The sequence below is a fragment of the Halobaculum saliterrae genome (assembly GCF_009831625.1).
In the GTDB taxonomy this organism is placed as follows: Archaea; Halobacteriota; Halobacteria; order Halobacteriales; family Haloferacaceae; genus Halobaculum; species Halobaculum saliterrae.
Genome location: NZ_WUUS01000013.1, coordinates 1 through 57094, shown reverse-complemented (window position 1 = coordinate 57094; position 57094 = coordinate 1). Strand labels below are relative to the sequence as shown.

Sequence of the window (57094 nt, the reverse complement as noted above, 5' to 3'; positions counted from 1 at the left end):
CAGCGTACCGTCGCGAGCGCGCCGGTCGATGTCGTTGCGGCTTGGAGTGTTGCCATGGGTTGTTCTCGGGAGCGGTCTCGCGCCCCCGCACCCCTTCAGGGGGCGAACAACCGCTCACGCTGTGACGGCCACAGGACGCTTCGCTGCCGACGCGTCGAGCTGTCAGGATTCTCCGTGGACGTCACCGTCCCTCATCGTATTCGGTTGGGTGAGAACATCCACCTGCTCGAGGAGCGTCGTCGCGGTACTAATTCGCTCTCGATCAGCGGGCTCCAATTGGTCGATATCGATACTGGTGAGGCTGCTGAGCGCGCGGTGGAGTCGATAGCCGGGGGTGTCTCGTGGGTCCATGTGTGCGCCTCCGCCAATTTCCGGCGCGAAAAACACCGGCGAGCTGTCAGCGGGGCAGTCTGGGAGTGATCACGAACTGACCTCTAGTTAACCAACAGAACGAGTCGATATCAGGGTTCGTTGGTTAAACTGACTCCGTCTCTATTGATCGGCTTCTGGTTCGGGTCCATAGCGAGGTGTCCCGCACCGCTGACACTCCCACATGGGCTGCCCGGTCCAATCGTCATCGGGGACAGCCTTGAGTTCGCGGAATCGATGCTTAGTCTCCCGATCACATTCCCGACACTCGAGGTGAGTCCTGTTTGGGCGCTCGCGTCGTGGCTGTTCGGTATCGGTCTTGTCAACGGATTCCTGGAGCGCAATCGCTGGCACCAGCCAGAGGTCGTTGTCTGCGTCCTCACGAAGGTTTGCAAGACCCTCTTCGGTGCGAACCGCGCTCCCGGTTTCGTCGTAGAGAAACGTCGCGTGTTCGCCGTCATGACACGACGTCGTCGTCTCTGTCGGCGGTGTCTTATTGCGAGCGGACGCGAGCAGCTGAGTACCACATTCAGACGTGACCCGTGTCGCCGAGGGGAGCGAGGGCCACTGATCGACAAGCTGTGGGGCCGGTTCCTCGTCGAGATCATAGATTAGCTTGCAGTCATCGACGACTGGGTCATCATCTGCCTTCGCGAGGAGGGTCGCCGCAGCAGATCCCTTCCCGACGGCGCCGTAGAACGTCGACGCCTCAACGATTATGTGGATGACGTGGAGGAGAGTCGTTTCGGCAGTCGATGTGTCCTGATCGTCGGCTCCTTCGAGATGGTTCGTGAGACAGAACCGGCACTTCGACTGGCCAGCGGGGATTGACGCTCCACAGGAAGCGCACTCGGTCTCATCTGCTGTCGGGCCGTCTGGATAGTCCGTGTCGACGCCACCAGAGCGTTGCCGCCGGGGCTCGCCACTACTACTGGCGAGTTGGTCGTCGGGAACGTGGGTCGCTTCGCCAAGCGGTCGGAGGGCTTCGTAGTCGGCGTACTGGTCGGTCATAGAGCGATCTGGCCGTATCATGCTTCGTCTTCGGATTTAAACAATGGCTCTCACGCCAATTAGACTACAGATATACAACCGAAAATCAGCAGTGTGGGCGTTAGACAGCTAAGTCGTCCAGTGTGTCGCGGTGGGTCCGCACGGTGACCACCGAGACGTTCGCTACTTCAGCGATGTCCGACTGGGTGAGCCACCGCCCGTCTTCGCGTCCGGCTTTGTACAGACAGGCTGCGGCGAACCCGGATGGTCGAACCCCCGTGGTTGCTCCGGTCGATTCGGATGCTTCCGCCAGCTGCCGAGCCCGCTGCCGGATCTGATCTGAGACGTCGAGCTCCGAGGCCAACCGCGGAACGAACGCACTCGGCGTCACGGGCTGGGCTGGCAGGCCAAGTTCCGTATTCAGCGTCGTGTATGCGTTCGTCACCCGCGATTGCTCGACGCGCGCCGACTCGGTGATGTCGTCGAGCGTTCGCGGCCGCCCGTTACACCGACACGTCCCGTAGACACTCGCGGCGGCCATCGCCTCGATCGACCGGCCCTGCAGGAGGTCCTCGTTCTGAGCGCTGCGGAAGAGCTGGCAGGCCTGGTCACGGGTCGTCTCGGATAGTTCGAGCGCACTACTGATCCGGCGGGTTTCACTAAGCCCGTGTGCGAGGTTGCGTTCAGCTTTCGACTGAAATCGCCCGCGGGTCTGTTCACGCCGCATCCGAGCGAGCCGCCGTCGCTTCTGTCCTGAGAGTTCGTTCCCGTTCGCATCGGTCCCGCGGCCGATCTCCGTCGACAACCCTCGATCGTGCCGTGCCGCGGTCAACGGAGCGCCCGTACGCTCCCGTTCGTCTTCGTCGAACCCTCGCCACTCAGGCCCGTGGTCGATCCGCTGCTCGTCGATGACGAGCCCACACTCCTCGCAGACGGTTTCAATCGCATTGGTGGTGACCCGGCCGTCGCACTCGGGACACTGGTTCGCACTCGATTCCGTCTGGACGTCTTCGTCGAACGCCGTCTCGTAGACGTCTCTGGTTGCCATGAATACACACGAGGGGATACACGCAAATCGCGCCTCTCGGAATTCCCCTCACCCATTAGGGGGCAAATACACACCACGGAGGACGGCGCTGATACCGATGACTGCAGTGGCGAAAGCCCGGCCGCGCAACGGCGCTGTGCGCCGTGAGCAGCCCGGACCGTGGAGGTGGTGGGAGGTGGCGGTGACCGCGTACACACCAGCAAAAAAGGGCGCGTCGCCTCGGCTATTCCCACCAGCGGCCGCGATCTGGGAATTCGATCCTCGACCAGCCCGTGATCGCGAGACTGCACCGGCCCTGGTACCAGTTCTTCTTGACCGCTCTGAATCTGACCGTCTGCCCCTCTCGAACCACCGTTTTCCCGCTCTTCTCCCAAACCGTGAATTTCGTTCGCCCGCTCTCGTCTTCGATGAGCCCGACTTGTTGAATCGAGTTGTCACTTGGAGTCCAGAGTTCGGTAATTTCACCCTGGACCGTCACTTCCCCGACGGGCACGTCCGGCACATCCGCGATGGGCACGATTGCACCTGGCACCGCCTTCAGTTCCTCCAACGTCTCCAGCACCGCCTTGGTCACGTCCTCTCCGCGCTGCACCTTCTCGGCCAACTGCTTCGCGACGACCGCTCTCGACCAGCCGCCCTGAACCTCGTCGCTGATCCGCATCGCCTGCTTGTTCACCGCCGCGAGTTCTTCCTGCGTCAGCTTCTCTCGGGGATCCGTGCGCTCCACCGGTTCGGGCTCGTCTCGGCCACACTGCTCGACGACGACCTCTCGCGTCCGCTTCGCGCGTCCCTCCTGCTGACTGAGTTCCGCCTGGGCACTGATGTGCTCCAGCTCGGCTTCCCGGGCCTCGATGCGCTCTTCCTGTTCGAGGGTCTTCCCGAACAGATGATCCGGGCCTTCCTCGACCCGCGCGTCTGGATGGTTGGAATCGACTTTCGCCTGCACTTCCATGTCGACCGTCGCCCGGAACTCCGGGGTCTCGTCGACGACCTCGAATCCGTCCTCGTCGACCTCGACGTCATCGTGTTTCTCGAAAGCCTGTTCATCGACCGAAACTACTTCACTGGAGACGTTCTTACTTGACATTGGAACTCACCGGTTCCTGAAGGCGCTCACGCGCCCGACACCGCGATGCTACAACATCGCGGATTTCCTCGACGACAACAACCGACAGACTCGTCTGCGCGCTCTCGCTCGCGCCTTCGCGAGCGCCCTATGGGCGCGAGCGAGAGCGCGCCTGAGGCGGACGACCATCCAGCACCGCGCGCCGACCCGCCCGGAGCGAGCGGCCAGCGGGATATGCCCGCTCGTGTCCGGCCCGATGTGCGGGTCCGTGTCCAGGGCGACTGTCGCCGAGAACGCGCGCCGCGGTGTGGCGCGCGACAGCGCAGGCGGCACAAAGCGCTGGAACGCGAAAGCCCGCAAGGGGCGCAACCGACGGGGATACCCGCTGGCGCCGAGGGCACATGCATTTTAGCCCGGAACGGGCGCGGGCGGTGCGGAGAGCGCCCGCACGCCCGGAATGGTCGGTCGCGAGCGACGCGGAGGGCGGAACGCGGCGCGCGGGGCGGGCCGTAGAGAACCACTGGTCAACCGAGCCCGACGCTCAATGACACAGCCGATATCCTGGCGGACTTAGAAAGGGCGAGGCCGTCTCGGCCGTCCCCCGACCCCGCTAGCACCACAGGAACGAGGAGCGCAGCGTGGGGCGCGGGATGCCGAGCGGCCGAGGGCTTTCGGAATGATGGCCACCACTCGACCTAGATCAGCCGCATCGAGTCGCCGGGATCGTCGCCGATGATGTCCGCCAATCCGTAGACCGTGATCGCATCCGTGTACCCCTGCGCTCGAACGGCGTTCTCGATTCCCTTCCTGGCCGGCTGATCGTCTGTGAGTACAACAACACCCGTTGTCGAGCGGTCTCTGACGTACTGGATGGCTAGCCCTGCAAGAATTGCGTCCGTCTTCTCGACTTCGTGTTCGGCTTGGTCGGTTTCGTTCGCGATGGTTCGTCTGGCGATATCGCTTGCTGCGACAGCGTCCCCATCAGTCGGTGAGGGTGTGTCGATGATTTCAGCCCAGCCCTCGTCGAGTGCCGTCCGGACACGGTCCGTCTCTGGGCCACCGAGTTCACCGATCACACGTCTTGGGAGTTTGCAGACGACGCCGGCGTGTTGGACTGCGGTTCGGAATCGTTGGTACTGTGGATTCGAGGGCTGGCCGATCGCGTAGAAGATATTCGCATCGACCAGGACATCTTGGTCACCCGATAATGGCGTGTCTCGACCCATCCGACGGACTCACCTATCGGGGTCCGACGAGTCCGGCGGGGCGTCAGCCATCTCGTCGAGATCGGGGAGGTCCATCTCGTCATGCACATCCGGGAACAGGTACTCGAAGAATGGATCGTGCTCCCGGCCGACGGCCAGCGCGGGTTTGAGCGCGTAGATGATCATCATCGCTTCCGTCTCGCGAACGTCGATGTCGCTGGCGACCATCCGCTGGGTGGTCGTCCCCGCGAAGTGGAGCCCGGCGCCGCGCAACGCGGCGATGAGCTTCCCGAGGCCGTACCGGTCCACGAAGTACTCGACATCCTCGTCGACCTCTTGGAGCGCGAGGGCGTGGAGGACGGTTGGCGTGATGACGATCGGGACGTACTGCTCGACGATGATGATCGGGTCGGCGGTCAGCTGCTGGGGACGCGTCGAATCGTCGCGGTCGACGAGGCCGAGGTCGACCAGCCGATCGACGTACTCGTAAGTAGTCGATTTCGAGAGATCGAGCGCCTCCATGATTTCGGGAGGAGCGACCGGGCCCCAGTAGCAGATGTAGACGTAAACGCGAGCGAGTGCTGGGCGGTTGAGCAGTTCCACGACTGTTTCGAGTCGGGGCGCGTTCTCGGCCAGCGTCTCCGGTTCGAGCGTTTCTTCGTTTAGTACGTCGATTGGTGGCGGGTTCAGCGTGCCGATTCCACCATCCGGACGAATGTGATCGCGATCAGGAGTCATAGCAATTAGTTCGAAGTCCGTGTACTTCACACTACCGGTGTGGCGAGTGATACACTACTGGCCTTATGTGAATGGACGCCGAGAGACGCTCCACCGAATTGAACGGCTACTCGACAACGTGTGAGTCGAGATCTCGCGTCCAGTATGTCGCGGGCCCGTCAGGACTACATCGCGCACACAGCTGGAGTGTCCCCTCGAGATGGCCGAGTTCGACGCGAAAGCGAGTGAGTGCCGCGAGGGCGTCGACGACGAGGCCACACCCCTCACAGGCGTGGTGATCGCGCTTCTTGGGATCAGCCCGCTCCTGGAGCGTACAGTCGACACAGATGGGGTGTGTCACCCGTTCGTCTTTTCCCCAGGTATGCGCCTCGCCCATCTCTGCACCGGGCGGTGAATCGCAGAAGGCACACCCAGCGAGCGTCTGTTGCATCAGTCGTCCTCCGCGTTGGCGTCGCGGCCGGCCGTCCAGCCGCGATGGAAGACGGCGAGCTGGATGATTGAGTCGAAGCCCTCACCACTGGGATCGTGAACGAGGACTCGCTGGTCTGGGACCGGTGTCACCACATCGTCCTCGATGAGTTCATCAACGAGATGACGGGCACTCCGCTCGTTGATGTCCGATGTCGAGACCCGGGCCGCATCCCGGTCTTGGGCAACGAGTTCGGTTTCGAGCCGTTCGTAGTCGTCTGTCGTGTCGTCGAGGATATCAGATCCAGTCATGGACGCTCACGCTCTGGACGCGCTTCGAGCGCGCCTCGCTCCTTTGCGGGCGCGAACGACGATCACGGGCAGTCAGCTCGCCCGGTCGTTTGCGCCCTGCTCTTCTTGGGCACGTACGCCGAACCGTACCTCTCCTGCTGCTGATGGGCTAACTCTCCACCGTCGATAACCCCCTGCGTATTCCGGTGGATTGCAAGAGTCGATAGCGAGGAAGCTCTCTTCCTTCGGGCTGTTAGAGTGCGATCACGAGCCCGGTCACGAGTGTAACGAGTACGAGTGCCAGCCACGTCGTTCGCGCTGCGAGACGCCGCCAGCACCGCTGCCCCAGTTGGCGGAGTTGATCACGGAGGGCTGCCCGCCGTTCCGTTTCGAGGACCGCGACTTCGTCGTAGTAGTCGCGGCGATCTGCGGGAAGCGTCCGGAGTATCGACTGGCACTCGCTGCAGGTGTATTCGAACTCTGCCCGGACGTGCTGGCGGCGGAACTCTTGCTCGCCGCCCTCATCGTAGCCGGTGACCTCGTACACGAGAAGTTTTGAGACGAAGCGACGGGCTCCGCACTCCGGACATTGGTTCATTCGGAGCGTTGGCGTTCCATCCTCGCTGCTTGCATCGTCTGACCACGATGGCTGCGAATCTGTATCCTCCGTATCTCTCGATGGACTCGTGTGGTTTTCTGACGGCGATGCACTGGCTGCCTCTGAGTTACTGAACGTAGACATGGACTCACCTGTGACTGCACTCAGCTGACACCAGACTGGACACCACGACGGCTCTCGTGGTGGTGCCCATCGCGCTGAGCGCCGTCACCCTTGGTCGGCGCGATAAACGCTACTGCGGAGGAATTGTCTACTCGTACATAGTTCTGCGATCTACTCTTCGGCCTCGTCGAGACCGAGTCGCAGGGCATCACGATGGTCAACCGACAGGAGTCATCGTCACCGGGCGCCGGGGGCGGTGGGTGGGGGATGGAGCACGATATAACGAGCGCGTTGGGTAATCCGCCTCCGTTCCCGGAACCAGGGCTCTGGAAGTAGTTTCCTCAGACAGGGATGATTGTCCTGACGTTTCAGTCCCCGCTGCTACTCAGACCGACCACCGAAGAATCGACGCAACATAGAGGCTGGCTCTGGGTCATCACCGGTCTCGCTCGCAGTACCGGAGTCTTCCTCTTGGGACTGCTCAGTTTCCCCGTCACGGGCTGCGAGTTCGTCGGTGAGGCGTTCGATCTCTGCTTCGAGGGTCTCGATCCGCTCAGTCTTCTGTTCGAGTGTTGCCTCGAGTTCGTCGACGCGCTCGCTCAACAAGCGGTTTTTCTCCGCCAGGTACGTACGACTCCTGTCTGCCTCGTCAGGCGTACTACCAGCAGTGACCCTGTCAGGTGGGCCGTGAGGATCTGCGGTATCGTCGCCGGCGTCCGGGTCGTAGAATTCCGACGTGGTCGCAATCGCTCGCTCGATGGTCTTCTCGCCGTACGTCGACCCGTCAGCGTAGTGAACCTCGTCCCACTTCTCTCGTATCAATCCCGACTGGCGGAACAGCTGCTCCATCTGCGTCTGGTCGCCACCGGTCCAGAACGCCAGCAAACAGCACAGCGCCATGTCGGCCTCGGACTGACTGTCGTAGCCGACCGTATTCCCGTTCCAGAGCCGCTCGAACTTCTCGCTGTTGGATGCGTTTCGCGCTTTCTCGAGGAGGTCCTCGTCTTCGAGGTCGACGTCAACGTCAGCTGCATCGGTCGTCGGTGACCGGGGGTCAGCGCCACCACGCTGTTCGGACTCGGATGCTGTGTCACGCTCGGTGTCCTGGACGTATTCGCGGTGAATCGCTGTGACCGCGTCCTGTCGGCGTGCAACGCGAGTGGGTGTCCGCTCGACGTGATCGCCAGTGACGGTAAAAAAGCGTGCCGTGTCGTACAGTTCGACGCTCCCGCGACGGTTCCGCCCGTCGGGGAGTTCGCCGGTGATCAGGACATGATAGCCAGTACCGGACGGTGACACCTCCGTATAGGAGTCGAGTCGCCTGATGATGTCCAACGCCGCGTCGTCGACATCGTCTGTCTCGGGATCGCGGCAGTCGTCTAGATCGACGCCGACGATGGGATCGTCGTCAGTAAACACGAACCCGACGCCGTCGGCATACTCCGTCTCGGTGTAGTCGAGTGCCGCCCCGAAACTCGCCCAGGTCTCTGACTCGGTTGCTGATGCGAACCCCCCAGCCCCTGGCGTCACCGGAATCTTTGTCGGTTTGCCGTCTCGCTCCTCTTCTCGCCAGCACACCCACTGGTCGCGTTCGCGTAACGTCTCCGGAATCGCCTCCGGCTCGCCGATCATAGGCTCACTCATCCTCACGTAGCACCTCGTATGGCTCTCACTGGCTCTGAGCCAGCACAGAACTCACGCTGCTGTTGGTCGCGATCCAATCCCTTGGTCCCAACGGGGACCCCCCGTTCTATCCTAGTTGGTTGTTGGGTGGAACACTCACTATGGCTGGTTGCAAACCGCTGGACGTGAGCGTGTTCCACCCATTCCGCCAAGCTCGTTAGTGTTCCACCCATTGAGGATTTGGGTGGAACATGCCGCCATCGGGTGATTTCCGACCTTCGAGTTTGATTGGATGAGGTCATGATTCAGCTTGGGTGGAACAGGTCTCAAGAAGTCCCGATGATATCGGGAATTGGACCGTGTACGTCCATTTCATGGCTGAAAGTCCTCTTCAGACCGGATGCGGACACCAGTGTAATGCGGGACGGGTTCCTCGTCGATTCGCTTCTTCGTGGAGTCTACCTCGATATGGGTGTTGAGCTTCCGTGTGAACCAGCTCTTATTCAGCGGATCGTCGATGCCGTGTGCCTCTGCCCAGTCGTTGTAGAGGCCGAATACGTCATCTTTCGGCACGGCTTCATCCGCATCTTCGACAAGATATTCGTCGACGAACGATTCGAACGACGGTGGCGATTGGTCTTCCTCGACTGTCTCATCTGCCTGGTCTGTCTGACTAAGTGGCTCGTCAGCGGCCGCTGATTCGGGCGATGCGGGACGGAGTGTTCCGTTAGTGATTGTCGAGAGTGGCCGCTTCTCACCGTCTTCATACACGACCAATTCCGCCTCATCGTGGAGGATCACGATGCCGTACGTCGAACGTGTGTAGTCTGGTACGGGGAGTTCGGCTTCGGGGACGAATGGCTTCTTGACACGCACCCAGTCGTCCTCGAACGTCGATTTCGTCTCGTAGATGTGTTGCTCACCGTGCTCGTATACGACGTACTCGTCGGCAGCGTGGTCGTAGCTGTAGATGGCTGGAACACGATCTTTCGAGAGTTTTCCAAGCGACGGGAGGCGGATATGTTCCGTCTCGTTGGCATCACAAAGGACGATTTCGTCGCCATCACGCTGCCAGATGTTCTGGGCCCCGTTCTCGTCGTCGGTCGCCGGGCGGACGGCCGTCACTCCACCTTCTTCGGTTGCCCCGCCGTTGAACGTGAGATTCGAGTCAGTGGTGTAGAACCGCGTCTCACCATTCTGGAGGGTACGGACGGGTGGTGTGAGAATACCGTCGACACGCTTGGCCCACTCAGTTCCGTCGTTTCCTGGTCGAACGACAAACAGCGGGATATCCCCTGCCTCTTGGGCTTTCCGGAGGTTCGTGAGCACCTTTGCGGGATTCTCAGGTGTCGTCGTTTCGACTTCGATGGCGAATCGGTCGGCAACGTCGGGGTGGCTCGCCTTCGCGTCAGGTTTCTCGCTGCCATCCTGTGCGAGGATCGAGACGGTGAAACCGAGTGCAGTGAGTTCTTCTTCGATCTGGAGGAGTGCTGCGTCGTGGACACTCCCACCAGCGGCCTGCACGCTACCAGTATCGGGTGTCGCGACCTCTTCTCCGGCGTCAGTGAGCCGGATGCGGAGCTCGTCGGCGTCGACATCGACGGTCGTATCGAGGTATCGTGATCGTTCTCGGATGTCCGCGAGTGCATCATACGACGGCGGCTCGGCGTCGACGTCGTCGAAGTGCCGTCTGAGTTCGTCGTCAACTGCTTCAACGGCCACCCAGCCGTTCTCCTCGCGGCACCCCTCTTGGAGCTGAAGACTCCGAACCACCTTCGCAATCGCAACGTCCAGGTCGTCGCTCCCGATATCGAGCACCTCGTGTCCGTCGGTCGGTGTTCTCGTTGTTGAGGCGTCTGTTGCGGCCGGCACGCCGTGTTCGTCACTGATGTGCTCGTGCATCGAGGAGAGGGTCTCAGTGAACTGCGCCTCTTCACGCTCAGTGAGCGGGGATTCGCTCTCGGGGTGGCCCGGTGGAATCGGGAGTGGTTCGAGACTGAACGGATACGGCCCCGTTTCACCGAACGTCGGGCTTGGTAAGCTGGCGATCCACTCTCCGCGCGGCAACGAACGGATCCGATTGGCGAAATCTGCGGGGTCCATCTCTTCGTGGGCCATCGCTCGCGCCAGTTCCCGGTCGACGTTGATTTTCCCGATGAGTGAACTGCCGATGTTGTTCAGAGCATTCAGGTAGATCTTCCGCCCACCTTCAGCCTCCATCTGTTCGGGGAACTGCATCGACAGGCCAACAGAGAGCCGGAATCCCCGGCCTTTCTCGAGGAGATCATTCATGATGTCGGAGACCACGACCGACGCTGCCTCGTCGACGAGCAAGTTCACGACGTAGTCGTCCGAGCGCTGGGAGAGGGCCTGTTTGCGGTCCTTGAGAGCTGCATCGAGATTGGTCAGGATCACACCGGTCATGATCCGGGCGGCGTCGTCGCGGAGGTCGCCGAGGTCGAAGAGGATGACCGTATCCTCGTCGAGGACATCCCGAAAGTCGAACTGGTTCTCGGTATTGTTGAAGATCTGCCGCAGGTGCGTATCCTGTGAAATGTACGCAAGGCGGTTTCCGACACCACCCATCACGTTCGCGAAGGTGTTTGGATCTAACTGGAGCTGCCGTCGAATCGTCCGCGTGACTTCCTCGTCGCTCGACCGTGGGGCGTCGCCGATGTTCTCGTTCGGTGGCCCGGCCTCCCAGAGCTGGTCGACGACGTGTTCGAGCTGTCGGTGGGCGAAGTAGTCCGTCGACGCTCGGTACAGCCCGTTTTCACGCCCGTATTCCTCGTCGAATAGTGCCTTGATGAGCGTCTTGATGAGAGTCGGGGCCACAGTCGCCCGCTCGTAGCGGTCGGTTCCCATCACGAGCTTCAAAATCTCTTCGTAGTGGTCGGCCTTCCGTTGGACGGCGTCTTCGCGGCGCCGTCCGCTCTCCATCGACGGTTCGAGATCGAAAAACGAGAACCCGGGGAGCACGTCCGGGATTGTGAAGTGGACGACGTTCTCTTCGAGGTCGGTCATTCCGAACTGACGCGCGTGAGCCCGCATATAATTCTGGGCCATATCGTCGTTCTTCGGGATGATGAGGATCGTCGGACCCTCGGTGTTGTCGTACAGCGACAGCATATCGTTGATGAGGGCTTTCGATTTCCCAGAGCCGGTTGTTCCGAACCGGCCGTAATGAGTGGGCAACAGTCCGGGTGGAATGTGTGTCGGCACGTCTTCGGCCTCGCCGGTGTCGTCGAGGGCATACCCGATTGCCATCCCGTCTCGGAACTCACCCATAAGGTCCTGGTGCGGACGGGGCAACGGATTCCGACTCTGCTGTTCCGCACGCGTCCCACGTGCCCCCTCGACAGTAAGCTGCTCCGAGGAGGGGACGAGTACGAAGTGCGCGAGTTCTCGACCACTCAGGACGAACTCCGGTCGGGTCGTCCCACGACCGGTCGTGATCTCACGATCCAAGAGCCGCTGCAGCGCCGCTCGTGCGTTCCGTTCTTTTGTGGCTGCCCGCAAGCCGCTGTCACGTATTCGTTCGGCTGCAACCTGGTAGTACGGCCCGTCAAGCGGGTCGAATACCGGGACCAGTGATTGCATTCGCTCACCGAGATCATCGCGACCGTCACTATCAGATGGAATCCCGATTGCTCGGATGTTCGCGGTGAACGAGCGCTTCGGATTTTTCGCCTCGATTGCTGCGACACGTTTTGCAACCGCGTCGCTCAGCTGGTTTCTATCCCGACTCTCCGACCGATCGTCGAGTTCGAAAAGGGAGCCAATAATCTCCTGGGCGAGTGTGTCCCGTCCGTCGATGACATCTTCTTTGCGAAGGTCGGCATCGGACTGCCAGCTCTCGCGTCGTTGGAAGACGACTTGGAACGCTACTGGTGCTGTCGCCTCCATCAGGTGGTCGACGAGCGACGCGAGCGCACCCCCTGGCTGATCGACCGCGGGGAGTTCTGCTTCGTCGTCGGCAGTAAATGGCGAGAGTGAGGTCATCCAGTCCTGCTTCCGAGTCGCCGACCCCTGCCACCGCACGCCGAGTGGGGAGACAGATTCGGTCGCTGGCCGGGCGAGTATCCTCCCCTCCGATGTTACCGTTGGTTTGGCAAGCGTCGTGAGTGGCTCATCCTCGGGAATCGCATCTGGTGGGGCGAGTTCGAGGGCAGTATCGCCAATCTCAATGAAGTGGTCGGGAAACTGGTCGCCGACCGTTCCTCCATCCGCGACTGATTCGGCATCCCCTGGCCCCGCTTGATTGTTGTCGTCAGTGCCACTCTCGTATTGCTCGTCAGGGCCGAATTCGTACGTGAGCTCGCCTGACTCATAGTGCTCAACGAATGTCTCGCGGTCGAATTCGACAGGCTGTACGAGTCGGGATGCGATGTCGACCTCGGTGCGCTCGATATCGAATGTCTCGGGATAGATCGACCGGAGCCGTTTCTCAAGGGTATCCAAGTGGTCGTCTGCACCGTAGTAGAATTCGACGGGGTCATCTTTCCCCTCACTGAGCGCGAGGAATTCGAAGCGTAGCGGTGTGTCGCTATGTAGCGGGTTGAGTTTGTCAGCTAGCCCTGCCGAGTCCGTTGAGGTCAGTTTGTGGAGGCTCTCCAGTGCCTGCGGCAGACGCTCCGGAGTGAGCCGTTCGGAGGTTGGCGTCACGCGAAGGTACTCACGCATCCTCGTCACCTCCCGCTGCGCCACCATCAGTCTCTGCTGGCGTCTGCTCTGGTGGGCGTTGTCCGTTGTCGGTCGCTCGGCTTTCAATATCGTCTTGGAACGCCTGCACGTCCGCGTCTACAGCATCCTCGCCAGTACCAGGGAGCGAGGATCGCCGTTGCTCGGTTGGCTCGAAGTCGATGACTTGCTTCTCTTTGGGCATCGCTTTGACCTGGATGCCGCGCCACTCGCCGTCGACGCCCACGAGGGCCTCGGAGAAGCCGGCGTCCTCGTTGCCGGGCACGGCGTCCTGGACGAACCGCATCTGCGCGTAGTTCAGCCCGAACTCGTCGGCCCACTCATCATCCATCCCGTCGAGGCGGTGGAACTGCTTGACCGCACACTGGTCGAGAATGGCCTCACTCTCGGCGTGCTCGAAGAACTCGTCGACGGTCTGGGTGACCAGCCGGATCGAGAGGTCGTGGTGGCGGTGGTGCCGGAACACTGTTTCGAGGAACGCCAGACTCGCGGCGTCCTGCATGATGTAGCGCGCCTCGTCGATGTAGAACACGACCTCCTTCTCCGAGACTTTCGCGCGCTCGTACACCAGCGAGATGAGCAGTTGCATGGTCAGCGCCGTACTGCTGTCGACGCTCCCCTCCTGCTGGGCGAGGTCGAGGTAGATGACCTTCTCGTCCCGAATGTCGAAGTCGGACTCCTGGCCGAGGTTGGCGTGGCGACCGTCGTCCTCGAAGGGGCGGAGCTGATCGAGCAGCCACGTCGCGTCCTCTTTGATCTTCCCTGCCTCTTCGTCGGATCGAACGACGAACTCCTCAGGGTCGTCAACCATGTCCTCGAAGACGTCCATCATCTCGCGGATGGTCGGACTCGGATTGTCGTGCGTCGAGATGTCGTCGGTGATGCCCTGACGCTTGTAGGCCCGCTTGAGCCCGAGTTCGAGCGTCGTCCGGCGGTCGCCCAACGAGATGCCGCGGAGCGCGAAGAAGTTCGTGAGGAAGCTCATGGCGTCGTCGAGCTTCTCGTTGAATGGGCTTGCGTCCTCGCCCATCGCCCGCTGGACGTGTTCGGGCGTCTCGCGGATCTCCAAGGGGTTCAGCCCGAGCGTCCCGCCGACGGTGATTCGCTTGGCGTCGAGCGCCTCTGAGACCCCCGCCCAGTTGTTCAACGGCTCGAGGATGATGCCGATACGGTCCTTGCTCTGCTCGATGGAGCGGATGAAGTTCTGTTTTGAACTGAACGATTTCCCCGAGCCGGTGTCGCCCACGGTGAACATCGCGTACCCGTTGTCCCGGGCGAACGGGTCGATGACCACGGGGCTCTGGTTGTCCTTGTGAATCCCGAACTCCACTCCGCCCTCCTCGAGGATCGTCGCGTTGTGCGGCGAGGACAGCAGTGCGCCGACGGCCCCGCCGAGTGCGATTGATGTCCGCCCGAATTCGTTGTCGCCGATGGGCGCGGCGGACTGGAGGGCGAGGTCCTGCCGACAAATTGCGGTCTTCGGCGTGAGGTTCGCCGGGTCGTCGCGGAGCGCACTCTTGACGGTCTGGACGGCGTCTCTGAGCTCGTCCTTCTCGTCGGCCCGGACCGTGATGAACATCCCCTGGTCGAAGACGTTCGCACCGTTCTCGACGGCCTTGTACGTCGCTGCGGCCTCGTTGGCGCGCTCTTGGAGATACGCGCTCCGGATACTCTGTTCGAGGTCAGCATCGACCTGGAGGTCGTCCGCGATGTCTTGCAGTTCGTTCCGGGCCCGCTCTTGATTTTTCGGCGTGATGTGGGCCGTCAGATCGAACTGGACGTCGGTCATCTCGAAGAGGTCGCTCAGATATCCGTCGTTGGGATAGTCGGCATAGTTAGCGATGTACAGTGTCGTTGTCCACTGCTCGCCGACCCGTGCGGCTCGCGTTTCCCACTCGACAGCTCCGGGCGCGGTGACGGTCTTGTGCGACTCGGAGATGTCGTCGAGGAGCTTGCGTTCGGCCTCGCCTTCTTTGAGTGTCTCCTCGTCGAGGACATCGGTGAAGTCCACGTCTGGTTCATCGTCCGCAGTGAAGCAGTCCCAGAGGTGCTTGCTACCGACGCCAAGGCCGAGACCCACTGCAAGGGCAAGTACTGCACTCTCTGCTGGCGTCAGATTCTGGAGCCACCCGGCGACGGAGCCAAGCGCACCACCACCGGTCTGGAGAATAACATTACGCATCGTGTGGGTCCTCCCGGCGCGAGTGGCCGATGATCGATTGGTCGCGAACGACACGTTCCGCCTCGTCGTAGTCATGTTCGCGGCCGTTCCAGAAGTCCATATTCAGAACGAACAGCTCGACCGTGCTGAGCCGGCGTGCGGACCACCCCGACGCCTGCTGGATGAACTCGGAGCGAACGTCGTTGACGCGACTGTCGAGTTTCTCGAACATCTGGGCACGGCGCTCGACGTCGGTGAGGTCCTCGCGGCGGGTCACGAACGGGTTGAACAGGAACCCGATGACGGGGAACTGCGTCAGCTTCTCTGCGGGGGTGCCCTCGTCGCGGAAGCGGTCGTAGACCTCTATCGGACTGACTTCAACGCCGATGTAGTACCGGACCTGCTGAATACCCCGGTCACGCATCTCCTTCGGCCGTGCTTCCCGATATTCTTCGAGGAGTTCCCGGAAGATCGGGTTCTCTGTGACGTCTTCGTTAGTGAGTCGATCTTCGATGGTCTCGGTGATCTGCTCGACGGGGAAGGAACGGGTTGTGGCGTGGAGTTTGAGCTTCGAGTCCAGCTCTTTGTTGGCGAACTCTTCGCCAGCGTCCTGGAGCTGCGCCCAGTCGTCGGACATCGCGAAGTCCATGTTGGCCGGATCGATCTCGATGAACGCCTCCATCGCGCCGTCTTCACGCTGGATGGCACCAGCGCCCGGCCACGCCCGCTTGATGTTGGTGAGATCCTGCGTTCGCTCGTCCGGCTTGAACGGCGTGTAGTTCGCGAGTCCGCCCTCGTTGCGCTCTGATTCGTTGGTACTCGTGTCGGCGTCGGCGGGCGCACTGAACGTGACCTGCGGCCGTTTGAGGTACCGATAGACGTCTTTGGTCCACGTCCAGGCGTTCAGGTGGGTTGGTGAGACGTAGATGACGGCGACGCCAAAGCCAAGCCCGCCAGCGACGAACGGGAGGGCAAGCGACTCAATCCCGGTGAGGCCCGCGATAAACAGCCCAATAATGGGGAAGGCGATGAGCATGCCGACGTCTCCTTCCTCGATATTGAGATATGGGATGCGACTCTCCTCGCCGAACTGATCCATGATGCGCCGTGCGGCCGCGTCTTGATCTGCTGACATTGTTAGTGGATTCCTCGATCAAACTCCATCCCACGGTCGTCACTCGCCGATTCCGCTGTCGCTCCACCAGGGTCATTCTCTGTTCGACGGTACGACGGCGTTCCGCCATCGTTTCCTCCATGCCCACCGCGAGCAGCTGCTTTTTGCGCGACGGCGTGGCCAGCGGCGGCTTTCGGCCCCCACCGAGCGGCGGTCGTCGCGACGCCGGCGCCACCGACGTAGGCTCCAGCGGCGACACCGCCAACGAGTGCTGCGCCTTTCGTCGCACCACCGACGACTTTGGCCGTCAACGGCGTCGCGTATTTGAACGTCTTCCACGTGATATAGAGGGCGACCAGTGGGAGCGACGCAGCCACGAGGTACTTGAGGAACGCAGTTCCTGGCGTCAGTGTCCTACCGCTGTAGATTAGATCATAGCCCTTGAGAACCATCGCTGCGGGGAGCGGGAGGACAGCCAACGGGACAAACCGTTTGCAAAATCCCATCGCGATATCGGATACGACCGGAATATTTCCGTAGGCCAGTGCAAATGCAATCGGCATTCCGTACAGGTAGACATAGAGCAGAATCATCCGGATGTAGAACAGCGCCTCCAGCGCCCACATCGAGAACCCACCAATCACGGCGAACAATAGTCCCAGCCCTGGGTTTGTGATGGCTGCACCCAAGAATTGAAGCATTGCCGAGGCTACGGAGGAAAGCTCCGGCATCAGTGCAATGGTGAATCCGTCGACGAGGTAGAGCGCGAGAGTCCCAACCCAGTACCATGTGATAATCAGAAAGGCTCCAACCCAGGCCGTCTTCTTCGTTTTTCGGGCTTCGTAGGTACTTCCAATATTGAAGATCCGAACCGTGTGACGCCCCTGGACGCTCATCACGAGAAGCAAAAGGGCGACCAGCATGATTTCGCCGCCGATGAGGGCATCGTGGATCGCTGGCCAGGGTGCATTGGTCGGCTCACCGAAGACAAATGCTCCGTTCGTCTCTGGGGTCGGGGTTCCGAACATTCCCTCAGTCAGAGTCTCATACCCCGACCTGAGACCGTCCATGAACAACCCGATGAACCAATCAACGACACCTTTGATACCCTCAAGGACGACGTCAATGAGATCAACCATCGTTAGGCCTCCGTAATCGTGACCTCACAGTCAGTCATCTCGTCAGACCCGGAATACTGGACATCGTAGGTACTCGTTACTCGATTGCCTTTGACTCGGGTCTCGACGATAACCGTGAACTGGCCGCTGTTACCATCTGGGGAGCACCCCATTCCGTCCTCACTCTCTGAACCGAACGGGAACGAATTACTGAACAGGTCGGCCGTCTCGCCAGGGGAGACCACTACCTGGTCGGTTTCGTGCATCCCACTGCCTCTGGGATTCTCAATTGGATTGGGAACGTCCTCCGAGAAGATTAGTTCAGTTATCGCTTCCGGACCACTTCCTGTGTTCTCTACCGTGACGAATGCCTCGCCATTCTTGATCCGGTCAGTCTCGCTCTCACCATAGACTTCGTCCCACGGCTTATCTGGATTATTTCGATAGAGTCCAACATCCTGTATCTGAATCTCGGGACGGAGTTCAGTCGTGGTCTCAACTACTGTCTCCTCGCCTTTCAACGCGAGTACGCGGTACTCACCGGGCGCATACGCGGTGCCAATCTCGAACGTGACCTGCTGAGCACCTGCGGCTACGTCACGCTTCCCGAATAGCTCGCCGTTCGGCTGGATGAGGTTGACTTGGTCGATATCGGCCTCTTCGGAGAGTTCGACGACGAGTGTTGTCCCCTCAACAGCGATACGCGTGAGTGGGCCGTTGCCATCTGGAGAGGTCGTTCCGTCACCAGGCGTCCCAGAACCGCCATTGTCGTTCAGACAGCCAGCGACGCTCACGAGGGCGGCACCTGCGACTGTTCGGAGGGCGGTTCGCCGACTGATGTGTGGGTGGTTTCTAGTCATGGACTATGGGTTCCGTTGGAAGATGTCTTCTGGACCGAGCATTCGGAGGAGCCGCTTGCCTGCGTAGAACATCACAAGAAACGGGATGAGCTGCCAGCCGACCTCGAAAATGAATGCGAACCAACCGTCGATGGTTCCAAGCGGATGCCAGCGAGCAGTAGCCGTCGCACTCACATACGCGGGGTTGTGCCCGAGCCACGAACCCGGATGGTACCGTGCCGTGTAGATCCCCGGCTCGTCGATCGTCACGATCGCCACCCCGGAGGCGTTGGTCTCGACACGTTGCTCCGCGACGGTGATGTAGCCGTTGCGAGTGTTCCCGCCGATCGGATATCGTCGGTCGGGATCGCTGAGCACGATTGGTGCGCCGGTCTCGTTATCCCGGAGCTCGATGCGGAGTGTGGCCTGACTTTCGTTTTGCTGGAGCACCTCAACAGTCAGATTACTGCGCCGGAGCTGCCGCTCTGAGCCAGCATCAGGTGCCACAATCGAGGCGTTCACACCCCGCACGATCCCCGCTACCTGGAGCGCGTCGCGGTCGACGGTCTCCGCGCGAACTGCGACGCCGTACGTCGTCGTGTACGACTGGTTGACGATGTCGATGTTGATGTTCTCACCGAGAGTGCCGTCCGGAGACGGTCGGTCAGTGCCCCAGGTGTCGATGATTTCTGGGCCATCGCGAACTGGTTCGGCACGCGGGCCGATCCGTGATGGATATGCATGGACGTACACAGGGATCGCATCCGACTCGACGGTGGCGCTGTCGGTCCGGTTTGACCTGACGAGTGTATCCCAGTTGGTGTTCCGGGCGGTGTAGAACCGCCAGACGCCACGCACTCGTGCGCTTCCATTCTCCGTCAGCGTGTACCCCTGCCACGGCCGGGACTGGAAAATGGCGACACCAGCGTCACCATTGGGATACTCGGCGTAGTAGGGGTACGCAGAGAGGTCGTAGATCTCGACGGCGATCGAATCCGAGACGTTGAGCGATTCGGTACGATACGTGACCTCGACATCGGTCTCGTCGCCTCGGTCGATTCGCGTGGTCTTCTTCAGCCGGACGCTGATTTCGGCTTCAAGCGTGAGGTTTGCACTCCAGTCATCCTCAATCTGGTAGTCGAGGGCCGGCGTGTGCGAGCCGTCGCGCTCGACGATAGTTTCGCCGTCCTTTTGCAACCGAACCTCCTCGACCTCGTTGCTCGCGAGCGACCACTCGATAGTCGTGTTCCCTGAAGAGCTTCCGTTCGGGACGCGAACGCGATAGTCGACGAACCCCCGCATCGTGCCGTTCGGTGCAATATAGAGCGGTGTTTCACCCGACTCCAAGTGACCTCGCGTCGACGGCTGCACTGCGAATACCGTGGCGTGGGCGTCCTCGATGAACACCCCGTTTTCGAGCGATGCGTGGCGCGGATGTACGGACGTATCCGACCCACCGGCTTCGAGATCAGCGAAATCGTTTCGCGTCCACGTTGCAGCTGTCGCCGGCGGGCGCTTGAACGTGATGTCTGTCCCGTTTGCGAGTTGGTGCATCGCGGTCCGGCTCTCGCCGTATCGCTGCTGGTACTCCTCCTGGCTGATGTAGTTGTCCGCGTCGCGAGACCACAGCGTCGCTGATTCATTCTCAGTGAGTCCATTCCCCTCCGTGCCTGGCCGTGGCGGGCTTGCAGTAACGAGACCTGTGACTAGGCTCATCACGAACAGGGCGGCCATTAGCACGGAGAGCTCTCGTTGTTTCATGGGGGCTCGCGACGGGGGTGGTAGTCGCCTACCAGGGGGCGAGGTCGACGCACTGCGCCAGTGGGAGGTTCATCATCGACCCAGCGACGGTGTAGAGTGGTCCGAGGGCGACGAGGACGACCGCAGACTTCATCGCGGAGCGCTTGTGGCGCTTGAGTCCCTTCTTCTGCTCGGGCGTAATCGTGAACATCTCGATAAGGGAGTCGGCCTGCCACACGACTGCGAGGCCGACAATGCCCAGCGCCGTGGTAAGCTGGAAGAAGCCCTCGATCATGCTGGGGAGGTTGTCTGCACTACAGACCGCGTTCGTCTGTGCGGCGGCGGGTTCCACAGCGAACAGGCTCAGGACGACGACGATGAAGACAGCTTGCTTGGGAAGCCTACTCGATGCCGTGGACTGGCTGTCGGCGCGATTCGAAGCCGTCTCGGAGGGCGTATTGTCCTGTGACATAGCGGGTTACTCCTTTGCGTCGTCGACGAGTGCTTTGAGATCGGCGTAGCGGTTGGTCTCGTCGACGATCTCGTCTTTCGTGTAGCCCTGTTCGCGGGCCCGTTCGAAGAGATCTCGAAGCTCGTTGGGATCGACGTCGCGAAGCTCCATCTCGTCTCGGAGGGCGCGGCGATAGAGGGCGGAACCGTTGATATGGCTGTTCCACGTCAGGTACAGATCATCGATGTCTTCGATGGTGACTGCCCGTGTGATCATATATGCGGGGTGGGTATGCACCGGTTGAGCCCCGGTCCATGGTGGTGCGATAGCTAGAAGATCGGTATATGCTTTCTGGCCACCAACTGGCGCAAAAATCTAACGTAAATTATAATCGGAGAGCTCGTTCACCTTGCAAAGATACTATTAACCAACAATAGGGTTAGATTCCGTTGTCTGTTGGTTAAGGTTGGAATGGCGCTCTACTCGAGTTCCACGACCTCTCCACGCCCGTTGTCGAGGATTTCTTTCACCTCAGCCAAGAGTTCCTGACCTTCCTCGTGGAGATTTGTACCTTCATCGAGGTCACACTCGTCCCCATCGAGCTGCTCAATGATTTCTTCGACACGGGTCAACCGGTCGTGGATCTCTTGGTCGTTTGCCACGCTTAGATCACCCCCAGCCAAAGCCCAGTAATAGTCAATAACAGCAACAGCAGCACAGCGATTGCGGCCTTGTAGTAGACCGGTGGGAGGCCCTCGGGTGCGGCGGCCTCGTCGACTGCTTCGGCGAGTTCCTGTTCGTGTTCATGCTCTTGCTGGAGGGTTTCGTACGCGGCGTCGAGTTGCTGCGCCAGCGGCTTGACCTTGCTTGCGAGGAACTCCTCGCGGGAATTCACGATATACTCGCCGGCGGCCGTCGGCGTGATCGTTGCCACATCCGCGACCTGATCGGCGATTAACCGGTCATCAGTATGCCCGATCGCCGTGACAATAGACGTATTCGCGGTGAAGATAGCTTCCGCGACCCGCTCGGTGTTGAACGCCTGGAGGTTCGAATCGCTCCCCCCGCCACGGCCGACGATAATCGCGTCGACGTCCTCGGAGCGGTCCAGATGGTGGATGCCGTTCGCGATGGAGGTCGGGGCCTCTGACCCTTGGACGGTCGCATCCTTCACCAGGATGTCGACGGTAGGGTCTTGCTCGTGGATCGCGCTCTAGATGTCGTAGCGAGCATCCCCTCGGAGTGAGGTCACAACACCGACCCGTTCCGGAAACGCTGGCGGGCGCTGTTTCTGCTCGTCGTCGAACCAGCCACGCTCTTCGAGCTCGCTGCGCAGTCGCTCGACCGCAGCCGCTTGGTCGCCGTCGCCGACGACGATGACTTCCCACGGCTTGAGGTCGATTTTCCCGCCCTCTGTCCAGTAGTCGATATCGCCTTCGAGGATGACCTCGGTCCCGTCCTCGAGATCGGCGTCCATCTTCTGATAGCGGTTCGCCCAGAGCATACAGGGAAGCTCGGCGTCGCCGTCGGTCAGGGTGAAATAGAGGGCGGTACTGTTCTGGTGGAGATCCGTGACTTCGCCGATACAGCGGACGCCGTTGAGGGCAGACGTGTCCTCGACGACCGACGCAATCCGGTCGTTCAGCTGTGACACGCTGAGGACCTCTCCAGCCTCGGATTCGACCGCCTGCCGTTCAGTATCCGGTGCCTCCGCCATACACGTCTGGTAGTTTTTGAACAAGAACCTCAAAAAGCTACGTCCGAGTGACGGGTCTACTGTGATACCCCAGTCTACAGGTCGCGAGGCTGGACCGTCTTCCGGTCGTTGGCCTCAGCCCGCTCCGCGGCGTCGTTGAGCACTTCGGCGACCTCCTCATCGAGGGCGTCGTAGAAATCTGCCGAGACGTTGTGATCCGAGAGTGCGTCCTTCACGGCTGCTTTGACGATCAGGTCAGACATTCCATCGCGGACTTCTCCTGTCCACCATATAAAGGTTCGAAGTTTTCACGCGAGATTCCGGCCCAGTCATGCCGAAATCGCCTCGGGGTACCAGAGAGAACATATGCTACCCCTCAAAAACAGGAAACAGACAGATGCACGATCTGACTGGGTTCCAGCGGGACATCTTGTACGTAACCGCAGGGCTTGAGGAACCACACGGGCTCGCAATCAAGGACGAACTCGACGACTATTACGAGCAGGAGATCAATCACGGCCGCCTCTATCCGAATCTCGACGACCTCGTCGAGAAAGGACTGCTCGAGAAGGGTGAACTCGACAAGCGGACGAACGTCTATACGGTCACACAGCGCGGTCAGCGTGAAATAGAAGCACGACGTGAATGGGAAAACCAGTATCTGGAGAGCAAAGAATCGGTGCCTGCGTAGCACCCATCGGTCTGTCGATTGCGACAGTTACCTCAGCGGAATCCCTCTTGGGGTAGCCAGAAAGAACCTCAGTCAGCGGGCTGTGCCTCCGTAGCTGGTGTCCTACCTGGAAACTCGGGGATGGACAGGTCCACGCGGCGGGGGAGCTGTGCGTTGATCGCGACGATTACTGTACTCAACGACATCAGGAGCGCACCCGCTGTTGGCGATACCAGCGATAAAGCACAGGGCAAATTATAAATTTAGCCCAGTCTAATTCTTTTCCAATGCTGAGTGCGATCATGGAGGATTATCTCAAAGCGATCTATTACCTTCAGGAAGAGACGGACGACCGAGTGCGAACCTCGGTTCTCGCGGAGTATATGGACGTCGAACAACCCTCCGTCACCAGTATGGTGAAAAAATTGGCCGAGCGTGATTTGGTACATCATGAACCCTACAAGGGGGTTGAACTCACAGACACCGGCATTCCTATCGCCCTCGAAATCATTCGCCACCACCGGCTTTTAGAACGATACCTGACGGACCACCTCGAGTACGGTTGGGCTGAGGTGCACGACGAAGCAGATCGCCTCGAACACCACATCAGCAATCAGTTTGCCGACCGGATAGCAGAGCAGCTAGGGGATCCCGCAGTTGACCCACATGGCGATCCGATTCCCACCGCGGAGCTGGATATTTCAGCACCGAAATGCGGTGAAACACTCGCCGACCATCACGTGGGCGACAGCGTTCGAATCGAACGGGTGCCAGACGAAGACGCTGATCTACTCCGATATCTGTCCGATCACGGCATTCACCGGGGAACTGAAGTGGAAATCGTTGAGGTCACCTCATTTGGCATGGTGACACTCGATCCAGACGGTGCCGACGAACCAGTTGCACTTCCCGAGAAGATTGCCCGCTCTATCTCCGCTCAACCTCTGTCCGAGAATCCAAGCTAACCTGGTCGAAACCTCGTCTGCCAAGGTATTAGTTTAGACTCAATCAAAGTTTAGATGAGTCAAATATATACATTGGGTTGGTCAAGGGACTCCTATGGGCACGCAGAGGTTTGACCAGCGGAGGAGATCATGCCATCGATAGATTACAATAGCGCAGCAGACGTCACGAAACGGCTCGAGGAGCGACTGGTCGAATCACTCACTGGTGAAACGAGTGTCAGTCGCCGCACGGTCCTCGGCGGTCTCGGTGTTGCAGGCAGTGCAGCCGTCGGACTCGGGAGCTCTCGGGCAAGTGCCGCCTCCGATCACGACGATGAGGATGAACATGGTAACTTCGGTGCGGTGGGCGAATACGAGGATTTGGATTTCGATCCTCACGAGTTCCTCACCGCATTCAATACTGGAGACAGCGGGCAGGATAACGTCCCCCAGCAGGTCTACGAAGAGGATGGCCGGACCGTGCGGGAGTTCGAGTTCACCGCCGTCGACACCACGATAGCAATCGCGCCGGGCGTCGAGTTCCAGGCATGGGCGTACAACGGCCAGGTACCGGGGCCGACGATCCGCGCTGTCGAGGGCGATCTGATCCGCGTCAACTTCAAAAACCTCGGACGACATGCTCACACGATTCATCCACACCTGAAGAACCTCAATCCGCGGATGGATGGGATTCCACAGAACGGGCCAGGTGTGCTCGATACGGGCGAGTCATTCACCTACGAATGGATCGCACAGCCAGCCGGCACACACTTCTATCACTGTCACTCGCTCCCGCTGAAAGAACACATCCACCGCGGACTCTACGGCACGATCATCGTCGATCCTGACACCGAACGTGTCAGGGAGAATCCACGCGAGTACGTCAACTATCCGGGCCCGATTACCGACGATTTCCGAGAGCAGCTCGTCGAAGAGGCGAAGAGCCGGAACCACGAGTATGCCGAGAATGACGCCGTTAACGAGATGGTGATGGTGATGAACTCGTTCGACACCAACTTCGACGGCGCTAACGAGGTCTACGCGGCGAACACACGGGCGTTCGGATACGGAGTTGGTGACACTGACGGCGAGGGCAACTGGACGGCGGGCGAGACGAAACGCCCCATCCAGATCGATAAGAACCAACGCCAGCGCGTGTACCTCTCCAACGCGACGGAGTTCGACCTCATCAACTCGTTCCATACGCACTCGCAGTTCTTCGACTACTACGACCACGGGACGACGCTGACACCGACGAGCAAGAACGTCGACACGATCATGCAGTGTCAGGCGCAGCGCGGCATCATCGAGATCGACTACTCCGATCATGAACCGGGCCTGTACATGTTCCACGCCCATCAGTCGGAGTTCGCCGAACTGGGCTGGATGAGCTTCTTCGAGGTGGTCTAACATGGCGGACAAGACACGAGACACGACGACGGATGGTGGTGTAACGGCCGACGAAGAGCTCACACGACCGCTCGGGCTTCCGCGATGGGTCAGCGCCTTACTCCCGATCGTGTTGCTCGTGATCGTCCTGGGCGTGTTCGCGTTCACGTCACCGCTCGCTGGCGTCCAGAGCGGCGAACCGCTTCCCGACGTGACGGTCACGCACACGACGCTTCCGAGCGACGAAACGGTCGTCCTGCACGTGACGAATAACGGCCCCGAATCTGTGACGATATCACAGGTTCTCGTCGATGAGGCCTACTGGGATTTCCGGATCGAAGGTGCCGGTGGTGACCGTACGCTCGCCCCGATGGAGAGCGCACAGATCGTGATTCCATACCACTGGAATCCGGGGTGGGATCTCGAAGTCGCGCTCGTACTCTCTGACGGTGCGACGTTCCATAATACGATCCTCGCCCCGAGTCAGTCACCCGGATTCAGCCTCGGTCTGCTCGGAACGCTTGCAGTCATCGGGCTGTTCGTGGGCGTGATTCCGGTCGCGTTAGGGATGCTGTGGTTCCCCTACATCAAGACGATGAGCGATCGGTGGCTACACGCCGTGCTCTTGTTTGCGGCCGGCGTACTGGGCTTCTTGGCGTTCGACGCCGGGTTCGAAGCGTTCGAACTCGCCGAACGAGTTCCGGGCGCCTACGAGGGCAACCTCCTGGTCGTCTTTGGAATATTCGGTGCACTCCTGCTCGTCCAGGCGATCAGTGCGTGGCGCGAGGGCCGTGTCGCCGCTGGCGATAGTCGGGCGAGTAGCGGTCTCTGGATCGCGTATCTAGTCGCGGTCGGGATCGGCCTGCACAACCTTGCGGAGGGACTTGCTATCGGGAGCTCGTTCGCACTCGGGCGCGTGTCGCTCGGTGCATTCCTGGTGATCGGGTTCATGCTCCACAACGTGACGGAGGGTCCAGCCGTCGTCGCGCCGGTTGCCCGCGGAGAGCGGCCGTCGCTCGGACACTTCGCCGCGCTCGGCGTCATCGCCGGCGCACCCGTCATCCTCGGGGGCTGGATCGGTAGTCTCGCGTACTCGCCGACGCTCGGTGCCTTCTTCCTCGCGATCGGCGTTGGCGCGATCCTGCAGGTCGACTGGGAGATCGCGCGAATGGTTCGTGATGCTGGCGGTCGCGTGGCGAGTACGACGAACATACTCGCGTTTCTGCTCGGCCTCGCCATCATGTACGTGACTGACCTCTTCGTGGCGCTCTAATAGGTTCCGGGCGATTCTAATATAATGTCACTCGAGCTTTACAGTCGGCGAAAGCTGTTGCGACTCGGCACTGCGACCTTTGCGACTCTCAGCACTGCCGGGTGTCTAAACGGGCAGTCCTCGTCGGCCCAGACCGTCACGATGCCCGGCGACCTCAGATTTGAGCCGAAGACCGCGACCATCGAACCTGGTGAGACGGTTACGTGGACGAACGAGAGTGACATCGATCACACGGTTACGGCGTATGAAGACGAGATTCCAGACGAAGCGGCGTACTTCGCCAGCGGTGACTTCGAGTCAGAGGGTGCTGTAAGGAACCGGGTCACCGAGGGACTCATCGCTCCGGGCGAGAACTACGAGCATACGTTCGAGGAACCAGGTACGTACGGGTACTTTTGTATCCCACACGAGAGTTCTGAAATGGTCGGGACAGTGAGAGTAAGGTAGCGAACAACCGACTTTCTATTCTCCAAGCCACCGTCGTCCCTGATTGAGGGTCTCACTCATGCTATACTTATATTCTGTGACGACATACAAATGGCATGTTCATCGGACATTTTCTGGCTGCGTTCGCCATAGCAGCGAGTGTCGCTGCCTGGCGGGGGTGGCCAGAGGAGCGTGCGCTTGTGGTCGGAGTAGTGGCTGGCTCGTTTGCGACGCTCCCAGATGTCGATATGCTGTACGCCGTAGTTGGACTTATCGGCAGTCTGGAGGGCGCATTCGTAACCTCTGACGCATTCTGGGATGTTGCAAACGAGATCCACCGTGGGGCCACCCACTCGCTGGTCGTCGGCGTCTTCGCAGCTATCGGGTTTGCCGCTTGGCGTGCTCGTGATAGTTACGGCCCTCAAGCCGGCACACTCAGTGGGCTCATCCTCGGCGGCCTGATCCTCATCGTAACAGTCATTGACGGAATCGCACCGGGCGCTGTGGTCGCTGCGTTCGTCCTTGTTGGAGTTGGACTGGTTACGTCTGCGGAGCGAGTCGGTGTGGGTCCGAGAGCCGTTCTCGGCGCTGGAGTCCTCGGGCTCGTATCTCACCCGTTCGGCGACGTATTAGCTGGTCCGTCGCCGGCACTATTCTATCCCCTCCCGATCGAAGCCGGTCTATTGAACGGCCAGATGCTTCTCAGCTCCGATCCGACGCTACATCTTCTCGGCGCCTTCTTTATTGAGCTCACGATTATTTGGGCGGGGTTCCTCGTCGTCGCACGGCTGCGAGGATGGCGTCTTAAGCGGCATCTCAACCGCCGTGCAGCGCTGGGGATTGCTTACGGCGGCGCGGTCTTCGCGATACCCGCACCGACTGTTGAGACCGCGTCACCGTTCGTATTCAGCGTTCTTTTGATTGGTTTTATTGGAATTCCGAATCGTTCGGGTTGGCAAGAGGATAGATCGATTCAGTTGATTAATACCGTTACAACTGCGCTGGCTGCCGTTACCCTCGCGGCCGCCGCATACACCGTGTCGTATCTGGTACTCCCAGCGTAGCCACCCGACCTCTCTTACAGTGGTAATCAAAAAATAAAACACGAATTCAGACTGACTCAGCAACTTCACCGCAACGACTTTACTTTTGAGTCCCTAACCTCATTTATGACTGACGAGAGGGTTATTCCTCGCAGAGACTTCCTCAGATCGGCTGTCGCAATCGGCGGGACAACAGCATTTAGTGCCTGTATAGGCCGTGAAGAGATTGATGCTCCGACGGGACCGGATGATCTCTCGTCGTATCCACAACGGCAGCATGCTTGGAATGAGGTCCTCGCACGGGACGACCATGGGAACGTCGTCGCTCCGAGCCATCGTGTGCTCCTCTATCTGAATTACCGACGAGTCGGACAGCCGACCGACGACGACCGCGACCAAGTTGACACAGCTCTCCGTGGCATTGAATACGCCTACGAGCGAAGCGGGGATGGCATACTGCTCACGGTGAGTTATTCCCCGGCATACTTCGACCGATTCGATGAATCCCTTCCCGAAGGCGTCGACCTCCCCGATCCGGAAGCACTTGCGCCGTTTGAGGATCCTGAGTTCGACACGCCCGATGCAGTCGTCCATCTCGCGAGCAACACGGCACAGGTGGTACTAGGTGCCGAAGAAGCCCTCAAAGGGAACAAATCGACGCTCAACGGTGTTGATCAGCCTGACGCTGCACTGACGGATGTTTTCTCAATCGCCGACCGGCGGACGGGCTTCATTGGGGACGGGTTGCCGGCGAAGAATGCAGGTGACGCTGAGGGTGTTCCAGCCGACAAAGTCCCGGATGACGCCCCCCTCTTCATGGGATTCAAATCGGGGTTCAGAAAGAACCAAGCTAGTGAAGATCGCGTGACGATCCAGTCAGGGCCGTTCGCCGATGGCACGACTCAGCACATCTCCAAGCTCCAACTCAACCTCAACCAGTGGTACAATCAGGACGATCGCTGGCAGCGTGAGGCGAAGATGTTCTGTCCATACCACGCCGAGAACGACATCATCGAAGGTACCGGAGACAACCTCGGGGACAGCAGCGGAGTCGTCGACTGTGAACCGACCGATGAAACCGCCCGCGAGATGGGTGTGGTGGGTCACGCACAGAAGAACGCCCGTGTTCGCGACGATGATGACTCACCGCTGCTGCTTCGACGTGACTTTGATTCGACTGACGGAGGACAAGCGGGCGTGCATTTCCTCTCACTCCAGCGACGGATCACCGACTTCGTCGACACGAGGGACGCGATGAATGGCATTGACGTCACCGAGCAGTCGGCCGTCGGCCAGCGGAACAACAACGGCATTCTGCAGTACATCCGTACTGAGCGTCGCGGTAATTTCTTCGTCCCGCCGCGGTCGTTGCGCGCGCTGCCGCCTGCACAGCCGGCTGGGACGCACAAGAGGTGACGCATGTGTCGTCGTAACGTGCTTCGAGTGGTCGGGGGTGGTTCACTTCCACAGACGGCACGCCATGAAGGATACGAGACAGCATCGTTGATACGCCAACGTGCAGGCGATGTTGTAGTTCCAAAGGTTTCTTTAGAATTCCAATCGAAGCCGAATCCCATGGAAGAGAAGCACCTCCTGCTGGCGGCGCTACTCGGCATTGTCTCACTCCTGGTACTTACCGGATTCGTCGTCCGCTTGGCGTAAGGGTTCACCCGGAAGTAGAGGCTGTCAGTGATAGATATCCCCGGTTGACGACAACAGAGTCGAATCAATATGAACCAACCAAACATAGCATCTCAGATGAAACGATGAATCGACGAACGTTTCTCAGACAGGGGGCCGCCCTCTCAGGCGGCCTGCTGCTGTCTGGTTGCCTGGGGCGGCTCGGATTCGAGACGCAGTCTGCATGGCGTGATCCACCGCTCGTGGAGGATCGGCCTGCCGCCGTTTACTATCCCGCTATCATCGAAGGGATGGGAATGTATGGGACGAAGACAGCCGGCGACATCGGATTTGCGCTGATGCACTCGTTCCCACACCGCTTCTGGAACCTCACCGGCTCACGCAAAACGAAAGTTGTCGTCCAATCCGACGATTCGGTGCATCTGATGGCGAGTGTCTGGGACACCGAGACGGAGACGATTCTCCCGGTTGACGTCTCTGTCGAAATCAGTAACAGCGACGGTCAGGTGTCCTCTACTAACCTCTGGCCGATGATTTCGCCGAATATGGGATTCCATTACGGTGACAATATCGCTCTTCCGGGAGAAGGCCAGTACGATGTGACGCTCCAGGTCGGTCCGCTACAGACAGCACGTACTGACCCGCTCGAAGGCCGATTTACCCGAGGGCAGTCAGCCACGATGCAGTTCACGTTCGATACGGATGAGACGTACAATTTGGAGATTCGTCGATTAGGCGAAAAAGCGGGCACCCGTGGGACAGTCGATCTGATGGATATGGAAATGATCCCTGAACCGGTCGTGCCGACAAAATCCGAGCTTCCCGGTCGACTACTCCACGAAGGGCAATCCGGTGACGCAACGATGCTGGTTGCTCTCGTTGACGGTGACCATCGGTTTAGTGATACTGAAGGACCATTCCTAATCGTTTCTCCTCGAACACCCTACAATCGCGTGATGCTCCCGAGGATGGCTCTTTCAGCAACACTCGAGCGAGGCGGGGACACAATCACACAAGGGACACTCCAAGCGTCCCTCGATCCCAACCTCGGGAGTTTCTATGGGATGGGTCTTGATGAACTCAAGACGGGCGATACGGTCAGAATCACCGTAGAGACACCACCCCAACTGGCGCGGCACGATGGCTACGAAACCGCGTTTCTCGACATGGAGCCGATTGAGTTCGCTGTTGAGTGATCCCTCTCTGGTTGAGCTCTGACCTTAGTGTGCGATCCGTTGTTCTCTCGAAACCACCAGAATCAGGGTAGATATGGGGGCGTCGCTCCTGGAAGTGAGAGAATCCAGAGGCTAATAACGGTGTACCCGATCATCACACCGATGAACGGGTACTGGCTCCGGATTGCGACGAGACGACTCGAGAAGAGTTCGTAGGCGGTCGCGTGCGCTGCCCAGATAGCGAGGAGATGCCCGATGAGCACGTAGGCGATACTCAAGCCCTCGAACCATCCAGGTGGAGACAATGTCAGGGGATTCGCCGGGGGCGATAGTGGGGAGACAATTGCCATGCCTAGAGCCGGACTGAGGGATACAGCCAGTCCGGTGTAGTGAGCGAGGTGATATCCCGCTGCGATGGCCAATAGCGAGGGTGCAAACCGAAAGGCGATACGTTTCGCTGTGATGTATGTCCCGGTCCGTCGCCGAGAGAGCACGCCCGCATACCAATACGCGGCGAAGAAAACGACGTAGCCACTGACGAAAAGGAGCGTGTAGATGAGGATCGCACGGATTTGTACGGCACCCACTCCAATATTGGAGAGGCTGACGAGTGCCTCGATAGTTGCTGCGCCCGTCTGCGTCGTGATGAAGCCGCTGTACGTGAGCTCCCAGATCAGCGCAATAACGAACGCGACATCGGATGTGCCCGTGATTAAGTCTGAGTCAGTCAGGTCGCTACCGGGCAGTTTTACAGTGAGCTTCCCGTCTCGCCGTTTTACGGGAGCGACAGCCCCGAAGAATCGGAACAGGACAGATATGGGATCCGCGTTCTCGAACCACGCGTCAGGGCCGAAGAGTACTGCGCCTGCGATTGTGACGGCACTGTAGCCGAGGATCACAATCGAAAGAGTCGACGGAATCGTGCTGACGGGGAAAATCACCTCAATCCACACGAGTAGTAGTAGCCCACCGACAGCTGGCCACCGGGCTAGTTCTTTAGGATACGTTCGATGTCCAGCTGGGAGAAGCGAGACGATCCCTCGCCAGGGGTTCAGTGCTGGCCAAACGTTCCCTCCGAGATACGTAAGCATCGGCAAGCCCGCTCGAACGACGACAAAGGTGACGAGAATGGTGAAGCTGGCCGTTGGGAGCTGCGGTCCGGTCAGTCCGAGATACACTGCCAGTCCAAGGACGAAAATCCCAAGACTACGTCCGATCCATCGAATCGGTGTCCACCAGTCGTCGATCGTCGGGCCGGGGAGTGACCAGTTGTGGAGATAGCGGATAAAGGCTCGATCAGTGACGAAGCTCGCAAGTAGGGCAGAGGCGCCGATCGTGGCGCCGCCAGTGGCAAGATACAGCCATCGGGGAACGGCAAGGGTATCCCGAGGCTGCTTCGAGAGCGTCATTCCGTTCCCAGCAACGACTGTTTCAGCGAACAGCGTCAGTATCGTGACCCAGATTACAAACTGAATGAATCGCCTGAGCTTTGTGTTCGATACGATCCAATTGCGAAGCCTCGATCTTGGAGATGGCTCTGTGCATCTCTCATTACATCTGGACTTCGTGTCTGAATCAGGCGAAGATGGCATACATGAAGAGAAGACCGAAGTACAGGAGCACAAGCCCCCCTAGTGCCTTCAGACGCAATGTGCGTAACTCGTCTTCTTCGTCGGCTTGGGCAGAGAAGAATGCCTTCTCTTCGCTATCATTCAACTGCTGGGGATGTTCTATGCCTTTGTGGAGGACGAGACGATCTGTTGTCGGGAACGGATGCCTACAGTAATCACAACGAACTGTGGGTGACTCGCTCTGTGAAATGATAGTTCCTTCGTATGACATATTCTCGTGAGGTGTTGCTCGTACGTAGGTTATTCAGCGTTGAAACCGTTCTGGTTTAGTGGTCGAAGAGCCACCTCCGGATCAAAAGAAGCCTCACGATACCTTTATTGTAATAACTACTCGCCAGAATTCTGGTAGAGCATATTAAGAATGAGGGCATAGATAACAGCTGACTTATTATGCATCAAACCCCAATATGGGCTGTGACCGATTCATCGGACTCGGACTCGACCTTCACAGGAGCGAGTCCATGGCCCCCCCTCGTCGCTATTGGATTTGTACTTTCAGAAATCGGTGTACTTCTCGGACTTCGTCCCGTGTCAGTTGCTGGACTACTGTTGTTCGTGGTGTCTGTTGCCGGCATTCTCACAGAAGCAGGGTATATCACGGACCCTGCGAAAGGCACAGGTGTTCAAGGATTGGCCCTCATCAGCATTGGCACCCTGTTGATCACAGGGAACCAGATTGGGACGGCAATCCGTGGTCAATCAATTGTAATCGCTGGCATCATCTGCCTTGTTGGTGCACTTCTCTGGGCAGGTTTCGTTCGGAAGAAATCCCGCTCTAAGGTGTCGGCGTCCCAGACATCGAAAACAACATCTGACTGAACCCCGGTGACACACTAGAAATGAAAATCCGATACAACAAACTGGTAATCGCATCCATCGGCGAGGCGATCGTCGCCGAAGCCGGCAATGCATCAGTCGCCGAGTGAGATATCGATGCGTACGAAAGCGTCATGGAAAACGTGATGCAGTTCCCCCGGACCAAGTCCTCCCCATTGTCACCGACACCGGAGAGTTTGAATACATGAGTTCACAACCAACACTGAATGAAGAGTCGAGCGACGCCGGGAGCAACGGGCAAAAATACCCGTTCGGACTCTCCTCGCGATTGCTGTTCGTAGTCGTTGTAGTGGTCGGTATTATCGGCCCTGGGCTGGCAGTCTATGCCCTCGATAACGCTGGTCTTAGGCTTCTCTCGGATATCGTCTGGTTGACTGGATACGGTACGACGATCTTTGTCGTCTGGTATATCTGGCTGCGACCACTCGATTTTACCGGGTCGAGCGGGATAGACGTTTCCGAGATCCGGGAGAAGCCGGCGGATGATGAACGAACTGGCGAACAGGCGGACGAATCACCGAGCAAGGATAGAGCGAGTCTGAACGATACCGAGGAATCAAATCCAAGAGACGACCAGCCGACAGACGAAACTAGGGATCGATAACTTCGGTGGGTAATTGATGGCTCATACACACGACGAAGACGCGACTCATTCGGATAGTGAACGAGTCACGACCAGTAGAAGTTCCCGGCGGTTAGCGTTCGTTGCAGTCATCAACCTAGTCGGGTTCGTCGTCGAACTCGCCGGCGGACTCTTGTTCGGTTCGGTCGCCCTCATCAGCGACGCGATCCACATGTTGTTCGACATGCTCGCGTATGCGATGGCGTTCGCTGCGAGCTACACCGCAGAACGATTCGACGGCGGCGAGGATTGGTCCTATGGATTACATCGGCTGGAACCGGTTGCTGCCTTTCTGAACGGCGTATTACTGTTACCGATGGTCGGCTACATTCTCTGGGAGTCCTACCAGCGGTTTCTCGAACCGGTGGCGATCAATCCAGAGTTGACGTTGATCATCGCGACCGGTGGCCTGCTGGTGAACGTCGGCTCCGTGTACGTGTTGCAGGGAGATGAGATGAGCCTCAATGAACGAGGGGCCTTCTACCATTTACTCGGTGACGCAGGTGGCTCGGTCGCGGTGATCGTTTCGACGGTCGCCGTTGCGGTCTTCGATCTGCCCGTGGCTGACCCAGCTGCGGCCGTGCTTATCGGAATATTGGTGCTCGCGTCGGCCGGAAACGTTCTCCGGGAAAGTACATCGATCCTGCTGGAACGGAGTCCTGTATCGCCGGAGGAACTCCGAGCCGAATTGACTACACTCGACGGCGTCGATCAGATCGAGGATTTACACGTCTGGCAAGTCTGTAGTCAGCTAATCGTTGCGACCGTTCAACTAACGGATACCGGGACCACACTCGAGGAACAACGGGCTATCCGGTCCCGGGTTCACGACCATCTCGCAGATCAAGGGATCGACCACGCGACCGTCGAACTCGTCGGCCATGGCGATCCTAACGGTACTACGAAGCACGCCCACTAATTTGGAGAGGAAGGCTCCAGTCAAAGTGCGACAGACATGTTACTCGACCATTTAGTGGGCACTAAATTCGCCGTCTTTCACTACCATTCCAGCGAGTGTGAACAATAGTAGAAGCAATATAACAACCGAGGATAAAATCACAATACCTGCCAGAGGCGATTCTTCTGGAACTGGATTCAGCATATACGTCCCCATTACCAATACGACCAAGAAAAGCATGATTCCCATCAGCGAGTTTCCCACTCTCGTATTCATATTATCAGGTGGCATCTCGACCAATATAGTATACTCGGAATGGTCTCAGGGGTGGCTCTCAACATACACCAATTCGGCTCTGCTGAAATGTTCTAGGATACTGTTGGAACAAAGATTCGATTTTCATGGCCGTATTTAATCCCTTTAACGCTAGCATCCGAGAGAGGCGCTCTACTACCGGTCATTGACCACCACAGTGCAAAAAACGGCCCACTAAACAAAATCGTAAGATGGCAAGAGGATTCAAACAGAGCCGTGACAAACGGATCGCTACGTACGCCACCTCACTTACCAAACTTTTCGGCCATTTATATTGTGGAAAGAGCTTCTCCTGAGAATAGTTCTAAGACACCCCCCGCTCGAACATCAATCGACGAGGCGCCGCGCACATCCGAAGATCGTCGGTTAAAACAGGTTTGCTATCGAGGAACGAAGGTGTCCAAGCACCCCTTTTGAATGGGGAGAGATGGTCTTTCGTTCAGAGTGGTTGTGCCCAGCCGAGGACTGGTTCCCCTCTTCGTCTTCTCTTTCGTGGGCTCCGCAATAGATGCACATTGAGAAAATCACGCAGTACAGTTGCATAAAACCACTCGACGGTAGTCTCCACAGTAGTTGAGCCGTTTGCTGAGAGATCCGAACGTTGGGGTCTACAGTATATCCCCCGAGTTTTACACCGGACTGGCTCGACTCTGGACAGCAATCAGCGGCGAGATATGAGCGCGGATTTCCGGATCGTTTTTGTTGTCACGAAGACTGCCACCCTTTTTGGGGAAAATCAAATACTTCGCGACAAATTCGCACAGCCCTTAGAACATCTCTCGCTCGGCTTCGGGTGTCAAACAGAATCTCAATGGTGAAAACACAACATTAAGCAACTTTCGCCCGATTGCGGCGCCCTCAAGTCGGCGTTCAGTTTCTGTCGAAATGGTACGTGATGTCAAGTATGCTGTGTACAAATATTGGTGATCTATCGAGGATCTCCGGTTATAACTCCAGCGGGCCGAGTGAACGCTGTGCGTTAGCGACCTGCATTACGTTGTCGGGTACGGCGTCCTGACCGCTCTTCGGAACGACGATGGGATCCACCGGAACGAGCCCTTTGTTTCGGAGAACTTTCCGACCTGGCTCAGTTGCGAAGTACTCAACCCACTGGGCGCCGCGCCCCGGTGCCTCGGCGTTGCTTGGCACAGTCAGGCCGTACGCGATGGGTGCGCCGGTGAACGTCCCGCTATTGGTCTCGACTTTGGCCTTTGCGTAGTGGTCCGAGTATGCGCTTGTTGCTTTCGAGAGGTCAACCTCGGTCTGGAGATCGATGTATGGGAGTCCTGAACTCCCCGAGATTGACTGGTAGTTGATGATATAGTCGAGTTCGCCAGACTCAAGTTGGGTTTGAATATTGGTTTCTGTCCCCGTAGGAATCGTCGAGTTCTCGCGAAGATTCTCGTAGGTGGACTGGTCGTAGAGCCGATCACCGTGGAGTTCCTTCGCTCCGAGTTGCTGTGTCATCACCGCCCGATACCCGATAGGATCGACCGCCGGGTCGGAGTGGCCGATGGTGATGCCGTCGCGCGTGAGTACCTCCCACCAGTTGTCCTTGGAGATATCCTCTGCGCCTGGAGAGTCCTCTCGGTACTGGATCGACATCGAGTTCGTCGCGAAGATGGCGTACCACTTACTGAACTCAGGGAGTATACGGTCCCGGATGTACTGGAAGTCGGAGGCACCCAGCACGTCGGACTTACGACCCTGCTGGGTGATTCTCTGGATTGAGGCGATTGGTCCACTCACCTCTCGGGTGGCGTCTACGTTATACTTGTTCTCGAATTTCGGTTCTGCGGCGCTGAACGATGGTGCGAGCAACCCTGTATGGAAAATTGTCATTGAGTCGGCATTTAGGGTCGCCGTCGGCGTCCCATTGGCGCCACTATGCCGGGTTTGACTGTCGATCGACGTACTACTATCCCCAGCGCCAGAACCACTACCGTTACAGCCGGCTAGACCGAGAGTCGCTGCTGTTGCACTACTCGTGAGGAACGCGCGCCGCGTATGATATTCAGTCATTGGTTCTATCGATGTTGTTGTGGAATTATCATCACTAGTTTACTCACTTCCCTTTCGACCGGTACACACTCAGGCTTCGACGCACAGTACCGTCCATATGTTTGAAACAGACTCACAAGGACACGCTACTCCTTTATAAAGTAGATACCGCTGGTGACACAGCCAACGGGTTACTAGGTCGACCGTAGTGACGGCAGTTCCGCCCAACGAACACAGGTCGCCAACCGCGTACCGAAATATCCTAACGCAGTCGGGGATCCTCGCCCAGCGGGATGGAGAAGTTATCAATCGGCCAGTAGCGAATCGGGCTTGATTCTGGAGAGGCGCATTGCATTCCCGGTGACGCTAAGCGTCATGCCAGCATCGCCGATGAGGACGGCCGCCCAGATCGGGACCAGCCCGAACGGTACGCCCAGTGCAAGCAGACCCTTCGCACCGAGACTCGTCCAGATGTTCTGCCGGATGACGTTGTTCGCATCGTGTGAAAGTTCGTAGAGATACGGTAGTTTCGAGAGATCGTCGCTCATCAGCGCGATATCGGCGGTTTCGAGGGCCGTATCCGTCCCTGCGGCACCCATCGCAATTCCCACGGTCGCCGTCGCAAGCGCGGGTGCGTCGTTGACGCCGTCACCAATCATTGCGACACCGTCGTACTGTTCGTCGAGTTCTTTGATCGCCTCGACCTTCTCGTCGGGCAGGAGTTCTGCGCGGAACTCGTCGACACCGACTTCCTCGGCAATCGCCCGGGCAGTCCGTTCGTTGTCACCCGTGAGCATAACGATGTGCTCAACGCCGAGATCGTGGAGCCGTTGGATCGCTGCTTCCGCTTCGGGCCGAATATCGTCTGCCACGGCGATCACGCCTTCAATCTCGTCCTCGGTCCCGACTAAGACCACAGTCTTCCCCTGCGACTGGAGCTCGGGCACCGTATCCGCGAGAAGGTCAACACAGTTATTGCGCTCACACATCTGCTGACTCTTCGTTGTGACGACACCGCCGTCAGTCGTCGCGTGGACGTGTTCGAGATCGAACCCGAGTTCCTCAAAGAATCCAGGCTTCCCTGCGTAGTGTTTCTCGCCGTCCAGGTCGGCCTCGACACCCTTCCCGGTGATACTATCGAAGTTATCGACTGTTGGCGCCCCAATATTACTGCCCTCTGCGAATTCGACGATTGCATCACCGATGGGGTGTTCCGACCGCGATTCCAGCCCACGGGCACATCGGAGGACATCGTCGTCATAGTTGTCGTTCAACGGGACGACATCGGTAACGGTGAGTTCTCCCTTGGTGATTGTGCCGGTCTTGTCCATTGCAATGGCCTCCACCGCGCCCATCGCTTCGAGATGGTTGCCGCCTTTGATCAGGACGCCGTTCTTCGCGGCGCTGGTGATACCCGACACCACGGACACTGGCGTTGAAATGACGAACGCACAGGGACATGCGAGCACGAGCAGCGTGAGTCCGTAGACGATGAATGTCGGCCACGACGCCTCGAACAGGAGCGGCGGGACAACTGCCACTAAGACCGCGAATCCGACGACGACTGGGGTGTAGTACGAGGAGAATCGATCGACGAACTGCTCACGTTCGGTCTTGTTGGACTGGGCGTCCTCGACCATCTGGACGATGCGCGAGAGCGTGTTATCGCCTGCTTCGGAGGTAACTTCGATCTCGAGATAGCCCTGTTCGTTGATCGTTCCGGCGTACACCTCATCACCCGAGATTTTGTCCACGGGCACGCTCTCGCCTGTGATCGGGGCCTGGTTGACGGCACTCTCCCCGTCGAGAACCTCACCGTCCATCGGGATTTTCTCGCCCGGACGCACGATGACGATGTCGCCGACAGCCACATCATCGACGTGGACCGTCACCTCTTCGCCGTCTCGTTTGACCGTCGCCTCGTCGGGCGACAGGTCCATCAACTCTTGGAGTGAGTTCCGGGCGCGGTCCATCGAGTAGCGCTCAAGCAGCTCCGCGATGCTGAACAGGAAGGTGAGTGTGGCAGCCTCGAAGTAGAGCGCTTCCCCGAAGACGAGGCTGGCGATGATGGCGCCGCTGATGGCGATACTCATCAAGAGGTCGATGTCGAGGTTGCGGTTCAACGCGGAGTAGTAGCCGTTCCGGAAGATAATCTGGCCAGCAACTCCGACAGCAATGAGGAAGAGGATATCAGCGATTAGTAACTCACGGCCGACGAGTTCGGCCACGAGGACGTTCTGGCCGGTGAGGAAGAACTCGAAGAGGAGGCCGAGCGCGACGAACCCACCGCTGATCCAAGTTTTGATCGCCCGCGAACTGGTCCAAACGCTCCCGCGGTCGTCGGTGGGATCGCTCTCAGTGTCGGTGTTGTTCGCTGTCGAGTCGGTCACCTCGTAGCCTGCGCTCTCGATCGCAGCAGTGATCTTCGATGGTGAAACGGAATCACCATTGTAGGTCGTAATCACCTTCCCGGTCGTCGGCTGTGTCTCGTAACTCGAGAGTCCCGAGATGTCATCGAGGGCATTCTCAATTTTCCCCGCGCAGGATGGACAGTCCATTTCAGGGACAGTAAACGTCGCGGTTGTCTCGCCCTGGTTTTCGACCGTGTACCCAGCTTTTTTTATGCGTTCGGCAATCTCGTTCGGAGAGGTGTGGCCTCCATCGTAGGATACCGAGAGCGTCCCAGTCGTTACCTGAGGGTCAATGGTGGTGATACCGTCTAGTTTTCGGACACTATTTTCGACCTTCCCCGCACAGGACGGGCAGTCCATCTCGGGCACCGAGAACTGGGCGACATCGTCTCTATTCGACGGAGCCGCGGGTACGCTATCACCTTCCCGTCCACTGGTGTGATGGTCATGTTCGTGGTCGTGGTCATGGTCGTGTCCATGGGATTCATCGCTTGAGGCGGGTGGATTCCGGTCGCCCGATGTCATTAGCAGGGTCCAGGTGCTGGAACATTATTAACCTGGCTGCTATGTAATGGGGATTTTCTAGGCCATATTAATAATTGGATTGCTCTGAGTTATTAATACTCAGTTATGATGATCCTTGGGTCCAACAGTTGCCAGACCAACTGAGAAACTCACGTTACTTGCAAATAGAGGAAGGAGAATAGTATAGCATTATAAACACCGTGTATCACCGCGGGGATGATGAGATTCTCCGCGTATTCGTAGGTGACACCGAGGATAAGCGCGAGTATGAATACAACGGACATGTAGGTGAATTGACCATCGCCGGTGAGCGCTGACGCGTGACTTACTGCGAAGATCGCACTCGCGATGACGATCGCACTCCACGGTCGAAACGTTTGTCGAAGCGTTCCTTGAATGAGACCTCTGAATAGAAGTTCCTCACCAGGACCGATGAGCAGTAAGGAGAATGGTACCAACAGCAGGAGTACGTCGGGATTTTTGGCCCCAATTTGGGCTACTTGATTTTCAGCGACTGGGATTCCGAGTGCCGAGATGGCGAAATTCATTGCCACATAGAGGACAAAAAAGACGGTGAGTCCGCTGACGATCCACCCTCCGTCTCGCAGAGTCGGCCGGCGGAGTGCAAGAAAGTCAAACCCGAGTCCACTCAGCTTGAGATACCCGAGCGCCAACAGTCCAAAGGCGACACCCTGCAACATCACCGTCGAGATAACGAGCTGAACCGCTGGCGCATTCATCACATCGACACCTGCGAAAATCAGCCCTTGAATCGTGAGAAAAACGAAAAGTGCTCCAACAAAAAATCCACTTACGGCTAATGTAACGGCCGTTAGCAAACTTCGACCTCGCTGCCGTAGTCGCATCTCCATTGCCATAGTTTTTGCACTGAAGTCGGTTGTACCTTCCTGTTTATTGATCCGAGTCCCAATAGTTGCGGGTGTACGCAGGTAGTACACAGGATACGCATGCGGACTGATACTGGCGTTTCGACCCGACCGTGACTGTCTTATATGGGCCACTCTCTAGTACGGCTCTCCTGTTTCAAGATCATCTCAAAAGCACTCGTACTACCCTTCTTTTCGCCTTCAATATCGTGTTTTGTATTACTTCAAACTCTTTTAATAATCACCTCGACAATTCATCTACAATACCTACAAGGACGGAAAGCACTGATAGGATTATGAGCCCGAGTTGTGGCTCGCGGAACCAGAACGGTGTCGACGGAATAACTGCTCGGAGGCCGACGAGCATCAGCGAAAGTACTGGTACGTCATCAGAGAGAGTGTTGTTCGACTCCGAATCTGTAGTATACTGAGGTGCTCCCACAGACTCACCAACTGGGAGTCGATCTGCTTCGTACGGAATTCGATCCGTTTGGACGCTCCAGACAATTTCTCCCGATTCGTTCACTTCGACAATACGTCGATTCAGCGTATCCGTTATCAACGTATTTCCATTCGGGAGTCGATCGGCGTCGCGGGGCCAGTTGAACGCGACACCACCAGCACGTTCGAGTGTCCACGCTGGTGTCCAACTGCCGTTCGCAGTCCGGTGGAGTTCAACCACGCGATCATTCTCGCTGTCGGCAACAAGGACAGCGTCCTCCCCGAGCCACTGGGGGTTGTGCTGATGGTCGAGAACTGTGGGATCACCGCATCGTATCTGTCCGTCTCCGTCATAATCTGTGAGCTGTCCGGACTTGCGGCAGTTCGCGTCGTTTGAATCAGTCGTATCCTTATTAATAACTTCAACAACCCCTTCACCACGCTCAACAATCACGAGTTGGTTGGCGTTGCGGACTGAGACGAGATACCGACCCTCATCGATGACATCGACATCATTGATGTGGAGCCAGTCAGTCGTCGTGGAGTCTGGTGGGGCATCGTAAAACGAACTTGCGTTCCACTGCCAAGTGACCTCACCATCTTTGACGGTGAAAATTCGCTCGTACTCCATGTCGGTGAGCAGGTATTCTCCTGATTCGAGCTGTTCGACGTCGTGAACTTCGCTGTTTTTGCTCGTCCTCACGGGAAAACTATACTCAGAAAGGACGCGAGGGTTAGGCTGTGGGTCGATGACCCGGAATCCAGTACGCGTGCATGGCGATTCGTATGGACCACACGAAGCGTACCCACTATCCATAAACCCGGCTAGGACGGTTCCATTCTCGGTTTTCGTCACGTCGAAATAGCTGTCTGCGCTCAACTCACTCCACGTGACGGTCGTACCGTTGAGAAGATAGACGCTGCCGTACTCGTGCCACCCCGGGCCACCTCCCTGTGATCCGACAAGTGTGAGGGACTGGTGATCAGACGCGTCTGTTTGTCCGATCGATGGCGCTAGCACGGCGCTTACGGTAAGTGTTCCTACTAAGAGTAGGATTCCGGCGAGGATCAAGAGTGTACCACGGGAAGTAGATGGGAGTTGATTCCCGGCTCCAGGGACGATCGAGTTCTTAGGCATCGGTGGATGATTCTTGCTTCGGCTGAATGGTCGTTTTAATTGGTCGTATCATGACAGAGGTCATATTCGCGATCCAACTCGAGTGCCGACAGTTCTCAGTCGATGAATGATCTGAGTTCGATGGCATATGGCGTCGACGGTGAGCCATCCGAGGACCACTCCTCCGGCAAGAACTGTCCGGGCGAAATCCCACGATCCCATCCAGACGGGACGAATCCACGGTGTGATATGTGCCCACCGATCGGCAAGCCACGCCACCTCGGAATCAATCGGCGTGCCGGCAAACGTGTTGGTTACCCATTCTGCAAACGTAGAGCGGTCGCCCGTGCCGGGTGTCAGCGCAATGCTCTCGGTGAGTGTAGCTGTCCCAGTCGAGTTTTGATCTCGGATGGTCGGGCCACCGGGCTCATCTCCAAGCCGCATACGCTCGGCCTCGTACGTTCCCCACGGAGCGTAGAACTCCCAGATGACCTCACCATTCGGGGTCACCTCCATGACACGGTGATTGAGCGTGTCCGTGACCAGCGTATTGCCGTTCGGGAGCCGGTCGGCGTCTCGAGGCCAGTTAAAACTCCCTCTGAGCAGCCATGTTCGGGTCCAATTTCCATTGGTTTTCGCATATTCCACGATACGATCGTTCTCGCTGTCGGCGACCAGCAGTGTCTCGGTTCCGTTCTTACTTTCGAGATACTGTGGATTGTGCTGTTCGTACATCGTATCCCAGTTCTCGTCCGAGCCGAGCCGCATCGTGACGTTCTTCGTGGATCGATTGACCGCGATCACCTGGTCATAATTTCTGGGAGAGGCGAGATATCGACCTTGGCCGATCTTATCGACGTCGTTGACGTGCGTCCAGTCGTCAGTGTACTTCCCGCCACCGCTTCGGTTGTAGCCATTCTTACGGAATTTCCATTCCCAGACGACATCGTCTTTCGAGAGGTCGTAGAGGAGTAGTCTGTCGTTGTTTTTGCCCGTCGATTCATTGTAGTTCCGCATGTTGGCGACGAGTAACTGATCGCCGTTGACGAGGTCGACATCATGAGTGTCTTCCCAGTCGAACGTCCGCGACCACTCGGCCCGCTGCGTTTGAGGATCCCAGACGGTGACCACTGTTTCTCCAGGCTTCGTTCCAGTGATGAGGAGCGACCCATTCTCCAGCGGATCCACATCATAAAACCATACTATGCCGTTCTCGCGTCCATTGTACACCCACTCAACGTTCCCCTTTGGGCCGACTCCAACGAGACGAGCCGGTTTCTTACCGCTTTCCTGCCCTGCGATCTTGAAACCCTGTACCGAGATGACCGTCGTTCCATTTGCCGGCCTTTCGATCGTCCCGGGTTGGAGTGTAGTCGGCTCGTAGGTGAACGCGGAGACTGCCGTCGGCGCCAGAAGACCGATGACAACCACAAGTATCACTCCACGGATCGCCCACGATCGATATGACCGTTCAGATGGCATGTTCATGGTATCTGGATAGGGTCAATGAGCGGGATGTTAAGTACGGGTCCAATCACGCTTCGATGGTCGGGTATTGCTGTGACACTATTAATCTCGTTGGGATTGTTTTGCCTCTGGTACAAATTCAGATTAGTTGATACGCCATCTGTACCTTTTCGCCTGATATCAGAGATCTCCGGTTCATACTTCCGTGTGAACGTAGTGATCATTTCTGAATCCGGAGGGAGTACATGATGACAGCGAGACCAATAGCGACGAATACGCTGTTGACCAACACCCCCAGTCCTAGTGAGACCGAAAAGAACTGATTGGCCACACCGCTCAGCAGTACTCCGACGGAGATGATACCGAACCCGACACCCAGAATCCGTAACGAATCCTCACCTGTCCGACGATAGGCTTTGAGCGCGATGTATGTGATTCTGGTGCCAAGCACCAAAATGATGGACTTGACCACAGCGATGGCAGTTATGAATTCGTTCATACCTCGTCACCCATCATCGACCAGATGTCCGCAAGCCGTTCATCAGCCGACTGTGGTGGCCGGTCGACGCTTACCGAAAACTCACCTGTCTCGTCCATAGAGATCGTTACGTCGTCGAACGACCGTTCGTAGTGGGTGACTCGTCCACCACCCGGGTTGATCGAATCCCGCTCCCGCACGAGAGAAGCGGAGCTGAGCAGCTCTAGTTTCCGATACACGGTCGACTTGGGAATGTCACAGGCTTCGATGAGTTCGTTCGCAGTCATGGGTTCAACGGTTTTACCGAGAATAGCCCGGCACTCGGGATCATCCAGCGCATCGAGGACATCCTGTAAGGCTGGCGTGTCCTCGGACAATACTGGATTGTCTCCCATTATTCGATTGTACGTATTCGTCGGGATATGGTGTCCGATTGTCCTTCGAGGGTTCTCGCGATGGTACGAATCAGGGACAGATCGTAATCCCAACTCGAAACGGGAGAGTTGACGAAAGAGTCGCGGAACGAGTATTGACATGGTGACACTGGTAGCAGAGTGTTATGACCGGTGCTGAGTTTCGAGTCGTCGTTGTCCCTCTTCGGTGATTTCGTAGAGTCCCATGCCGAGTGGACGGATGCATTCGGCATTATGGAGATGAGTACATGTCTGGTCAACAGTAATGGGATGTCCATCAACGGCAGTAGCAATCTCCATTACGTGGCATGAAGACCGATCTACTAGTATTTCCAACACGTCGATTTCGGTCTGGACCGGGAACCCTCCCATATTAGAATTCGGGCTGCAGATCATTCGGTACTGATTCGCCATCCAAACTATCTGTCTGGTTGGTCATTCTCCTTGTACACCTCGAGAAGCTCTTGGTATCGATTCCGGATCGTGACTCGACTCACGTGGGCGACCTCACTCACCGTCTCCTGTGTGAGCTGCTCGTTCGTGAGGTGGGTCGCAGCATACAGCGCGGCAGCCGCCAACCCGGCTGGACTTTTCCCACTGTGGACGGCATTATTTGTAGCTACCTCAAGTAGTTCCCGAGAGCGCCGTTCTGCTTCGTCGCTCACGTCAAGCGATGACGCGAATTGTGGGATATATTGCGTGGGGTCCTCGGGCTTGATCTCCAGCCCGAGTTCTCGGGACAGATATCGGTACGCTCGCTGGATCCGGATTTTCTCGACACGGCTGACGTCGGCGAACTCAGTCAGCGGCCGTGGCATTCCGTGCTGTCGGGCAGCCGCGTACAACGACGCCGTCGACATTCCTTCGATCGAGCGACCGGGGAGCAGGTTCTGCTCTACAGCACGCCGGTACAGGACGCCTGCAGTTTCCCGAACCGATTCCGGAAGTCCTAGGGCGGACGCCATGCGGCTGATCTCCCCGAGCGCTTGCTTGAGATTCCGCTCGTGGGCATCCTTCGTCCGGAACCGCTCGTCCCACGTCCGAAGGCGCTGTAATTGAGCACGTTTGCGACCGGAGACAGCCTGTCCGTAGGCGTCTTTGTCCTGCCAGCCGATAGTCGTGCTGAGTCCCTTGTCGTGCATCAGCTGCGTCGTCGGAGCCCCGACCCGACTCTTTTCATCGCGTTCGTCTGACGTGAACGCACGCCACTCAGGACCGTGGTCGATTGAATTATCTTCAAAAACCAACCCACAGCTTTCGCAGGTCGCCTCACCGTTATCGCCATTCTGGGTGATATGGCCCTGACACTCGGGACAGGTGTTGTCGTTGGCTGGCTTCACCTCACGATCGCGTTCATCTATTGACCGTTCCTGGGTATGTTCTTGAGCCATCATGCTATCGGCGTATAGGGGTGTTCCCTACAAACCGTGGGGCTTCTTACCAATATCATGAGACGGCTCCTCAATGAATAGCAGGCGGTGTCCCACTTACTGGGAATCCGGCCTAACACTTTGTTTCTAAGTCATCAACTCATCACACCGCGAATCGGAGCCCCTACCCAATATTATGTCTCAATCCCGAGCTCGCTGGCACTACTTGCGAACCACGATGTCGAAGACTCCGGTCAGGTACAGGCATATCGCCGGTTTCACGCTACTAGTGACGTATATCGTGATGCTTCTCGGAGCCTACACTAGTGCAATCGGTGCTGGACTTTCCTGTCCCGATTGGCCGACCTGCTACGGGACGTGGGTTCCCTTCCTCCAACCCGAGATCATTACTAACTCGCCATACTCTGCACTCCAAATCTTCGCAGAGTGGGCTCACCGTGGACTGGCGATGACGGCCGGGGTTCTGATCGTCGGCACGACCGTTGGAGCATGGGTGACACACCGGAATACCCCGATTGTCAAATGGTCGGCCACTGCCGCTCTCGTCCTCCTTCCCTTACAGGTTATCCTCGGAGGATTGACCGTCACGGAAGATCTCCAACCGATCATCGTGACGACCCATCTCGGCGTGGCAATTCTCATTCTCCTCTGTCTCCTGACGACCTGCCTCGTCGCATATCTCCGCCGCTGATGACAGCGAGTCATAAAACAATGCCACAGTTACCGACAATACAGCTCACTATGAGAGCACAACACGGAGGCTATGAAATCTGCCACCTGGAGTAGTGATCACGAATGACTGCCCATACCTGCCCGATCTGTACAGATCAATTCGAAACAGCTGGAGCAGCGCGTGACCACACATGGAACGCTCACAGCGCCTGCCATTATTGTGGTGAACAACTCGGTGACGAAACTGACGAGCAGCTCTACAGACACTGGCTCGCGGCCCATCCCGACGACCTCTCACGTGTGGACTACAAACGTGCGGACGCAGCCGTCGATTCACGCACGTTCTCAGAGCGGTTCTTCGAGGGAGGTGTCGGAGCTGCTATCGGAGGAATGACCCGCCGACAACTCCTCCTTGCCGGTGGCGGTGCCACCACTATTGGTCTCGTGGCCGGAGCCACCGCCCTCTCTGATAACACGAATACTGAACCGGAGGGTGGTGCGAATGCCGGAGGTGATGCGGGCACCGTCGCCACTGCCCCGATTCCCGACTCGCCTAGCGAATCCCGATATGCGACGATGGGGTCTGCTGATGCCGATATCACGGTCACATACTTCGGGAGCTGGAAGTGTCCGTACTGCGCCCAGTTCAGTACGGAGATGCTTTCACAACTCGTGACGGACTACGTGGAACCAGGAACAATCGCGCTCGAGTTCCGCAATCTCGCATATATCGGTGGCGACCCATTTTTGGGCCCCGATGCACCCGCAGCCGGCCAAGCCGGGTTAGCTGTCTGGAACACCAAGCCAGCCTCATACTGGGCATTTCACGAATACGTGTTCCGGAATCAGCCACCCGAGAGTGACCAGTGGGCGACCGCCGAGAGATTGGTCGAGTTTGCTCAGGCCGCAGGCATCTCCGAGACAGCGTCGATCCGCACGGCGATCCAAGAAAACCAGTACGACGAAACGCTACGGGCGACTGACAGGGCTGCGAGCGATGCCGGTGTCGACGCCACACCCACGCTTCTCATCGATGGCACGACGGTCAACCCACTCGGAAACGAAGAGCGAGCAAGACAGCTGATCGAAGATGCAGCTGGATCAAACTGAGTCATGGATGTCCGACGGACGATTCTGGCTTGCAGGCGGGGCAGGCGTCGCGGCAGTTGCGACCCTGGGAAGCCTCTGGTTCAGTCTCGGCCTCGGTCTCGTTCCGTGTACCCTCTGCTGGTACCAACGTATCCTCATGTATCCGCTCGTCGTCGTGCTCGGCGTTGCCGCCCTCGAGAGCCACAACACCATCTGGCGAACAGTCGTGCCATTATCCGTAGTGGGCGCTTCAATCGCGGGATATCACTCCGTACTCCAAGCAACGACGGCCTCATGCACCTTTGCTGGTCCCTGTGCAGTCGTCCAGTGGCAGGCTCCGGTGCTCGGACTCACGATTCCGAATCTCTCACTCATCGCGTTCGTGCTCGTGACGATTACAGTCCTCGCTGGATCCAACCTCGTCGAACCTGAACGTCAGCTATGAACAAAATCACTACCGCGGGATGTCTTGGAATGAATAGCGCCGGAATCGACCTATCGAAGCCAGCTTGTAGGGTGGAGCCCTACGCTCACATCTGATTAATGTCGTCGATATCTCGCTTCCGGTCCGTCGCCTCGGCGATTGGTCTCACGTATGGGTCATACGTCGCGGGGGCTATCGTAATCCTTGCCGTCGCGACAGTCGTCGGGTTGTTCGGAGTCGATCTCGCATCGCGCCCAGCCCTCAGACTGGTTGTGAGTACGTTCTTCCTTCAAGGAGTGACGTTTGGGGGCATCGCCATTCTCTATCTCAAAGGCCGTGATCTCGGATTTGGATTCGTTCCAGTTCGTCTCCCTGGCAAACGTGATGGGGCGGTGATTGTTGGCGGGAGTATAGCGATTTTGGGGTTGCTCTTTGTGGCGTCCTCAGTAATCACAGCCCTCGGTCTGAACTCGGCTCAGAATCAGATCGTCGAGGTCGGGCGGCAAAATCCGAGTGTATTCCTTCTTCTGATCCCCCTCCAGTTCCTGTTGGTCGGCCCGGGAGAAGAACTGTTGTTCCGGGGCCTCGTACAGGGCACCCTACGTGAAAGTCTCCATCCGGCTCGGGCAATCATCCTCGCAAGTGCTCTGTTCGCATCGATCCATCTCTTCTCGTTGTCAGGGGAAGGCAAACTGGTGTACATCGGTATCGCATTCGTTCTGGCCCTCGTACTGGGAGCAGCATACGAGTACACGGACAATATCGCAGTACCGGCTGTGATTCACGGGACGTATAACGCGGTGCAGTTCGCAGGGGCCTATCTGACGGCGACGGGCGGACTCTAAAAATCTGACCACTTTGTCGCCTCAATTTCAGACTCCTAACGGCGAACAAGTATAAATGAAAAGCCGCCATCCCCATTCGCCTTTTGCCGAACATATCCACGCGCTGTCCCGTGAATTGGGACACCGCAGTCGCCCTATGTTTAGGCCAACCAAAATGCCGAGTGTATTATGACCACACGTTTCGGCGCACCCGGAACCGGACTGTCCCGTCGTGAGTTTCTCGCAGCAACTGGCGCGACTGGTATCGCTTCGTTAGCAGGCTGTTCTGCGGGCGGAGCCAACGAGCCAGCAGCAACGAGCGATACGCCCACGCGGACACAAACTGACTCGCCTAATCTCTCCTACACCAGCCCTCCAACAGTCGTCAACGTCGACGAGCAGGGCGGCGAAGTGACGATGCGAACTCAGCAGGCCCGCCACGCCGTCCACCCGCTCGATACAATGGGTGGGCCCGTCGAATTCCCACGCGTCTGGGCGTTCCAGGCCGACGACAACGACCCCAGCGTCCCAGGCCCAATTCTCAGAACGACCGAGGGTAACGCGATGGAGGTGACACTCGACAACACCGATGGCCGACGTCCCCACACGATTCACTTCCACGGAGTTCGCAAGACGTGGGAGAACGACGGCGTCCCGACGACGACCGGCATTCAGGTTCCGCCAGGGGAGACACACACCTACGAGATTCCCGCAAACATCCCTGGAACGCATTTCTACCATTGTCACTTCCAGACCCACCGGCATATCGACATGGGCATGTACGGGATCTACCGAGTCGATCCCGAAAGCTACGAACCAGGGGACCGCGAATACTTCATGACGGTCAAAGACTGGGATTCGCGGGTTCCGCGAAAGTGGGCCAGGGAGGCGGACTTTACCTACAATTCGGCCAGTCGCAATCCGGACGTGTTCACCGTCAACGGGAAGAGCGCACCCCGAACGCTGCACCCCGAAGAAGGGTCACCGATCATCGTCGACGAGGGCGACTCAGTTCGCATCCACCTCGTCAACGGCGGATACATGTCGCACCCGATGCATATCCATAACCACCGCTTCCAGCGTGTCGAAAAGGACGGCGGAACGATTCCGGAGGCTGCCCGCCACGACATGGACGTCACGAACGTCGCCCCCGCTGAACGACACACGATCGAATTTACTGCCGATGCAGACCCCGGCATCTACCTGATGCACTGCCACAAGGTCAACCACGTCATGAACGGCACGTTCTATCCCGGCGGGATGCTTACCGGCGTGGTCTATCGGTCCGTCATGGATACGGACATCTTCAACCAGCTTATGGAGTACGCCGGTTACTCCACGTAGAGACTCTCTACACGACGACCAGGACTGGATCTTGTCGAATAATAGTAGTTACCCGGCTCTGGTGGAATCCGGCTTAATTCACTTCAGGAGACAGTATCCCAGACTAGTCGAGTACAGCGGGCTATCGTTATGAACGGGGCCTCCCGGTGTGGAACAGAGTTTATTTATGGCTCAAAATTTCCCCACAGTCTCCCGAAAACACTTACTGAAATGGCTGTATCACATGCGCATGAGACGCCGACACCTACTTGCTCTGTGTGGTGCAACAGTTGGCGGATTAGCTGGCTGTACTGGTGATTCTGAAAGGCCGAGTTCAAACGGCAGTGAGATATCTAACACCCAAACTGGGACACCCACGCAGACGCCGACAGAAGCGGTAGATAGCTCACATCTCTCCGTAGAACTGGATGCGCTTCAACCTGCGATCGTCAAGCTGGCAACCGCAGATTCACTCGGTATCAACGACCGTGGGCAGTTTCTTTTCTTGGAGTTGTCGGTGACCACCGGCGAGCCACCCGCCCGATCCGACCTCGTATTCCGGTTCGACGGCGAAGAATTCGGTCCGTCAGAAGCCCGAGGTGCTCGAGATCTTTACCGCTTGTACGATGATAAGGAACACCGATACGATGCCGAAACCGGGAATGGCTGGGTTCTTTTTAATTTACCCGAAAGCAGGGACACGACCGACATCAGTCTTCATTGGCCGGGGGGAGAATGGCAGCCAGACTCTACGCTACAGGCCCGACTTACCGCTCCGGAGCCAACGCTGACTGTCGAGTGGTCGGTTCCCGAGACGGTCTCCGCTGGCATCGAGCCTGAAATCACGTTCACCATCACAAATAACAGCGACCAACAAACACGGTTTGTTGCCGGTCTGAATCGGACCGGCGGTGGAATCGACTACGCACCAGTTGCAGCTATTTCACGCCCGATTCCCGGTGAGGAGACCGTTGAGTGGTCCTTGACTGACACCTTCGAAGTGCGAAGTCCTGGAGACGACGAAACTGGCGATGATGAACCAGATATGACCTACCGTATGCTATGGCCAGGAGAAGGCCGCGAACAGCAGGTTCGGATCACATAGAAACCTATTCGTAACTACAGACGTTATCGCAAACATCGAGTATTGGTGTAGTTAGACTCGCTGTGGTGGTTTGAGCCCTGTTATCGGGAGTTGTGAACCGGTCGTCGCAATAATCTGAATCGACACAGTTGGGGCTGGTATGGACCGCAACCTAGCGGATTTCGGCTACAGGGTCGGCCTATTATGGACTCGCGCGGAACTCGCCATGTTTCATTCCCAGGAAGAACGCGATGACCGAGAAGACAATCATCGAGGGCAGAACCATCATGAAGACTGTCGAGGAAGTCATCACGGTCGTGAGCGCAATCGCCGCGACGGCGACAATAACGACGAGGGGAGCCACCGAGCGCACGAAGTCAAATCCCATATGTGCTGTTGTGACCGGATAGATAAAACCGTTAACAAAGTAGATTTGCTGGAAACCGGCACTGACACGGGGCGAGCGGAAGCCCACCCCTTCACAGTAGTTGATGAAGTCGATTATTTGATGTGTTTGACGCCCACTCACGCCAATTCTGAGAGTCGTGCACCTAGTCCACGGGGTCCTTCGATTCCATCGCCGAATTTGCCAGCACTAATCGCAGCCAACTCAGCAACTACTGTTCAGCCATGGGAGGACGTTAAGACTGAGTAGGAGGTGAAAGAGAGAACTACTCATATTGGGAGATGATCTCCAAGATATCGACAAACGTCGCCAATACCGGATAGTCAACCTCCGGACCCTCATAGAGGTACGTACAAAGGTCAGTGTAGGCATCCACGTCTGCCGACCGATCGATTCGATGAGCGTGGATTTTCTCCTGCCGTTGCTGAATCCAGCTCTTACATTCACCATTCAACGTGTGAAGTGAGTCGTATCGATCAGTCAGTTCAGTATCTGAGATCCCCTGAAATCCTGTAGAATCAAGTTCTACTATCGCCTCTCGAATCTCCTGAGCTGTAGATTGCGCGTCTTTGAGCGTAGTGAATTCAGCCACTGGAGCGTCTTCAAAAAGACCCGGCGGTTGTCAATACACTGCTGTGCCGCCTCGAGGAGTCGTTGTTTGATGAACGGTGAGAACGTAGTCGCTTCCGAAATTAGAACCAGCACGTCGACACCGAATTCGGCACTGAGGCTCTCCTCGAACGAATCACCGTACACGTCGCCGTAGTGGTCGACCGCCATCACAGTATCATGATACCACGGCTCGATGGTATCACGAATCGACTTCTCTTCGGATGTAAGGTTCTGATCCACTCCAACAACGGACCGTTCGAACTGAGGAGTCTGTGTGTCGACGGTCTGAATACGCTGGCGAAACCGTTGGAAGGCTCGACATTCGCGTTCGACCTCGCGTCGTTCTCGCCGAACACTATCGAGGGCAGCATCCGTGTATGTCGGCCACGAGCCTTGTGCGAGCGTCATCGACAGCGTGTGTCTCTATACTGGCGATCCGAAGCACTGTTAGTGTCGACCATATGGTGTACAAGTGATTCCGGAGCGCACAGTTCGCAGGGTACGCGACCGCCTACCCGGAGAACGAGCTGTACGAGACGCTGCCTTGATCGACGATGGTCTGGCTTTCAGGAACGTCGCCGTCCGGCGGCATACTTCCCTCCGCGGGACCGCCAGGTTCACCGACGACGATTCGACCGACCATCCCCAAGGACTTGTGCGGGATACAGAAGTAATCGTACGTCCCCGTGGTCTCGAACGTATGCTCGTAGGTCGCACCCTGTTCGCTCAGCGTTTCACTATTGAACGCCTCCGCTTCCTCGGGGATCCGAGTTACTGAGGCCGAACTCGTGCCCTCTTTGTAAGCGGTTGCTGAGTGGCTCCCACTCTGGATTTCGAACGTGACCGTCTCCCCTGATTCGACGAACAGCCCGATTGGATCGAAATAATACTCGCTCCCTTCGGTGACCATCATGACAGTATTCGAGTCGCCCGACCCACCAGCCGTCTCCTGCGTTGCGGTCGTGGTCGGCTCGTCGCCACCGTCCCCGTTCCCCGAGCTGCTACATCCTGCGAGACCAGTTACGCCACCTGTTGCAAGGATTCCAGCTGTCTTGAGAACTTGTCGACGTTCCATACCGGGATATCAAAGCCCTCAGGATAAGCGGAAACGGCGGATTCCCAGTGAACAGGACACCGCCTGAATTTGAAGTACTGGGGCCACAAGTTCGAGATGCTCCGTTAGTGTAGCTCGGACAATCATCTCGGCATCTCACGTCGCGGACCGAGGTTCAAATCCTCGACGGAGTATCCCCAGTCGTTCCATTGCTCTACTCAGAACCCTCACAGATGGCCACCGCACAAGAAGAAACCGAGGAACACATTTTAACCCGTTATGTCTCTGTAGAGATCTGTGCAATCACCAGCCCGTGTCTGATTGTCCTTGCCACCGCCACGGTCGTATACAGCTGGCCACCGGCTGTTCTCGGATGGTTTGTATCCGGCTTACTCGGGCTTCTTGTCGCCGTAGCTTCCGGTCGGACATCAGCGATCAAGCCCAGTCTCATCAAGTGGCCCCGGCCTGAGTCGAGAGGCGATTTAGCGGTGAATGCCATCGCGTACAACGGCGTCTTGATTATTAGCACCGTCCTCGGGCAAATCGTGTGGACAGCAGCGAATAGTCTCCTACTCGCTGCAGTGGTTGGAGCCGTTCTTCCGGTCTGGTTCCTCAAGCATATACAGTTCCTCGTATGTCTGGACAGCGAGTGAATTCACCGTGCCGGTCATACTTTCGGAGGAGGATATTTCCACACCCAGCATGATCCAACGACAGTCAAACCCAGGATATCAGGGGTGAATCAGTCAGGTAGAAGTGGCTCCCTGTCCAAGACAGAATAATGTCACCAGAAGAGCGTCAACCACGTGGGGCCCCCTCCCGTGGACAGACCTCTCGAATCGGATCTATTCGGCCACTCTCTGTACTTCTCGCAGCGATTGTTACGCTCACTCAGGTTCCCGTCGCGTCCGCCCACGGTACAACCGGAAGCGGTGGACTCTCGCAAGGACACGGTGTAATTATTGCTTTCGTTGGTGCCGTTATTCTCGGTGGATTCATCCTTCTCAAACGGACAGATCGGATCACGGCGACAACCGCTCTGTACGGCGTGTTCGCCGGTATCGCTATCACTGCACTCGGAGCTGTACTCTTCGAAGGGCTCTCCCCAGATCCGACATATACTGCGAGTTCGATGCCGTTCCCCCGAGCGTGGTATCAGCCACTGGCGCTGCTGAGTGGCTTGGGCATCATGGTCGCGAGCTTCGTCGTTGGGTGGCTCCGCTGGCCATCCCGACCACGGTACACGTTCCTCGGCATCCTCATGGGATTGTGGATCTCGTACCCCTACCTCCTTCCAGGACTGGCAAGCGATACGCATCCACTCGGGTACGCAATCGTCCTCGGCACGCCAATCCTGGTCGGTTATGTCGTCTGGAAGGACGCAGGGAGTGTCATCCGCGCAGTCATGCGTGATCCAGTTGCGCGTCGCTTCGGCATCGGCGTCGGTGTCGTGTTAGCACTCTTTTTCGTCTCTATAACAGGATACCTCTCGTTTTTCCCCGAGGAGGGCTTCCCCGAAGAGGTGACGGTCGTCGTTCTACCCGCAATCTATCAGCTAGTATCGTGGCCGACGCTCGAAATCGCGATTCCGCATCTCCCGTTCATACATATCCCGTTCTTCCTAGCCCTGTCACCCGGCCAGGTCATCGTCGTCGGGATGCTGAGCGCACTCATCGGATTGAACGCCGCGCTCATCGCCCGGCACTGGCGCGTCGAGGAACGAGCCGGCATGACCGAAGGGACCGCCGGAAGTGCTGCAATCGTCGGGACGTGTACCTGTGGGTGCTGTGGGCCACTCGTTGCGAAGATCGCGGTACTTGCTGCCGGGCCATCGATTGCCGCCCCTCTCTACTGGGTCTTCGTCGATTCGGCCTCGCCGCTCAGTGCAGTATTCATCGTTGGAAGCTTCGTCCTCTTCACCGGAAGTCTGATCTACTCGGTCCAAGCAGCCCGACAGCCCGATCAATCGGCTGCCATCATCCCGGCCGACTGAGGTAAGGTATCTACCGTGATCTCACGGTACCAAGGGGGACAAATGTCTCAATATATGAAGGGGAAACGTCGTCAGTACGTGTTTTTGGTACTGGCAGCGGTACTGATCGTTGTCGGTACCCTCGCGACCGGCTTCCTCCTGTCGACCCCGTTCTACCAGATCTTCTCTGGAGCTATCATCGTCGCGGGCTTTGCGGTCGGGTACGCGGGCCTCAGTGTCTTCGAACTTCTCAACTGAAGCGATAGGAACCGACTCCACCCGGTTACAGCAGGTATCTGCCGCTTCGCGGGGTTAGAGCCGCTACTCGGTAAGCAGGTCTCGAAACGAATTCGCCGCGAGGAGACCGCCGGTCGCCACGACCGCTCCCATCGCAAACACCGGATTCAGCAACCCCGTCACCGCAAGGGGAATCGTGATCCCATTGTAGAGCAGCGCTAGCCCGTTGTTCTGTTTGACACGCCGACGAGCTGCATCTGCGAGGTCGAACGTCGTCCCCACCGCTGCGAGATCGTCATCGACGAGAGAAATATCCGCGGCATCGGACGCGAGTGCCGTTCCACCACCGAGCGAGATTCCCAGGTCTGCGGTCGCAAGAGCCGGTGCATCGTTCGTTCCATCACCAACCATCGTAACCTGTCCCCGGGACTGTAACCGCCGGATCGTCGCGGTCTTGCCTGCCGGCGGGACCCCCGCAAACACGTGATCGACGGCAGGATGACTGTCGAGAAAGTCAGTGGCAGCCTCGTCATCACCGGTCAGAACGACGATCTCGATATCACGGTCATTCAGATGCGTGAGTGTGTCATCCCAACCCACCCGTGGTTCGTCGCCCACGACGATGACGCCCTCTGCATGACCGTCACGACCGACGACGACCGGAAGGTGACCGGCCGTTCGTGCCTCTGCGGCACGCGTCTCGATCCGCTCGCTAACCGACCACCCCAGTTCCGCGAAGAGATCGAGATTCCCGACGAGAACGCGCGTGTCCTCGACGACTCCTTCGACGCCGGTCGCGTGGCTCGTGAATTCAGTGATGTCCGCTGCGTACTTGTGGTCACTGCCATCGGCAACCCCCCCATCGGCTCTTGAGCGATCGCCCTCCTGATTCCTTTGTGCAAACGTATTCACGATTGCGTCGGCCGCTGGGTGGGATGCTCGCTGTTCGAGGGCCGCGACGATTGCAAGCAGATCCGACGGTGCATCCGCCTCGAGGACATCCATCTGGCCGGTCGTGAGCGTCCCCGTCTTGTCGAAGACGACGACGTCGACGTCCCGAAGGCGCTCGAAGACGGTCTCGTCGAAGATGACGATGCCCCGCTCTACCGCTTGTTCGATACTG

General features: G+C 58.0%; 58 protein-coding genes and 1 tRNA gene (1 of these 59 cut by a window edge). 22 read left to right on the top strand and 37 right to left on the bottom strand.

Annotated elements, in window-relative coordinates; all coding sequences use genetic code 11:
* The 9 genes from GRX01_RS17510 to GRX01_RS17470 all read right to left on the bottom strand — a co-directional run.
* Window positions 1-56, bottom strand: the start of a protein-coding gene (locus tag GRX01_RS17510) for a DUF6735 family protein (protein WP_321168190.1). It extends 217 nt beyond the left edge of the window; the window shows 56 of its 273 coding nt (coding positions 1-56); the start codon lies at window positions 54-56; its stop codon lies off the left edge, out of view.
* 106 nt (window positions 57-162) lie between these two features.
* Window positions 163-351, bottom strand: coding sequence for a hypothetical protein (locus GRX01_RS19270; protein ID WP_159670778.1), 189 nt, complete (start codon window positions 349-351; stop codon window positions 163-165).
* A gap of 141 nt (window positions 352-492) precedes the next feature.
* Window positions 493-1380, bottom strand: a complete 888-nt coding sequence (locus GRX01_RS17500; protein ID WP_159670775.1) for a biosurfactant protein 1 — start codon at window positions 1378-1380, stop codon at window positions 493-495.
* A gap of 100 nt (window positions 1381-1480) precedes the next feature.
* Window positions 1481-2407, bottom strand: coding sequence for a transcription initiation factor IIB (locus tag GRX01_RS17495; protein WP_159670773.1), 927 nt, complete (start codon window positions 2405-2407; stop codon window positions 1481-1483).
* Window positions 2408-2630: 223 nt separating this feature from the next.
* Window positions 2631-3494 carry a DNA-binding protein gene (locus tag GRX01_RS17490; protein WP_159670770.1) on the bottom strand — a complete coding sequence of 288 codons (864 nt, stop codon included), beginning with the start codon at window positions 3492-3494 and terminating at the stop codon, window positions 2631-2633.
* 674 nt (window positions 3495-4168) lie between these two features.
* Window positions 4169-4699 carry a hypothetical protein gene (locus tag GRX01_RS17485; protein ID WP_159670767.1) on the bottom strand — a complete coding sequence of 177 codons (531 nt, stop codon included), beginning with the start codon at window positions 4697-4699 and terminating at the stop codon, window positions 4169-4171.
* Window positions 4700-4708: 9 nt separating this feature from the next.
* Window positions 4709-5416, bottom strand: a complete 708-nt coding sequence (locus tag GRX01_RS17480; RefSeq protein WP_159670765.1) for a DUF7437 domain-containing protein — start codon at window positions 5414-5416, stop codon at window positions 4709-4711.
* 106 nt (window positions 5417-5522) lie between these two features.
* A complete protein-coding gene (locus tag GRX01_RS19265; RefSeq protein WP_159670762.1) occupies window positions 5523-5846 on the bottom strand; it encodes a DUF7558 family protein in 324 nt (107 codons plus the stop codon).
* Window positions 5846-6136 (bottom strand): hypothetical protein, encoded by a 291-nt coding sequence (locus tag GRX01_RS17470; RefSeq protein WP_159670760.1) that lies wholly within the window; start codon window positions 6134-6136, stop codon window positions 5846-5848. Before GRX01_RS17470 ends, GRX01_RS19265 begins: the two co-directional genes overlap by 1 nt.
* A 337-nt stretch (window positions 6137-6473) precedes the next feature.
* Between GRX01_RS17470 and GRX01_RS17465 the strand changes: the two genes are divergently transcribed.
* Window positions 6474-6674, top strand: a complete 201-nt coding sequence (locus GRX01_RS17465; RefSeq protein ID WP_159670757.1) for a hypothetical protein — start codon at window positions 6474-6476, stop codon at window positions 6672-6674.
* A gap of 543 nt (window positions 6675-7217) precedes the next feature.
* Here GRX01_RS17465 and GRX01_RS17460 read toward each other — a convergent pair.
* From GRX01_RS17460 to GRX01_RS17405, 13 genes are all read right to left on the bottom strand, one after another.
* The gene (locus GRX01_RS17460) at window positions 7218-8480 is read right to left on the bottom strand and encodes a phage NrS-1 polymerase family protein (protein ID WP_201289640.1); all 1263 of its coding nucleotides are present in this window, start codon (window positions 8478-8480) and stop codon (window positions 7218-7220) included.
* Between the two features lie 351 nt (window positions 8481-8831).
* Window positions 8832-13142: a primase-like DNA-binding domain-containing protein gene (locus tag GRX01_RS17455; RefSeq protein ID WP_159670752.1), complete on the bottom strand. Its 4311-nt coding sequence runs from the start codon at window positions 13140-13142 to the stop codon at window positions 8832-8834.
* On the bottom strand, window positions 13135-15342 hold the full coding sequence (locus GRX01_RS17450; protein WP_159670750.1) for a VirB4 family type IV secretion system protein: 2208 nt from the start codon (window positions 15340-15342) through the stop codon (window positions 13135-13137). Before GRX01_RS17450 ends, GRX01_RS17455 begins: the two co-directional genes overlap by 8 nt.
* Window positions 15335-16456, bottom strand: a complete 1122-nt coding sequence (locus GRX01_RS17445) for a hypothetical protein (protein ID WP_159670747.1) — start codon at window positions 16454-16456, stop codon at window positions 15335-15337. Before GRX01_RS17445 ends, GRX01_RS17450 begins: the two co-directional genes overlap by 8 nt.
* A gap of 2 nt (window positions 16457-16458) precedes the next feature.
* On the bottom strand, window positions 16459-17574 hold the full coding sequence (locus GRX01_RS17440; protein WP_159670745.1) for a hypothetical protein: 1116 nt from the start codon (window positions 17572-17574) through the stop codon (window positions 16459-16461).
* A gap of 2 nt (window positions 17575-17576) precedes the next feature.
* On the bottom strand, window positions 17577-18413 hold the full coding sequence (locus GRX01_RS17435) for a hypothetical protein (RefSeq protein WP_159670742.1): 837 nt from the start codon (window positions 18411-18413) through the stop codon (window positions 17577-17579).
* Between the two features lie 3 nt (window positions 18414-18416).
* Window positions 18417-20153 carry a hypothetical protein gene (locus GRX01_RS17430; protein ID WP_159670740.1) on the bottom strand — a complete coding sequence of 579 codons (1737 nt, stop codon included), beginning with the start codon at window positions 20151-20153 and terminating at the stop codon, window positions 18417-18419.
* A gap of 28 nt (window positions 20154-20181) precedes the next feature.
* The gene (locus GRX01_RS17425) at window positions 20182-20604 is read right to left on the bottom strand and encodes a hypothetical protein (RefSeq protein ID WP_159670737.1); all 423 of its coding nucleotides are present in this window, start codon (window positions 20602-20604) and stop codon (window positions 20182-20184) included.
* Between the two features lie 6 nt (window positions 20605-20610).
* Window positions 20611-20859 carry a hypothetical protein gene (locus GRX01_RS17420; RefSeq protein WP_159670734.1) on the bottom strand — a complete coding sequence of 83 codons (249 nt, stop codon included), beginning with the start codon at window positions 20857-20859 and terminating at the stop codon, window positions 20611-20613.
* Between the two features lie 203 nt (window positions 20860-21062).
* Window positions 21063-21245, bottom strand: a complete 183-nt coding sequence (xseB, locus tag GRX01_RS17415; RefSeq protein WP_321168189.1) for an exodeoxyribonuclease VII small subunit — start codon at window positions 21243-21245, stop codon at window positions 21063-21065.
* A gap of 2 nt (window positions 21246-21247) precedes the next feature.
* Window positions 21248-21790, bottom strand: a complete 543-nt coding sequence (locus tag GRX01_RS19260) for an exodeoxyribonuclease VII large subunit (protein ID WP_321168194.1) — start codon at window positions 21788-21790, stop codon at window positions 21248-21250.
* A 6-nt stretch (window positions 21791-21796) separates the two neighbouring features.
* Window positions 21797-22300 (bottom strand): exodeoxyribonuclease VII large subunit, encoded by a 504-nt coding sequence (locus tag GRX01_RS19255; protein WP_233741104.1) that lies wholly within the window; start codon window positions 22298-22300, stop codon window positions 21797-21799.
* A gap of 74 nt (window positions 22301-22374) precedes the next feature.
* Entirely contained in the window at window positions 22375-22542 is a 168-nt protein-coding gene (locus GRX01_RS17405) for a DUF1931 domain-containing protein (RefSeq protein WP_159670729.1), read from the bottom strand.
* Window positions 22543-22676: 134 nt separating this feature from the next.
* Between GRX01_RS17405 and GRX01_RS17400 the strand changes: the two genes are divergently transcribed.
* The 8 genes from GRX01_RS17400 (at window position 22677) to GRX01_RS17360 (ending at window position 30861) form a co-directional block, all read left to right on the top strand.
* Window positions 22677-22970, top strand: coding sequence for a PadR family transcriptional regulator (locus GRX01_RS17400; RefSeq protein WP_159670727.1), 294 nt, complete (start codon window positions 22677-22679; stop codon window positions 22968-22970).
* Window positions 22971-23236: 266 nt separating this feature from the next.
* Window positions 23237-23914, top strand: a complete 678-nt coding sequence (locus tag GRX01_RS17390) for a metal-dependent transcriptional regulator (protein ID WP_159670722.1) — start codon at window positions 23237-23239, stop codon at window positions 23912-23914.
* Window positions 23915-24043: 129 nt separating this feature from the next.
* Window positions 24044-25303, top strand: a complete 1260-nt coding sequence (locus GRX01_RS17385; RefSeq protein ID WP_159670720.1) for a multicopper oxidase domain-containing protein — start codon at window positions 24044-24046, stop codon at window positions 25301-25303.
* 1 nt (window position 25304) lies between these two features.
* Window positions 25305-26555: a ZIP family metal transporter gene (locus tag GRX01_RS17380; RefSeq protein ID WP_159670717.1), complete on the top strand. Its 1251-nt coding sequence runs from the start codon at window positions 25305-25307 to the stop codon at window positions 26553-26555.
* A gap of 24 nt (window positions 26556-26579) precedes the next feature.
* On the top strand, window positions 26580-27002 hold the full coding sequence (locus tag GRX01_RS17375; RefSeq protein WP_159670715.1) for a cupredoxin domain-containing protein: 423 nt from the start codon (window positions 26580-26582) through the stop codon (window positions 27000-27002).
* Window positions 27003-27097: 95 nt separating this feature from the next.
* Window positions 27098-28045 carry a metal-dependent hydrolase gene (locus GRX01_RS17370; protein ID WP_159670712.1) on the top strand — a complete coding sequence of 316 codons (948 nt, stop codon included), beginning with the start codon at window positions 27098-27100 and terminating at the stop codon, window positions 28043-28045.
* A 105-nt stretch (window positions 28046-28150) separates the two neighbouring features.
* Window positions 28151-29440, top strand: a complete 1290-nt coding sequence (locus tag GRX01_RS17365; RefSeq protein WP_159670709.1) for a DUF7405 family protein — start codon at window positions 28151-28153, stop codon at window positions 29438-29440.
* 350 nt (window positions 29441-29790) lie between these two features.
* Window positions 29791-30861: an iron transporter gene (locus GRX01_RS17360; RefSeq protein ID WP_159670706.1), complete on the top strand. Its 1071-nt coding sequence runs from the start codon at window positions 29791-29793 to the stop codon at window positions 30859-30861.
* A 62-nt stretch (window positions 30862-30923) separates the two neighbouring features.
* Here GRX01_RS17360 and GRX01_RS17355 read toward each other — a convergent pair whose 3' ends face one another.
* Both GRX01_RS17355 and GRX01_RS17350 read right to left on the bottom strand, forming a co-directional pair.
* Entirely contained in the window at window positions 30924-32432 is a 1509-nt protein-coding gene (locus GRX01_RS17355; protein WP_159670703.1) for a hypothetical protein, read from the bottom strand.
* On the bottom strand, window positions 32416-32682 hold the full coding sequence (locus GRX01_RS17350) for a DNA-binding protein (protein ID WP_159670700.1): 267 nt from the start codon (window positions 32680-32682) through the stop codon (window positions 32416-32418). Before GRX01_RS17350 ends, GRX01_RS17355 begins: the two co-directional genes overlap by 17 nt.
* A gap of 179 nt (window positions 32683-32861) precedes the next feature.
* Here GRX01_RS17350 and GRX01_RS19730 point away from each other — a divergent pair, with 179 nt between their 5' ends.
* The 3 genes from GRX01_RS19730 (at window position 32862) to GRX01_RS17340 (ending at window position 34849) form a co-directional block, all read left to right on the top strand.
* Window positions 32862-33290 carry a DUF7541 family protein gene (locus tag GRX01_RS19730; RefSeq protein WP_449271457.1) on the top strand — a complete coding sequence of 143 codons (429 nt, stop codon included), beginning with the start codon at window positions 32862-32864 and terminating at the stop codon, window positions 33288-33290.
* A gap of 202 nt (window positions 33291-33492) precedes the next feature.
* A complete protein-coding gene (locus GRX01_RS17345) occupies window positions 33493-33912 on the top strand; it encodes a hypothetical protein (RefSeq protein ID WP_159670697.1) in 420 nt (139 codons plus the stop codon).
* A 16-nt stretch (window positions 33913-33928) separates the two neighbouring features.
* A complete protein-coding gene (locus GRX01_RS17340) occupies window positions 33929-34849 on the top strand; it encodes a cation diffusion facilitator family transporter (RefSeq protein WP_159670694.1) in 921 nt (306 codons plus the stop codon).
* 1239 nt (window positions 34850-36088) lie between these two features.
* On the opposite strand, the gene GRX01_RS17335 is transcribed toward GRX01_RS17340, so the two are convergent.
* The 8 genes from GRX01_RS17335 to GRX01_RS17300 form a co-directional block, all read right to left on the bottom strand.
* Window positions 36089-36985, bottom strand: a complete 897-nt coding sequence (locus GRX01_RS17335) for an extracellular solute-binding protein (protein ID WP_233741100.1) — start codon at window positions 36983-36985, stop codon at window positions 36089-36091.
* 464 nt (window positions 36986-37449) lie between these two features.
* A complete protein-coding gene (locus tag GRX01_RS17330) occupies window positions 37450-40080 on the bottom strand; it encodes a heavy metal translocating P-type ATPase (RefSeq protein WP_159670688.1) in 2631 nt (876 codons plus the stop codon).
* 149 nt (window positions 40081-40229) lie between these two features.
* The gene (locus GRX01_RS17325; protein WP_159670685.1) at window positions 40230-40919 is read right to left on the bottom strand and encodes a CPBP family intramembrane glutamic endopeptidase; all 690 of its coding nucleotides are present in this window, start codon (window positions 40917-40919) and stop codon (window positions 40230-40232) included.
* A gap of 289 nt (window positions 40920-41208) precedes the next feature.
* Window positions 41209-42546, bottom strand: a complete 1338-nt coding sequence (locus GRX01_RS17320) for an arylsulfotransferase family protein (protein ID WP_159670682.1) — start codon at window positions 42544-42546, stop codon at window positions 41209-41211.
* 60 nt (window positions 42547-42606) lie between these two features.
* Window positions 42607-44013: an aryl-sulfate sulfotransferase gene (locus tag GRX01_RS17315; protein WP_159670679.1), complete on the bottom strand. Its 1407-nt coding sequence runs from the start codon at window positions 44011-44013 to the stop codon at window positions 42607-42609.
* Window positions 44014-44212: 199 nt separating this feature from the next.
* Window positions 44213-44491 carry a DUF7521 family protein gene (locus tag GRX01_RS17310; protein WP_159670676.1) on the bottom strand — a complete coding sequence of 93 codons (279 nt, stop codon included), beginning with the start codon at window positions 44489-44491 and terminating at the stop codon, window positions 44213-44215.
* Window positions 44488-44865, bottom strand: coding sequence for a winged helix-turn-helix domain-containing protein (locus GRX01_RS17305; RefSeq protein ID WP_159670673.1), 378 nt, complete (start codon window positions 44863-44865; stop codon window positions 44488-44490). The genes GRX01_RS17310 and GRX01_RS17305 overlap by 4 nt, the downstream gene beginning before the upstream one ends.
* A 437-nt stretch (window positions 44866-45302) precedes the next feature.
* Window positions 45303-46277, bottom strand: coding sequence for a transcription initiation factor IIB (locus GRX01_RS17300; protein WP_159670670.1), 975 nt, complete (start codon window positions 46275-46277; stop codon window positions 45303-45305).
* 214 nt (window positions 46278-46491) lie between these two features.
* Here GRX01_RS17300 and GRX01_RS17295 point away from each other — a divergent pair, with 214 nt between their 5' ends.
* From GRX01_RS17295 to GRX01_RS17270, 6 genes are all read left to right on the top strand, one after another.
* Window positions 46492-46965, top strand: coding sequence for a COX15/CtaA family protein (locus GRX01_RS17295; protein WP_201289639.1), 474 nt, complete (start codon window positions 46492-46494; stop codon window positions 46963-46965).
* 104 nt (window positions 46966-47069) lie between these two features.
* The gene (locus GRX01_RS17290; protein WP_159670664.1) at window positions 47070-48056 is read left to right on the top strand and encodes a thioredoxin domain-containing protein; all 987 of its coding nucleotides are present in this window, start codon (window positions 47070-47072) and stop codon (window positions 48054-48056) included.
* A 7-nt stretch (window positions 48057-48063) separates the two neighbouring features.
* The gene (locus GRX01_RS17285; protein ID WP_201289638.1) at window positions 48064-48480 is read left to right on the top strand and encodes a disulfide bond formation protein B; all 417 of its coding nucleotides are present in this window, start codon (window positions 48064-48066) and stop codon (window positions 48478-48480) included.
* 251 nt (window positions 48481-48731) lie between these two features.
* Window positions 48732-49304 (top strand): CPBP family glutamic-type intramembrane protease, encoded by a 573-nt coding sequence (locus GRX01_RS17280; RefSeq protein ID WP_201289637.1) that lies wholly within the window; start codon window positions 48732-48734, stop codon window positions 49302-49304.
* A 168-nt stretch (window positions 49305-49472) separates the two neighbouring features.
* Window positions 49473-50627 (top strand): multicopper oxidase domain-containing protein, encoded by a 1155-nt coding sequence (locus GRX01_RS17275; protein WP_159670658.1) that lies wholly within the window; start codon window positions 49473-49475, stop codon window positions 50625-50627.
* A 148-nt stretch (window positions 50628-50775) separates the two neighbouring features.
* Window positions 50776-51711, top strand: a complete 936-nt coding sequence (locus GRX01_RS17270; RefSeq protein WP_159670655.1) for a hypothetical protein — start codon at window positions 50776-50778, stop codon at window positions 51709-51711.
* 181 nt (window positions 51712-51892) lie between these two features.
* Here the strand turns inward: GRX01_RS17270 and GRX01_RS17265 are convergent, their stop codons facing one another.
* From GRX01_RS17265 to GRX01_RS17255, 4 genes are all read right to left on the bottom strand, one after another.
* Window positions 51893-52078: a DUF7333 family protein gene (locus tag GRX01_RS17265; protein ID WP_159670651.1), complete on the bottom strand. Its 186-nt coding sequence runs from the start codon at window positions 52076-52078 to the stop codon at window positions 51893-51895.
* A 283-nt stretch (window positions 52079-52361) separates the two neighbouring features.
* Complete coding sequence (locus GRX01_RS19725; protein WP_449271456.1) at window positions 52362-52688, bottom strand: DUF7260 family protein; 327 nt, start codon at window positions 52686-52688, stop codon at window positions 52362-52364.
* Window positions 52625-53116 (bottom strand): DUF7260 family protein, encoded by a 492-nt coding sequence (locus tag GRX01_RS17260; RefSeq protein ID WP_159670648.1) that lies wholly within the window; start codon window positions 53114-53116, stop codon window positions 52625-52627. Before GRX01_RS17260 ends, GRX01_RS19725 begins: the two co-directional genes overlap by 64 nt.
* A gap of 103 nt (window positions 53117-53219) precedes the next feature.
* The gene (locus tag GRX01_RS17255; protein WP_159670645.1) at window positions 53220-53783 is read right to left on the bottom strand and encodes a plastocyanin/azurin family copper-binding protein; all 564 of its coding nucleotides are present in this window, start codon (window positions 53781-53783) and stop codon (window positions 53220-53222) included.
* Window positions 53784-53881: 98 nt separating this feature from the next.
* Between GRX01_RS17255 and GRX01_RS17250 the strand changes: the two genes are divergently transcribed.
* From GRX01_RS17250 to GRX01_RS17235, 4 genes are all read left to right on the top strand, one after another.
* Window positions 53882-53956: transfer RNA gene (locus GRX01_RS17250), tRNA-Glu, on the top strand.
* 15 nt (window positions 53957-53971) lie between these two features.
* Window positions 53972-54415, top strand: a complete 444-nt coding sequence (locus GRX01_RS17245) for a hypothetical protein (protein ID WP_201289636.1) — start codon at window positions 53972-53974, stop codon at window positions 54413-54415.
* Window positions 54416-54810: 395 nt separating this feature from the next.
* Complete coding sequence (locus tag GRX01_RS17240) at window positions 54811-55755, top strand: hypothetical protein (protein ID WP_201289635.1); 945 nt, start codon at window positions 54811-54813, stop codon at window positions 55753-55755.
* A 54-nt stretch (window positions 55756-55809) separates the two neighbouring features.
* The gene (locus GRX01_RS17235; RefSeq protein ID WP_201289634.1) at window positions 55810-55992 is read left to right on the top strand and encodes a hypothetical protein; all 183 of its coding nucleotides are present in this window, start codon (window positions 55810-55812) and stop codon (window positions 55990-55992) included.
* Window positions 55993-56055: 63 nt separating this feature from the next.
* On the opposite strand, the gene GRX01_RS17230 is transcribed toward GRX01_RS17235, so the two are convergent.
* Window positions 56056-57094 (bottom strand): heavy metal translocating P-type ATPase (locus tag GRX01_RS17230; protein WP_159670636.1); only part of this gene is annotated, 1039 nt, incomplete at its 5' end.

What these genes read in the sequence shown, in the direction of transcription:
- GRX01_RS17330 (WP_159670688.1), bottom strand. Translation starts at nt 40,080, where the DNA reads ATGACATCGGGCGACCGGAATCCACCCGCCTCAAGCGATGAATCCCAT.
- GRX01_RS17360 (WP_159670706.1), top strand. Translation starts at nt 29,791, where the DNA reads ATGAATCGACGAACGTTTCTCAGACAGGGGGCCGCCCTCTCAGGCGGC.
- GRX01_RS17495 (WP_159670773.1), bottom strand. Translation starts at nt 2,407, where the DNA reads ATGGCAACCAGAGACGTCTACGAGACGGCGTTCGACGAAGACGTCCAG.
- GRX01_RS19730 (WP_449271457.1), top strand. Translation starts at nt 32,862, where the DNA reads ATGCATCAAACCCCAATATGGGCTGTGACCGATTCATCGGACTCGGAC.
- GRX01_RS17490 (WP_159670770.1), bottom strand. Translation starts at nt 3,494, where the DNA reads ATGTCAAGTAAGAACGTCTCCAGTGAAGTAGTTTCGGTCGATGAACAG.
- GRX01_RS17295 (WP_201289639.1), top strand. Translation starts at nt 46,492, where the DNA reads ATGTCGAAGACTCCGGTCAGGTACAGGCATATCGCCGGTTTCACGCTA.
- GRX01_RS17235 (WP_201289634.1), top strand. Translation starts at nt 55,810, where the DNA reads ATGAAGGGGAAACGTCGTCAGTACGTGTTTTTGGTACTGGCAGCGGTA.
- GRX01_RS17315 (WP_159670679.1), bottom strand. Translation starts at nt 44,013, where the DNA reads ATGAACATGCCATCTGAACGGTCATATCGATCGTGGGCGATCCGTGGA.
- GRX01_RS17455 (WP_159670752.1), bottom strand. Translation starts at nt 13,142, where the DNA reads ATGCGTGAGTACCTTCGCGTGACGCCAACCTCCGAACGGCTCACTCCG.
- GRX01_RS17470 (WP_159670760.1), bottom strand. Translation starts at nt 6,136, where the DNA reads ATGACTGGATCTGATATCCTCGACGACACGACAGACGACTACGAACGG.
- GRX01_RS17445 (WP_159670747.1), bottom strand. Translation starts at nt 16,456, where the DNA reads ATGTCAGCAGATCAAGACGCGGCCGCACGGCGCATCATGGATCAGTTC.
- GRX01_RS17460 (WP_201289640.1), bottom strand. Translation starts at nt 8,480, where the DNA reads ATGAGTGAGCCTATGATCGGCGAGCCGGAGGCGATTCCGGAGACGTTA.
- GRX01_RS17435 (WP_159670742.1), bottom strand. Translation starts at nt 18,413, where the DNA reads ATGACTAGAAACCACCCACACATCAGTCGGCGAACCGCCCTCCGAACA.
- GRX01_RS17265 (WP_159670651.1), bottom strand. Translation starts at nt 52,078, where the DNA reads ATGGGATTTGACTTCGTGCGCTCGGTGGCTCCCCTCGTCGTTATTGTC.
- GRX01_RS17260 (WP_159670648.1), bottom strand. Translation starts at nt 53,116, where the DNA reads ATGACGCTCGCACAAGGCTCGTGGCCGACATACACGGATGCTGCCCTC.
- GRX01_RS17400 (WP_159670727.1), top strand. Translation starts at nt 22,677, where the DNA reads ATGCACGATCTGACTGGGTTCCAGCGGGACATCTTGTACGTAACCGCA.
- GRX01_RS17305 (WP_159670673.1), bottom strand. Translation starts at nt 44,865, where the DNA reads ATGGGAGACAATCCAGTATTGTCCGAGGACACGCCAGCCTTACAGGAT.
- GRX01_RS19270 (WP_159670778.1), bottom strand. Translation starts at nt 351, where the DNA reads ATGGACCCACGAGACACCCCCGGCTATCGACTCCACCGCGCGCTCAGC.
- GRX01_RS19255 (WP_233741104.1), bottom strand. Translation starts at nt 22,300, where the DNA reads ATGGCGGAGGCACCGGATACTGAACGGCAGGCGGTCGAATCCGAGGCT.
- GRX01_RS17290 (WP_159670664.1), top strand. Translation starts at nt 47,070, where the DNA reads ATGACTGCCCATACCTGCCCGATCTGTACAGATCAATTCGAAACAGCT.
- GRX01_RS17500 (WP_159670775.1), bottom strand. Translation starts at nt 1,380, where the DNA reads ATGACCGACCAGTACGCCGACTACGAAGCCCTCCGACCGCTTGGCGAA.
- GRX01_RS17300 (WP_159670670.1), bottom strand. Translation starts at nt 46,277, where the DNA reads ATGATGGCTCAAGAACATACCCAGGAACGGTCAATAGATGAACGCGAT.
- GRX01_RS17450 (WP_159670750.1), bottom strand. Translation starts at nt 15,342, where the DNA reads ATGCGTAATGTTATTCTCCAGACCGGTGGTGGTGCGCTTGGCTCCGTC.
- GRX01_RS17420 (WP_159670734.1), bottom strand. Translation starts at nt 20,859, where the DNA reads ATGATCACACGGGCAGTCACCATCGAAGACATCGATGATCTGTACCTG.
- GRX01_RS17275 (WP_159670658.1), top strand. Translation starts at nt 49,473, where the DNA reads ATGACCACACGTTTCGGCGCACCCGGAACCGGACTGTCCCGTCGTGAG.
- GRX01_RS17335 (WP_233741100.1), bottom strand. Translation starts at nt 36,985, where the DNA reads ATGACAATTTTCCATACAGGGTTGCTCGCACCATCGTTCAGCGCCGCA.
- GRX01_RS17345 (WP_159670697.1), top strand. Translation starts at nt 33,493, where the DNA reads ATGAGTTCACAACCAACACTGAATGAAGAGTCGAGCGACGCCGGGAGC.
- GRX01_RS17340 (WP_159670694.1), top strand. Translation starts at nt 33,929, where the DNA reads ATGGCTCATACACACGACGAAGACGCGACTCATTCGGATAGTGAACGA.
- GRX01_RS17255 (WP_159670645.1), bottom strand. Translation starts at nt 53,783, where the DNA reads ATGGAACGTCGACAAGTTCTCAAGACAGCTGGAATCCTTGCAACAGGT.
- GRX01_RS17390 (WP_159670722.1), top strand. Translation starts at nt 23,237, where the DNA reads ATGCTGAGTGCGATCATGGAGGATTATCTCAAAGCGATCTATTACCTT.
- GRX01_RS17320 (WP_159670682.1), bottom strand. Translation starts at nt 42,546, where the DNA reads ATGCCTAAGAACTCGATCGTCCCTGGAGCCGGGAATCAACTCCCATCT.
- GRX01_RS17355 (WP_159670703.1), bottom strand. Translation starts at nt 32,432, where the DNA reads ATGCCATCTTCGCCTGATTCAGACACGAAGTCCAGATGTAATGAGAGA.
- GRX01_RS17380 (WP_159670717.1), top strand. Translation starts at nt 25,305, where the DNA reads ATGGCGGACAAGACACGAGACACGACGACGGATGGTGGTGTAACGGCC.
- GRX01_RS17405 (WP_159670729.1), bottom strand. Translation starts at nt 22,542, where the DNA reads ATGTCTGACCTGATCGTCAAAGCAGCCGTGAAGGACGCACTCTCGGAT.
- GRX01_RS17480 (WP_159670765.1), bottom strand. Translation starts at nt 5,416, where the DNA reads ATGACTCCTGATCGCGATCACATTCGTCCGGATGGTGGAATCGGCACG.
- GRX01_RS17365 (WP_159670709.1), top strand. Translation starts at nt 28,151, where the DNA reads ATGACTGACGAGAGGGTTATTCCTCGCAGAGACTTCCTCAGATCGGCT.
- GRX01_RS17310 (WP_159670676.1), bottom strand. Translation starts at nt 44,491, where the DNA reads ATGAACGAATTCATAACTGCCATCGCTGTGGTCAAGTCCATCATTTTG.
- GRX01_RS17440 (WP_159670745.1), bottom strand. Translation starts at nt 17,574, where the DNA reads ATGGTTGATCTCATTGACGTCGTCCTTGAGGGTATCAAAGGTGTCGTT.
- GRX01_RS17425 (WP_159670737.1), bottom strand. Translation starts at nt 20,604, where the DNA reads ATGTCACAGGACAATACGCCCTCCGAGACGGCTTCGAATCGCGCCGAC.
- GRX01_RS17385 (WP_159670720.1), top strand. Translation starts at nt 24,044, where the DNA reads ATGCCATCGATAGATTACAATAGCGCAGCAGACGTCACGAAACGGCTC.
- GRX01_RS17485 (WP_159670767.1), bottom strand. Translation starts at nt 4,699, where the DNA reads ATGGGTCGAGACACGCCATTATCGGGTGACCAAGATGTCCTGGTCGAT.
- GRX01_RS19265 (WP_159670762.1), bottom strand. Translation starts at nt 5,846, where the DNA reads ATGCAACAGACGCTCGCTGGGTGTGCCTTCTGCGATTCACCGCCCGGT.
- GRX01_RS17370 (WP_159670712.1), top strand. Translation starts at nt 27,098, where the DNA reads ATGTTCATCGGACATTTTCTGGCTGCGTTCGCCATAGCAGCGAGTGTC.
- GRX01_RS17350 (WP_159670700.1), bottom strand. Translation starts at nt 32,682, where the DNA reads ATGTCATACGAAGGAACTATCATTTCACAGAGCGAGTCACCCACAGTT.
- GRX01_RS17285 (WP_201289638.1), top strand. Translation starts at nt 48,064, where the DNA reads ATGTCCGACGGACGATTCTGGCTTGCAGGCGGGGCAGGCGTCGCGGCA.
- GRX01_RS17375 (WP_159670715.1), top strand. Translation starts at nt 26,580, where the DNA reads ATGTCACTCGAGCTTTACAGTCGGCGAAAGCTGTTGCGACTCGGCACT.
- GRX01_RS17430 (WP_159670740.1), bottom strand. Translation starts at nt 20,153, where the DNA reads ATGAAACAACGAGAGCTCTCCGTGCTAATGGCCGCCCTGTTCGTGATG.